General features: G+C 37.3%; 56 protein-coding genes, 1 pseudogene and 1 riboswitch (1 of these 58 cut by a window edge). Of the genes and pseudogenes, 15 read left to right on the top strand and 42 right to left on the bottom strand.

Annotation, left to right across the window (positions count from 1 at the left end; genetic code table 11):
• The 9 genes from A5849_RS08315 to A5849_RS08270 form a co-directional block, all read right to left on the bottom strand.
• Nucleotides 1–542, bottom strand: the 5' end (the start) of a protein-coding gene (locus A5849_RS08315) for a polysaccharide biosynthesis protein (protein WP_002306714.1). 1,069 nt of this gene lie to the left of the window's left edge; 542 of the gene's 1,611 nt are visible here — the first part of the coding sequence; the start codon lies at nt 540–542; the stop codon falls past the left edge of the window.
• Nucleotides 543–784: 242 nt separating this feature from the next.
• Complete coding sequence (locus A5849_RS08305) at nt 785–1,102, bottom strand: AzlD domain-containing protein (protein WP_002290769.1); 318 nt, start codon at nt 1,100–1,102, stop codon at nt 785–787.
• Nucleotides 1,095–1,874: an AzlC family ABC transporter permease gene (locus A5849_RS08300; RefSeq protein ID WP_002306712.1), complete on the bottom strand. Its 780-nt coding sequence runs from the start codon at nt 1,872–1,874 to the stop codon at nt 1,095–1,097. The genes A5849_RS08305 and A5849_RS08300 overlap by 8 nt, the downstream gene beginning before the upstream one ends.
• A 132-nt stretch (nt 1,875–2,006) precedes the next feature.
• Nucleotides 2,007–2,942 carry a cation diffusion facilitator family transporter gene (locus tag A5849_RS08295; RefSeq protein ID WP_002306710.1) on the bottom strand — a complete coding sequence of 312 codons (936 nt, stop codon included), beginning with the start codon at nt 2,940–2,942 and terminating at the stop codon, nt 2,007–2,009.
• A 74-nt stretch (nt 2,943–3,016) separates the two neighbouring features.
• The gene (locus A5849_RS08290) at nt 3,017–3,409 is read right to left on the bottom strand and encodes a DUF4430 domain-containing protein (protein WP_002345108.1); all 393 of its coding nucleotides are present in this window, start codon (nt 3,407–3,409) and stop codon (nt 3,017–3,019) included.
• Complete coding sequence (locus tag A5849_RS08285) at nt 3,390–3,908, bottom strand: hypothetical protein (RefSeq protein ID WP_086310037.1); 519 nt, start codon at nt 3,906–3,908, stop codon at nt 3,390–3,392. The genes A5849_RS08290 and A5849_RS08285 overlap by 20 nt, the downstream gene beginning before the upstream one ends.
• 147 nt (nt 3,909–4,055) lie before the next feature.
• Complete coding sequence (locus A5849_RS08280) at nt 4,056–5,129, bottom strand: hypothetical protein (RefSeq protein ID WP_002319942.1); 1,074 nt, start codon at nt 5,127–5,129, stop codon at nt 4,056–4,058.
• A complete protein-coding gene (locus A5849_RS08275) occupies nt 5,122–6,039 on the bottom strand; it encodes a hypothetical protein (protein WP_002345109.1) in 918 nt (305 codons plus the stop codon). Before A5849_RS08275 ends, A5849_RS08280 begins: the two co-directional genes overlap by 8 nt.
• A gap of 213 nt (nt 6,040–6,252) precedes the next feature.
• A complete protein-coding gene (locus A5849_RS08270; RefSeq protein WP_002290760.1) occupies nt 6,253–6,444 on the bottom strand; it encodes a hypothetical protein in 192 nt (63 codons plus the stop codon).
• Between the two features lie 158 nt (nt 6,445–6,602).
• Between A5849_RS08270 and A5849_RS08265 the strand changes: the two genes are divergently transcribed.
• The 3 genes from A5849_RS08265 to A5849_RS08255 all read left to right on the top strand — a co-directional run bounded on the left by A5849_RS08265 (nt 6,603) and on the right by A5849_RS08255 (nt 10,325).
• Nucleotides 6,603–8,111, top strand: coding sequence for a DUF1846 domain-containing protein (locus A5849_RS08265; RefSeq protein WP_002345110.1), 1,509 nt, complete (start codon nt 6,603–6,605; stop codon nt 8,109–8,111).
• A 386-nt stretch (nt 8,112–8,497) separates the two neighbouring features.
• On the top strand, nt 8,498–9,679 hold the full coding sequence (locus tag A5849_RS08260; RefSeq protein WP_002344239.1) for a NupC/NupG family nucleoside CNT transporter: 1,182 nt from the start codon (nt 8,498–8,500) through the stop codon (nt 9,677–9,679).
• Between the two features lie 88 nt (nt 9,680–9,767).
• Nucleotides 9,768–10,325 carry a guanylate kinase gene (locus A5849_RS08255; protein WP_025478124.1) on the top strand — a complete coding sequence of 186 codons (558 nt, stop codon included), beginning with the start codon at nt 9,768–9,770 and terminating at the stop codon, nt 10,323–10,325.
• Nucleotides 10,326–10,518: 193 nt separating this feature from the next.
• Here A5849_RS08255 and A5849_RS08250 read toward each other — a convergent pair whose 3' ends face one another.
• The 14 genes from A5849_RS08250 to A5849_RS08185 all read right to left on the bottom strand — a co-directional run bounded on the left by A5849_RS08250 (nt 10,519) and on the right by A5849_RS08185 (nt 25,440).
• Nucleotides 10,519–11,031 (bottom strand): GNAT family N-acetyltransferase, encoded by a 513-nt coding sequence (locus tag A5849_RS08250; RefSeq protein WP_002345112.1) that lies wholly within the window; start codon nt 11,029–11,031, stop codon nt 10,519–10,521.
• Between the two features lie 6 nt (nt 11,032–11,037).
• Nucleotides 11,038–12,033: a sce7725 family protein gene (locus A5849_RS08245; protein WP_002306695.1), complete on the bottom strand. Its 996-nt coding sequence runs from the start codon at nt 12,031–12,033 to the stop codon at nt 11,038–11,040.
• Nucleotides 12,034–12,038: 5 nt separating this feature from the next.
• Nucleotides 12,039–12,728 (bottom strand): hypothetical protein, encoded by a 690-nt coding sequence (locus A5849_RS08240; protein ID WP_002290743.1) that lies wholly within the window; start codon nt 12,726–12,728, stop codon nt 12,039–12,041.
• A gap of 123 nt (nt 12,729–12,851) precedes the next feature.
• Nucleotides 12,852–13,511 carry an amino acid ABC transporter permease gene (locus tag A5849_RS08235; protein WP_002306693.1) on the bottom strand — a complete coding sequence of 220 codons (660 nt, stop codon included), beginning with the start codon at nt 13,509–13,511 and terminating at the stop codon, nt 12,852–12,854.
• Nucleotides 13,511–14,347, bottom strand: coding sequence for a transporter substrate-binding domain-containing protein (locus tag A5849_RS08230; RefSeq protein ID WP_002306692.1), 837 nt, complete (start codon nt 14,345–14,347; stop codon nt 13,511–13,513). Before A5849_RS08230 ends, A5849_RS08235 begins: the two co-directional genes overlap by 1 nt.
• Before the next feature lie 21 nt (nt 14,348–14,368).
• Nucleotides 14,369–15,820: an amidase gene (locus A5849_RS08225; RefSeq protein WP_002345113.1), complete on the bottom strand. Its 1,452-nt coding sequence runs from the start codon at nt 15,818–15,820 to the stop codon at nt 14,369–14,371.
• A gap of 134 nt (nt 15,821–15,954) precedes the next feature.
• Nucleotides 15,955–16,899 carry a dihydroorotate oxidase gene (locus A5849_RS08220; protein ID WP_086310036.1) on the bottom strand — a complete coding sequence of 315 codons (945 nt, stop codon included), beginning with the start codon at nt 16,897–16,899 and terminating at the stop codon, nt 15,955–15,957.
• Nucleotides 16,900–16,982: 83 nt separating this feature from the next.
• Nucleotides 16,983–17,630, bottom strand: coding sequence for a PepSY domain-containing protein (locus A5849_RS08215; protein WP_002335055.1), 648 nt, complete (start codon nt 17,628–17,630; stop codon nt 16,983–16,985).
• A gap of 233 nt (nt 17,631–17,863) precedes the next feature.
• Complete coding sequence (locus tag A5849_RS08210; RefSeq protein WP_002309217.1) at nt 17,864–19,030, bottom strand: cyclopropane-fatty-acyl-phospholipid synthase family protein; 1,167 nt, start codon at nt 19,028–19,030, stop codon at nt 17,864–17,866.
• Nucleotides 19,031–19,180: 150 nt separating this feature from the next.
• Nucleotides 19,181–19,996, bottom strand: coding sequence for a maltodextrose utilization protein MalA (locus A5849_RS08205; protein WP_002309215.1), 816 nt, complete (start codon nt 19,994–19,996; stop codon nt 19,181–19,183).
• 12 nt (nt 19,997–20,008) lie between these two features.
• Nucleotides 20,009–20,860, bottom strand: a complete 852-nt coding sequence (locus A5849_RS08200; protein ID WP_002290731.1) for a sugar ABC transporter permease — start codon at nt 20,858–20,860, stop codon at nt 20,009–20,011.
• A 3-nt stretch (nt 20,861–20,863) separates the two neighbouring features.
• Entirely contained in the window at nt 20,864–22,165 is a 1,302-nt protein-coding gene (locus tag A5849_RS08195; protein ID WP_002290728.1) for a carbohydrate ABC transporter permease, read from the bottom strand.
• Nucleotides 22,166–22,312: 147 nt separating this feature from the next.
• A complete protein-coding gene (locus A5849_RS08190) occupies nt 22,313–23,572 on the bottom strand; it encodes an extracellular solute-binding protein (protein WP_002306680.1) in 1,260 nt (419 codons plus the stop codon).
• A gap of 101 nt (nt 23,573–23,673) precedes the next feature.
• Complete coding sequence (locus A5849_RS08185; RefSeq protein WP_002309211.1) at nt 23,674–25,440, bottom strand: glycoside hydrolase family 13 protein; 1,767 nt, start codon at nt 25,438–25,440, stop codon at nt 23,674–23,676.
• Between the two features lie 407 nt (nt 25,441–25,847).
• Between A5849_RS08185 and A5849_RS08180 the strand changes: the two genes are divergently transcribed.
• The 5 genes and pseudogenes from A5849_RS08180 to A5849_RS08160 all read left to right on the top strand — a co-directional run bounded on the left by A5849_RS08180 (nt 25,848) and on the right by A5849_RS08160 (nt 29,504).
• On the top strand, nt 25,848–26,696 hold the full coding sequence (locus A5849_RS08180) for a YitT family protein (RefSeq protein WP_002309208.1): 849 nt from the start codon (nt 25,848–25,850) through the stop codon (nt 26,694–26,696).
• A gap of 103 nt (nt 26,697–26,799) precedes the next feature.
• A pseudogene (locus A5849_RS08175) lies at nt 26,800–27,233 on the top strand (VOC family protein).
• Between the two features lie 176 nt (nt 27,234–27,409).
• Entirely contained in the window at nt 27,410–27,820 is a 411-nt protein-coding gene (locus A5849_RS08170; protein WP_002290719.1) for an organic hydroperoxide resistance protein, read from the top strand.
• A 56-nt stretch (nt 27,821–27,876) separates the two neighbouring features.
• Complete coding sequence (locus A5849_RS08165) at nt 27,877–28,317, top strand: MarR family winged helix-turn-helix transcriptional regulator (RefSeq protein WP_002290718.1); 441 nt, start codon at nt 27,877–27,879, stop codon at nt 28,315–28,317.
• A gap of 149 nt (nt 28,318–28,466) precedes the next feature.
• On the top strand, nt 28,467–29,504 hold the full coding sequence (locus A5849_RS08160; RefSeq protein ID WP_002319949.1) for an AI-2E family transporter: 1,038 nt from the start codon (nt 28,467–28,469) through the stop codon (nt 29,502–29,504).
• A 134-nt stretch (nt 29,505–29,638) separates the two neighbouring features.
• Here A5849_RS08160 and A5849_RS08155 read toward each other — a convergent pair whose 3' ends face one another.
• A complete protein-coding gene (locus tag A5849_RS08155; RefSeq protein WP_086310035.1) occupies nt 29,639–30,811 on the bottom strand; it encodes an LPXTG cell wall anchor domain-containing protein in 1,173 nt (390 codons plus the stop codon).
• A 147-nt stretch (nt 30,812–30,958) separates the two neighbouring features.
• Between A5849_RS08155 and A5849_RS08150 the strand changes: the two genes are divergently transcribed.
• Nucleotides 30,959–32,512 carry a helix-turn-helix domain-containing protein gene (locus tag A5849_RS08150; RefSeq protein WP_086310034.1) on the top strand — a complete coding sequence of 518 codons (1,554 nt, stop codon included), beginning with the start codon at nt 30,959–30,961 and terminating at the stop codon, nt 32,510–32,512.
• A gap of 110 nt (nt 32,513–32,622) precedes the next feature.
• Here A5849_RS08150 and uxuA read toward each other — a convergent pair whose 3' ends face one another.
• Nucleotides 32,623–33,708: a mannonate dehydratase gene (uxuA, locus tag A5849_RS08145; protein WP_002309202.1), complete on the bottom strand. Its 1,086-nt coding sequence runs from the start codon at nt 33,706–33,708 to the stop codon at nt 32,623–32,625.
• Nucleotides 33,708–35,345, bottom strand: coding sequence for a mannitol dehydrogenase family protein (locus A5849_RS08140; RefSeq protein WP_086310033.1), 1,638 nt, complete (start codon nt 35,343–35,345; stop codon nt 33,708–33,710). The genes uxuA and A5849_RS08140 overlap by 1 nt, the downstream gene beginning before the upstream one ends.
• 183 nt (nt 35,346–35,528) lie before the next feature.
• Here A5849_RS08140 and A5849_RS08135 point away from each other — a divergent pair, with 183 nt between their 5' ends.
• The 6 genes from A5849_RS08135 to A5849_RS08110 all read left to right on the top strand — a co-directional run bounded on the left by A5849_RS08135 (nt 35,529) and on the right by A5849_RS08110 (nt 40,995).
• The gene (locus A5849_RS08135) at nt 35,529–36,188 is read left to right on the top strand and encodes a GntR family transcriptional regulator (protein WP_002316279.1); all 660 of its coding nucleotides are present in this window, start codon (nt 35,529–35,531) and stop codon (nt 36,186–36,188) included.
• A 144-nt stretch (nt 36,189–36,332) separates the two neighbouring features.
• A complete protein-coding gene (gene ahpC, locus A5849_RS08130; RefSeq protein WP_002290708.1) occupies nt 36,333–36,896 on the top strand; it encodes an alkyl hydroperoxide reductase subunit C in 564 nt (187 codons plus the stop codon).
• 9 nt (nt 36,897–36,905) lie between these two features.
• Nucleotides 36,906–38,435 carry an alkyl hydroperoxide reductase subunit F gene (ahpF, locus tag A5849_RS08125; RefSeq protein ID WP_002306667.1) on the top strand — a complete coding sequence of 510 codons (1,530 nt, stop codon included), beginning with the start codon at nt 36,906–36,908 and terminating at the stop codon, nt 38,433–38,435.
• A 278-nt stretch (nt 38,436–38,713) separates the two neighbouring features.
• Nucleotides 38,714–39,064, top strand: a complete 351-nt coding sequence (locus A5849_RS08120; RefSeq protein ID WP_002309193.1) for a DUF2200 domain-containing protein — start codon at nt 38,714–38,716, stop codon at nt 39,062–39,064.
• A 98-nt stretch (nt 39,065–39,162) separates the two neighbouring features.
• Entirely contained in the window at nt 39,163–39,690 is a 528-nt protein-coding gene (locus A5849_RS08115; protein WP_002306663.1) for an HdeD family acid-resistance protein, read from the top strand.
• A gap of 153 nt (nt 39,691–39,843) precedes the next feature.
• Entirely contained in the window at nt 39,844–40,995 is a 1,152-nt protein-coding gene (locus tag A5849_RS08110; RefSeq protein ID WP_002319954.1) for a cation:proton antiporter, read from the top strand.
• 96 nt (nt 40,996–41,091) lie between these two features.
• Here the strand turns inward: A5849_RS08110 and A5849_RS08105 are convergent, their stop codons facing one another.
• The 16 genes from A5849_RS08105 to amaP form a co-directional block, all read right to left on the bottom strand.
• A complete protein-coding gene (locus A5849_RS08105; protein WP_002306661.1) occupies nt 41,092–43,128 on the bottom strand; it encodes a penicillin-binding transpeptidase domain-containing protein in 2,037 nt (678 codons plus the stop codon).
• Nucleotides 43,129–43,258: 130 nt separating this feature from the next.
• A complete protein-coding gene (locus A5849_RS08100) occupies nt 43,259–44,143 on the bottom strand; it encodes an LCP family protein (RefSeq protein WP_002309184.1) in 885 nt (294 codons plus the stop codon).
• 92 nt (nt 44,144–44,235) lie between these two features.
• Nucleotides 44,236–45,399 carry an FtsW/RodA/SpoVE family cell cycle protein gene (locus tag A5849_RS08095; protein ID WP_002345119.1) on the bottom strand — a complete coding sequence of 388 codons (1,164 nt, stop codon included), beginning with the start codon at nt 45,397–45,399 and terminating at the stop codon, nt 44,236–44,238.
• A 124-nt stretch (nt 45,400–45,523) separates the two neighbouring features.
• Nucleotides 45,524–45,690, bottom strand: a riboswitch (M-box (ykoK) riboswitch).
• 223 nt (nt 45,691–45,913) lie between these two features.
• Nucleotides 45,914–46,120, bottom strand: a complete 207-nt coding sequence (locus A5849_RS08090; protein WP_002309183.1) for a hypothetical protein — start codon at nt 46,118–46,120, stop codon at nt 45,914–45,916.
• A gap of 15 nt (nt 46,121–46,135) precedes the next feature.
• Nucleotides 46,136–46,750 carry a flavin reductase family protein gene (locus A5849_RS08085; protein ID WP_002306657.1) on the bottom strand — a complete coding sequence of 205 codons (615 nt, stop codon included), beginning with the start codon at nt 46,748–46,750 and terminating at the stop codon, nt 46,136–46,138.
• Nucleotides 46,751–46,897: 147 nt separating this feature from the next.
• Nucleotides 46,898–47,581 carry an N-acetylmannosamine-6-phosphate 2-epimerase gene (locus A5849_RS08080; RefSeq protein ID WP_002316285.1) on the bottom strand — a complete coding sequence of 228 codons (684 nt, stop codon included), beginning with the start codon at nt 47,579–47,581 and terminating at the stop codon, nt 46,898–46,900.
• Nucleotides 47,582–47,695: 114 nt separating this feature from the next.
• The gene (locus A5849_RS08075) at nt 47,696–48,154 is read right to left on the bottom strand and encodes an ASCH domain-containing protein (RefSeq protein WP_002309182.1); all 459 of its coding nucleotides are present in this window, start codon (nt 48,152–48,154) and stop codon (nt 47,696–47,698) included.
• An 84-nt stretch (nt 48,155–48,238) separates the two neighbouring features.
• Nucleotides 48,239–50,002, bottom strand: coding sequence for a 1-deoxy-D-xylulose-5-phosphate synthase (locus tag A5849_RS08070; RefSeq protein ID WP_002309181.1), 1,764 nt, complete (start codon nt 50,000–50,002; stop codon nt 48,239–48,241).
• Nucleotides 50,003–50,234: 232 nt separating this feature from the next.
• The gene (locus tag A5849_RS08065; RefSeq protein WP_002316287.1) at nt 50,235–51,695 is read right to left on the bottom strand and encodes a hypothetical protein; all 1,461 of its coding nucleotides are present in this window, start codon (nt 51,693–51,695) and stop codon (nt 50,235–50,237) included.
• A 206-nt stretch (nt 51,696–51,901) separates the two neighbouring features.
• Nucleotides 51,902–52,828, bottom strand: a complete 927-nt coding sequence (glsA, locus tag A5849_RS08060) for a glutaminase A (protein ID WP_002309179.1) — start codon at nt 52,826–52,828, stop codon at nt 51,902–51,904.
• 22 nt (nt 52,829–52,850) lie between these two features.
• Complete coding sequence (locus A5849_RS08055; protein ID WP_002306647.1) at nt 52,851–54,278, bottom strand: amino acid permease; 1,428 nt, start codon at nt 54,276–54,278, stop codon at nt 52,851–52,853.
• A gap of 30 nt (nt 54,279–54,308) precedes the next feature.
• Complete coding sequence (locus A5849_RS08050; protein WP_002313728.1) at nt 54,309–55,523, bottom strand: ammonium transporter; 1,215 nt, start codon at nt 55,521–55,523, stop codon at nt 54,309–54,311.
• 328 nt (nt 55,524–55,851) lie between these two features.
• Nucleotides 55,852–56,094, bottom strand: coding sequence for a GlsB/YeaQ/YmgE family stress response membrane protein (locus tag A5849_RS08040; protein WP_002290686.1), 243 nt, complete (start codon nt 56,092–56,094; stop codon nt 55,852–55,854).
• A gap of 31 nt (nt 56,095–56,125) precedes the next feature.
• Nucleotides 56,126–56,683 (bottom strand): Asp23/Gls24 family envelope stress response protein, encoded by a 558-nt coding sequence (locus A5849_RS08035; protein ID WP_002290684.1) that lies wholly within the window; start codon nt 56,681–56,683, stop codon nt 56,126–56,128.
• 12 nt (nt 56,684–56,695) lie between these two features.
• Entirely contained in the window at nt 56,696–56,884 is a 189-nt protein-coding gene (locus A5849_RS08030; protein ID WP_002290682.1) for a DUF2273 domain-containing protein, read from the bottom strand.
• Between the two features lie 12 nt (nt 56,885–56,896).
• The gene (gene amaP, locus A5849_RS08025) at nt 56,897–57,463 is read right to left on the bottom strand and encodes an alkaline shock response membrane anchor protein AmaP (RefSeq protein ID WP_002309174.1); all 567 of its coding nucleotides are present in this window, start codon (nt 57,461–57,463) and stop codon (nt 56,897–56,899) included.
• Nucleotides 57,464–57,671 lie beyond the last annotated feature (208 nt).

Genomic DNA, 57,671 nt, shown 5'->3' with positions numbered 1-57,671 from the left:
AAGTAATAAGTACCAGCCAAGATAACGATCACTCGTACAGCTTGTTCAATAATCAAAGAAGTTCCATAAGGTCGTAAATCGTTTTTCCCTTGGAAGTATCCTCTCATTGCACTCAAAATCGGGATAGCAACCAAAGATGGGCATAAACTTCGGATAGCTAATATCCCGTTGTTAACGTTAGCGATTGGACTGATTCCGGCTAATAAAGGAGCAAATAAATACATCAACGCAGCAGAGGCGATACCGATGACGAACATGATATTGATCGTACTTCGAAAAATCAGCCGACAAGCAGCGTTATCTCCTTCTTTTGTTGCTACAGCTACTTTTTTTGCAATCGCATTTGGAAATCCGACTGTACCAAGCATCAGGAACAATCCATATGGAAGATAGCCAACATTGTATAATGTCGTAGCAAGCATACCATCTTGATTGTTCCCCATCATACTTAGCCAGGGAATCAAATAGACTACCCCTAAAACTTTACATAGAAGATTAGCAAAGGTTAGCCAAAATGTTCCTTGCATCAATTTTTTATTCATCTAATTTCCCTCAACTATTCTTTCATAAAATAAACATCTTCCCTATTATAGCAAAAAAACATAGAAGGACAAATCCCTCTTTAATTCTTAAAACAAAAAAGAGCTTGCATCATAAGTCAACACTAATCTTTTTATCCGAACAAATGAACTTGCATCCACAATTGGCTGATGCAAATGCAGTTTGGATAGATCAGTTTGAACAACTTATGTCGCAATCTCTGTTTTTTAGGGAATAAAACAGTTTAAAGCATGGATAGTAAAAAGACAGACGCAAGTCCTGTCAAAACTGACAACGCCATCGAACGTGTTTTGTAAGCCACACCTGCTACTAGAATCATTGCAGCTATTTTGATATTCCAAGCAATATCCAGATGTTCATGAGTAATGAAGACATCTTTGAAAGCTAACGCCGCAAACAATGCTACTGGTACATACTTCATCCAGTCACTAAACCAAGATGGCACTTTTCGATGAGTAAAATAAAGCATCGGGAACAAGCGCGGGATATACGCAACGATGAACAGACAAGCAACTAAAAACAGCAAATATAGTTTAGTCATGATGGTTGGCCTCCTGTTCTGGGAAGTTGAAGAGCGGTTCATTGACATCTTTGCCGCGATCCCTTAGTTTCTTGGCTTTTTCTTTTTTAAATGCCTTCTCCAGCATGAATCCGGCAAATGAAGCAATAACAGTAGCTGCAATCAAGCCGAATGTGTTTTGGAATAATACCATGAAGATTACCCCTAATACACCTGAAAACAAACCTGTAAAGATCAGTAGTGCGTTTTTCATTTGCATGACAAACATAAAAATGAACATAGCAGTCAAAGCAAAATGGACAAGGTCAGCATCTACTCGAATCACCGAGCCAAAAAAATTACCGATCATGTTGCTACCGGCCCATGCAGCCATTGAGAACCAATTGACATATAAAGCCTTTCTTTTGTTCCAAGAGGGGTCAGTTGAGAACTTTAAGTAGTTCACCGCATAGTTTTCATCATTCAGTGATTGAGAAAAGACAGCTAAAAACGTCCGCTTTTCTTTTTTCATAAAACCGGCAAGACTTGCTCCTAATAATGTATAGCGTAATTCTAAAAAGAAAACCATCAATAATGTCGTTGCAAATGATGCTTGCGTCGTAAGCATAGATGCAACTAAAAACTGCGCGCCGCCGGAAAAGACCAGAATCGATAACAGCCCTGATAAGAGAGGGTCAAATCCAACTTTTTGCAACAATACTCCACAAGCTAATCCCACTGGTATATAGCTTATACAAAGCGGCATCACTGCATGCAAAGCTTGAAGCCATGGCGCACTCTTCTTTTTGTTCATTAAAATATCTCCTTTAATTACAACAAATAAACAGCGGACTCATTGTAACATAAATTCGCTAAATTGTAGCCGTTTTATTTAAAAACAAGATTATATTTTTCTCATTTTTGCTTCAATTCATGAACATACGTTTTATTTGTGAGAATAATTTGGGTCATATTTATCTGTTTCAATGTATATATACATCTTCTTGTCAGGAAGAGACTGGCGCATATTTTTTTCAATATCATTGATGATCGAATACGTTTCATTTTCTTTGTTTCCAACAATATCTGCTTTTGCAGCGACTAAAATTTCCGTTGGACTTAAATGAACGGTTTTGATATCAATTAGCCGACTGATCTCAGGTCGTTCAAAGGCTAACTTGATTTTTGATAAATCGCTTGCTGTCACACTTTCACCAATGATCAGACTATAAAATTCTTTTGCTAGGAAAATCGCAGCTCCCATCAGTAAGAAACCGATCATTAATCCGCTGATAGCATCAAATGCAGCGATCCCGGTTGTATAAGTCAAGATTGTTCCCGCTAAAGCCAAGACCAAACCGATTACAGCACACAAGTCTTCCGTAAATATAATCAGTATTTCACTATGTCGACTTTCGCGCAAAAAGCGCATCGTGGAAAGATTTTCAGTATTCAATTCTTTGATTTCCTTCATTGCGACACGCAAAGAACTTCCTTCGATTACCAAACCAAATAACAAAATGGCAATGACAATGATTGGATTACCAACTTCATGGGATGGATGCGTCAATTTTTCAAAAGCTTCCATCACCCCTAGTGCTCCCCCACCGAAGAAAAGCATCATTGCGACGATCGTACTAAAAAAGTATTTTGCTCGACCTTCACCAAATTGATGCAAGTCGCTCTGACCTTTATTAGCTTGTTTATCGCCAAATAGCAGCAAAATCTGATTACTACAATCAACGATACTATGGATGCTTTCATTCAGCATGGCGGCACTGCCACTGATTGCATAGCCGACAAATTTGCTGATAGCAACTAGAATATTAGCCCCTAGAGCAGCAATTACGGAAAACATTCCGCTTTTTTTAAAATTTTCCATATTCTTTTCCTTCTTTCATCAAGTGAACTGACTAAAGAGTAGCAATATCCGCCCTTTAACAGTTTTTATGAAACTTATAATTTAGATAAATTGAAAATGACCGATTGTCCATTGTTCAATTCGATCTCTTTTGCCCCAGTAGTAGCACTTTTCCCATCCACAGTAAACATCCAATAGGTTTGATTCTTTTCATCCTGAGAATGCCCTTCAAGCGAAGTGATGAAGCCATCATTTTCCTCGACTTCAAAATTTTGTTTCAAAATAGTCAGTAAAGTTTCTCCTTTTTTGAAAGACACTTCTTTTTTCAAAAAGTTTTGACCATTTTCTTGTAACGTGATCGTTGCTTTTTGCGATGTTTTTACTTCCTCCTTTTGGTTTGAAGTCGATGGTGTTTTGGTTGTACTACAACTTGTCAACATGAGTACACTGACACTCATTGCAAGCAGACTATAAATTATTTTTTTCATTTTTTCCTCCTGAATGATTGTAAAAACGTTTGACGACTGGCAGAAAAATAAGGAAGAACACAACATTACCTATACTGTGCATCGGATCAAACGACACCCCTTGAAGGTAATAGACCCAAGGTTGAGGTAAATGATAGAACAGCGTATCGAAAACAGTCATCCCTATTCCATAAACTATACCTGCTAGAAAAAAGCAGGTTCCTTTTAACCAGAGACTCCTTTGAATTGTTCTTCTCGAGTAGAAAATTGAAAACAACGCCAGAACGACGGTATAGCTGAGCCACTGACCGATGACCCATGGACCCACACCAAAATAAAAACTGCTGATTGCGATAGAAAGACTCATGACAATTAGCGCATCTTTCAAGCTTAAGTAAAGTACTATAAATAAAAAAATAGCAGTCATTGGCTGGAAATTCGGAATAAATTGAAAAGCGATCCTACCTGCTACACAAGCAGCAGACAATAAGCTAAGCTGGGCGATTTTATTTGTGGTCATTCTTGATGTAACTCCTCCTTCACCAGCAGATGATTCACGTTCATTCAGTACATACAGAAAAGACTTGTGACAATTATTCTGGATAACTGCCGCAAGTCCTTTGGAACAGAATTATCTGAATGACCTCTGGTAATCCAACTTATCCAATCAGGACTTTCTCACCATTAACGGAACCAAGAATTCGTAATTGATAAAGAAATCAATGACGGATCGTGGGTAATCTCCAGATGAGATCGACAAGACCGTTTGATCTTTTTCGTTTGTTGCTATCGTTAAAGACTGTCCTTTATCTAATCGTACTTGATAAGTAGTTTCGTTGATCTTTTCCATATCATAGGAGGGATTTTTCATCGCCACGATAAAAATATCATCCAATACTTCATTCGTCAATTCAAATTCGCTCTGAAGGTTCAAACGAAGTGGCTTCGTATTGTCTAGTAGTGTCTGATTAACTGTAAAACCAAGCATTCTAGCATGGGCTAATAATTGATTCAATTTGTGATTGAAGATCGTAATCTGTCCTGCTGAGAATACTCGATCAACTGACCAGTATCGGATCAAAGAAAGCACTCGATCATCCTGGACATCGATTTCCATCGTCTCTGGTGATACATTTAGAAGACTCATCGATTCCACTTGGTATCGTTGATCGATGGTCGGTAATACAAAGGAAAAGACTAATTCGTTTTGTCCATTCAACGTATAATTGATAGAGAAATGTCTTGTTTTCCATGTGTCATAAGCTGAATTTGATCGTTCCAGACCAATATCATTCAACGGTTTCAGTAATTCATATGTGAAATATTCGATCAGACTTGTTTTTCCAATCGTTGAGATCGGTTCTTCATTCAATATAAAGCGGTCATATGATTCTAATAATTCGGGAAAATCTGATTCAATCAAATATTTTCTCATACGTAAATCCGCTAATTCTGCTTCCGCTGTTTCAATCAAACTGACGATATCTTGATAATCTTGCTCTTTTCCTTCTAAATATCCGGGATTTTCAGATACTTCATAAGCATGGGTGTTTTCTGAAGTATCCGTATTTGTCGGAGTTACTTTTTCTTTTTCATGGATTTTTGTTTCTTCTGGCATAAGGACTTCTTCTGTGTCATCCAGTGGCTTACTGGTTTGTTCCTCTAATGAAGTGTTCGTTTCTTCATGATCTTCTGTCTGTGATTCATTTTTTGTCCATTCTGCTTCATCGTGTTCATTCATACTCGGAACCTCCTTCATTAGATTGATTATTAGGATTTTCATTACCAAGATAATTCATCAAGAATTCATGGATTGCTTGACCAAACCCCTCTTTGCTACCGAAATAGCGACTGATTTGCCGTTGCTCTTTTTCTACGATGGCTGCGCGAAGTTGGTCCGCTCTTGCTTCTTGTTTCAATGCTTCTTTTTGCTGTTGGATTGTTTCAGGTGTCTCGATATAAGGAAGCCAGCCTAATTTTTCATTAGATAGCACTTGCTTCTTCTTCTCTAATTCTTGAATTTCTTCCTCGATTTTCTTACGATTCAAGAATCCTTTATTATCGTCCAAATCAGTCATCTGCCGATTGATTTCTTTTATCTGTTCGTCTAAACGTTCGATCTCTGTCTGAGCTGTGATCACCTTTGCGTCTAGCTCATTGATTTTTTTGTCATAGTCCGTTGTCTCCGGTTGGGAATATTTCTCCCACTCTTCATCGATCTTAGGCAAAACAAAAATTTCTGGCAAACTTGCATCGATACCAATTGTAGGGCGATCATGGTAATAAGTGCCGATTTTGTAATAGCTCATCGTTGGTGAGATGCTTTCTACTTGTTCCATAAAAGGAAATTCTTGCAAAAAACGATCATGGATCTTACGCATCAGCAATTGGTCAATCTCGTGATTTTCATTTGAGCTTCGTTTTAATTCTTCGTTCAATCTGCCGTTGTACAAACGGTAGATCTCAGGAATATCTTCTTCGCGGACAGCTTTTTCAAAAGCTTGTAAATCTTCTAATAATTGGGAAAGATTCATGCTTGCTTTTTCTTTGATATCATAAAAAGAAGACGATTCTTTTGCTGTATCCTGATTCGTGCTCGTCTCCTCTAGTTCGCCTTGCTCGTAATTTGTGTTTGTATCTGGCTCTTTCATACTACTTGCCTCCTCTTACTCATCTGATTTTCACTTATTAATACTTCAATAGTACCATTTTCTGTAAAAAATTGTTATAAAAAAGAGCGGGCAATGCTCCATAAAACAGGCTGCACCAAAATTTGGCACAGCCTTTTTTTCGATCAACTAGTCTTTGATATCTGATTCATCTGATAGGACAGAATCGAATACAATGACTTTTATCATATTCTTTTATTTACTAGGCAGATCTCTTGTTGTGAAATGAATGCGCTGATGGTCATCACGAGTTAGTTGCGTTTCTTCGTTTAAATAAGTAAACGTCAATTGTTCTAATTCGGGATCTTCAAGCATTTTTTCATAACCGGTAAAAATCGAACGGATATAGTGTTTATATGCGTTTTTCTTTTTCTGTCTTTTTTTCATGTAGCACCTTCCTTATCAAAAACTATCATACCAATGAATAACTATCTAGACAAGTTGGTTTAAATCATTTTCTTTGTTTTTTTGAGGAATTTTACTCTTCCAGTTGACGAATCCAAAAAAAAATGAAAAAATGCTTTAGTACTTAAGGAGGGAACCCAGTGAAAAAAATTGGTTTTGATTCAGAGAAATATATTGAAGAGCAGTCCGCGTATATTTTGGAACGAGTGAACCACTATGATAAATTATATTTGGAATTTGGTGGAAAGCTAGTGGATGACAAACATGCAAAACGTGTACTTCCAGGATTTGAAGAAGATGCGAAAATCAAATTGCTACAAAAATTAAAAGATCAGGCTGAAATACTGATTTGCGTCTATGCCGGAGACATTGAACGTAATAAGATCCGCGGTGATTATGGGATTACTTATGATATGGATATCTTGCGACTGATTGATGAATTACGCGGTTATGGATTATTGATCAACAGTGTCGTTATCACTCGCTATAGCGGCCAGCCTGCCACGAAAGTCTTTATCAATAAACTAGAAAGACGAAATATCAAAGTCTATAAACATTCAGAAATCGAAGACTATCCAGTCAACGTAGAAAAAATCGTTTCAGAAGATGGGTTTGGGAAAAACGAATACATTGAAACAGCTAAACCAATCGTTGTAGTGACAGCTCCTGGACCAGGAAGCGGAAAACTCGCTACTTGTTTGAACCAACTGTATCATGAAAGCCAAAAAGGACATGCAGCTGGTTACTCCAAGTTCGAAACTTTTCCAGTATGGAACGTTCCGTTGAAACATCCATTGAACATTGCCTATGAAGCAGCCACAGTCGATTTGAAGGATGTCAATATGATTGATTCCTTCCACTTTGACGCCTACAATAAAGTAGCTGTAAATTATAATCGAGATGTTGAAACCTTCCCTGTAATCAAACGTATTATTGAAAAAATTACTGGTAAAGAATCTGTTTATCAATCTCCTACTGACATGGGTGTGAATCGTGTAGGATTTGGTATCGTGGATGATGCGGTTGTCCAAGAAGCTTCTAAACAAGAAATCATCCGCCGCTATTTCCAAACAGAGTGTGACTTCAAAAAAGGATTGATTGACGAAGAAGCAGTTAATCGAATCAAACTGATTATGGAAGAAGTCGGATTACGCCCTGAAGACCGAAACGTTGTCGTTCCTGCCCATGATTATGCAGATAAAATTCAAGCACAAAGTCCTACAAAAGATCCTTCTGCTGTGATTGCCATCGAATTACCAGATGAAATCATTATTACTGGACGTACAAGCTCATTGATGGATGCGTCAGCGGCAGTCATCTTAAATGCAGTAAAACATTTAGCGCATATTGCAGATGACATTCCTTTATTATCACCATTAATTCTTGAAACAATACAAGGATTGAAGTCAAAGACACTTCATTCCTCTTTGGATGCACTAAGCATCAATGAGGTTTTGATCGCTTTATCAATCAGTGCAGTAACGAATCCAATCGCTCAAGTTGCTTATGATAAACTAGCTGAACTTGAGGGAGCACAAGCCCACTCCACTGTGATGGTCAATAAAAATGATGAACAAACATTGAAAAAACTAGGAATCGATATTACTTGCGCACCTGTTTACCCTTCAGAAAATCTATACTACCAATAAAAAAAACTCACTTATAAAGGTTGAAAACGAAACTATTAGCATTAGCTTAAACAATAGTTTCGTTTTTTTATAGCCATTACTAAGTGGATACACTTCTTGTCCCTTCTTGAGGGATATTCAGTTTGAAAGAAAAAACAAGAATAGGATAAATTTTATTTCTCATACTTTCACTTACTTTCCCTCTCTATTTGAAATACGAAAAAACAATGGAACATCAGTTTTTTTAGCGTCTTTTATCTGTTTTTTTAATTTATTTTGGTTGCTTTGTATTCTAATGGAAAATGAATGCGTTTTACTCTAAAAAAGTAATGAAAATTTCACTAAAGATTAGTATTTTATTTACAAAACAGGTAAAATAAAACGGAATTTGGAATAGGAGTGATTATTTGAGTTATTTATTAGGTATTATTGGTTTATTTGTCACATTAGGTCTTGCTTATTTGATCAGTAGCAACAAAAAAGCAATCAAATTGAAACCACTAATTGTGATGTTCGTTTTACAGATTGTTCTTGGTTTCGTATTATTACGTACAACTTTTGGTACAGCGGTTGTTTCTGTATTGGCAAAAATGTTTGATCATCTTCTTGCTTTTGCTGGGCAGGGTGTTGACTTTGTTTTTGCCGGTGTAGCAAATAAAGGAAGTGCACCTTTCTTTCTTTCCGTATTGATGCCAATCGTATTTATTTCTGCTATTATCGGGATTTTACGTTACATCAAAATTCTTCCATTGTTTATGAAAGCCGTTGGTCTTGGGTTAAGTAAAATCAACGGAATGGGCAAATTAGAATCCTACAATGGAGTAGCTTCTGCTATTTTAGGGCAATCGGAAGTATTTATTTCCATAAAGAAGGAATTACCTTTCTTATCTGAGAAACGTTTATTCACCATGAGTGTCTCGGCTATGTCTACAGTGTCTATGTCAATCGTCGGATCTTATATGGCACTAATCGATTCTAAATATGTGATCACTGCCCTTGTTTTGAATTTATTTGGCGGATATATTCTGGCTTCGATTGTGAATCCCTATGTATTAGAAGAAAAAGAAGACGAACTAATTATTGAAGAAAACAAAGAACAGACCTTTTTCCAAATGTTGGGAGAATACATTCTTGATGGTTTCCATGTGGCAATCACGGTTGCTGCTATGCTTATCGGATTCGTTGCCTTGATTGCCATGATCAATGCTATCTTTCACGGGATATTCGGTATTACTTTCCAAGAGATCTTAGGTTATATCTTTGCCCCCCTTGCCTTCATCAGTGGAATCCCATGGAAAGAAGCAGTGGATGCTGGTAGTATCATGGCGACTAAATTGGTTACAAATGAATTTGTTGCTATGACAGAATTAGCTAACGGTCATTTCCATTTTACTGAACGCACAACAGCGATCATATCTGTTTTCCTTGTTTCATTTGCCAACTTCTCTTCTATCGGGATCATTTCTGGCGCGATGAAGGGATTAAATGAAGAAAAAGGAAATCTTGTCGCAAAACACGGATTGAAAATTTTGCTAACAGCGACTTTAGTCAGCTTTTTAAGTGCTATTGTGACTGGATTACTGGTATAATAAACAAAAAAAGCGACGTTGCTTTCAAAAGCTTTGGAAATATTTCCAAAGCTTTTTCAGTTGCTCAAATATCAAAGGAGAAATGATGATGAATTATTGCTATGTGTTTATCGGACCTTCTGGTTCTGGGAAAACTTCACTCGCAGAAGCTGTTTTTCAGCCCGAACAAAAGATCATTACTTACACGAATCGATCACCAAGACCTGGAGAAAAAGATCAAGAGGATTATTATTTTGTATCTGACGATGCATTCAATCAAATGATCAAGCGAGACGAGTTTGCAGAGTGGGATCAATATGCTCAACATAAATATGGTTCCAGCAAAGCAGAGATTACCAAAAAACTGAAGGAAGGAAATTGTTATGCCGTTTTGACGGCAAATGGTTTTTGGCATTTATACGAGTATTTTGGCACGGTAGTCCGTCCGATCTTTATTACGATTTCTAAAGAAACATTACAATCGCGCCTGAAAAAGCGTGGAGATTCACCCGAACAGATTTTGGCCAGAATGGCAGTTTATGCGAAAGACTTAGCTCAACTGGAACGGTTGACAGCTATTCCCACACTTTTAGTCGTATCAAACGATGGAGCGTTCCAAGAAGCAGTAGATAAAATAAAAAAAGGATTATTGATAGAAACAGATTAGCTAAATAGCCATAAGATAAGCTGAGAGGCCGCGACAAAAATGGTGTCACGACCTCTCGATGAACGGTGTTTCAGAAGTAGCTTCTTCGAAAATTATTTCTTGAAGCTCACCACTACTGTCCCAATCTCTTAGCAATCAGCTAGTTGTTTTTTCATATTATTAAGTCTTCATCCTTGTGAAGATGCTTTTATACTCACTTGATTATTTTTTGATACGCTTTTCTTTCACCATGTTCAAAAGGGAATTCAATCATTCCTTGATAAGTGAATCCAGCAGAATAGATGGTCTTTTCCATCGGTTCATTAGCTGGATAAGTATCGATACGGACATCTTGAATATCTTTGCTGGCTGCAATCGTCAACAAATGTTCTAAGAACGGTTTTGCTAGTTTTTTTCCTCGAGTACTTTCTGCTAAAGCAACACGATGAATCGATAAATAAGGACCAGTTGATTCTTTCCAACTACCATCTATTTTTGTGTAAACGGGATCCACGCCTGAGACTAATGCAGCTGTTCCAACAATTTGATCTTCGACTATTAATACATAACTTTCTTTTCTTTCAATATCGTTCAAAATCGTTTCTTTTGTTGGTTTCTGCCCGTTCTGCCATTGGGGAGAGCCTTGCGAAGCAATAAATTCCGCTGCAGCATCAATAATTTTTACCACTTCTTCTACTTCTTCTTTTCTTGCTAGCCGAATATACACATCCAGTTACCTCTTTTCTGTTTCTTTTTCATTTATATTCTCTAATTTTTGAATCACTTCATACAGTTCAGGAACTTTTGAATAACTTCTAAGCCAATTTTTTGGATGATCCAGTAGTTGACTGATAAGTTCCAAATGATGCATTAGGGACCATTTTTTCAATACTCCGAGTCCTGGAAATTTTTGTTGCTGGTAGAGAGCCAGTAATTCAATCATTCCTGATGTGATTAAGAGCTGATGATGGTGACGCATGATCCATTTTTTCATTTTATCTCCTGCTTCAAGAAACTTCAATGCTTGATCTTTAGCGGAATCATTACTGTCAGAGACAAAATGCTTTACGCGGATATTACCGTAAGCATCGATATACGTTAGATGGATAGCAAGCGCTCGGCTAGGAAACCCTTTATCGAAATAACGGCTGCCTTCGATCGTGAAATCAGAAAATCCACTATATCCGTCTTCGTGGAAAAAAAGATAGTCATCACTAAAAAAATCGTCTGCTTTATCTGTATAACTTTCAACATGCTTTCTCGTTCGAAAAGAGTCACGGATCACAATTTTATTTTCGGGCAGCCAGATGCGAAAGCGACTAGCATCTGGTATCAAGAATTTCGAATCGACTCCTGCCAGCTGTTTCCACACCTCTGCGTCTTTTGGATAGTGTTGTCCATCGAATACAAGAAATGTTGGAGGTGAATCCAGTACGTCGTTAAGATTTTCTGGCGTTAAAATCTGTGCAGAGACGACAGAGCTATGTTCCTTGACTGTCCAACTGTGCACATGCTGATCGAATAATTTGAATTGTCCTACTTGGGGATTTTGGATTACAGCGATTGGATGGTGCTTTTTTTGAAATAATTCGATCACGTTTTTAAGCGTAGCGGAATCACGTACTGGTTCGATTACCGGTTGGATTTTATTGGAGAGCAATCCTCGCGACAATGCTTCTTTTAATGCTAATAGGTCAAATTGTTTTCCTCTTAAATAAGGATAGTACATATTTTTCACTCCAATGGCTCTGTGGGCAACCGCCGGATCTGCTGTTGTTGCCTTAAGTATTCATAATCATGTTGAAGCGCAGCAACTTCTTCTTGCAACTCATTGATTGCCTGACTAGCTATTTCTTCTAAAAATCGTTCATAGTATCGTTCGTTAGAAAAGGGATCTTGGTTTTCTGAACGTCTTTTCAATTCTTTGTACAATTGATCTGTTGGAAAATATTTTACGCCTCGCTCCATTTGCTTTGCTTTTCTTACTTCTCTGAATAAAGAAGCCATAAAACGGTTTGTCAAAGCTTCTTCCGGTACAGCAAGCTCCTTCTTTGCTGCTTTTTTCGCAATCATAAATGTACCAGATGCAGGCATTTCCTCTTCGATCGTGTACGGGCGATATACTAGTACACCTATTCCTGTAGGGATCTCTGTTTTCACTTCTTCATATAGTTTACTTGGCAAAACAAAATAATTATAATGCCCGACAAATGACAGTTTGGCTGTAGAACGAAAATCTGCTTTTGTCACTTTCAGCTCATAGCATCGCCATTCTCGGCTGCCATCAAATTTTGTCAAGCAGCTAAGCGTATCTACAATTCCTTGGTCATCAGGCATCGTGACTTCTTCTACGACTAAGCCGCCCTGCTCGATGCAATATTGGTATAATGAGGATTCTATTTCGATGGTTAGCGGGGTCTTCATGTTTTTACCTCCGAACATATTTTCGTCTTACATTTTACATGAAATGATTTTAAAATACTAGACAGAATACACAAGAAACAAAAATAGAAATGATGCTTGTCACGTTAGCACCATTTCTATTTTTCAGATTGACTGATGGACGGAACGTTTTTCTAAATACTGTTGCACTTTTTCGATCCCGATACAAATGATCCAATAAATCAGTGCAACTAAAATATAGAGAGAAAAATAGTCGAATGTCCGACCACCTATGATCTTTGCTTTTTGAAATATTTCTGGCACTGTGATCGTTGCCGCTAATGAGGTACCTTTCACTAAATCCATAGCTACGTTACTGAGTGCCGGTACCGAGATTCGAAAGGCTTGCGGTAAAACGATATATTTCAATACCCCAAAGAAAGAAAAACCAGAAGCTAAACCAGCGTCCCACTGACCTGAAGAAACGCCTGCTAGTGATCCTCGATAGATTTCACCAATAAATGCACTGCTGGTAATCGTGAAGCAGATGACTGAAGCCGTTAAGGCACTTAATTGATAAGGTAACCCGAAATATAACAAGAACAGCAAGACTAGTGCGGGAATACCTCTAAAGAACGATAAATAAAAACGAATAAATACATTCAGAGGTAGCCAATCCAAAAGACCTAGAACTGTCAAAAGCAACCCTACCAAGTTTCCTAAAACAAAAGACACGAAGCCGATCCCTAATGTGTATACCAAGCCTTGCAGTACGAAAGGAAGTGAAGTCCACATGAGGGAAAAATCAATGAGAGGAAAGTACATCAATCACTCACCGACTCAGTCATCGTTTCTTTCGGTTTGACTGAAACATCAGTTTGAAAATATTTTTCAGATATTTTCTTTGTCGTCCCATCTTCTTTCATCTCTTTTAATACGCCATCGATTTTCTTTTTCAAAGCATCATTTCCTTCTTTCAATAAAAAACCACTTTCGTTTTCATTGAAATAAACGTTCTCCAAGATTTTTACGGGGATATCTGGTAAAGCAGATACGGCCATTTTCTGCAAATAATAATCATTTAGAATAACGTCTGTTCGACCGTTTGCTACATCGCTTAAATATTGATCATTCGTGGCGTTATCGTAAGTAACTAATTTAGCTCCGTGTTTTTCCGCTAAACGCATATAGCTAGTATTGGGTTCGCCAGCTGCTTTTTTTCCTTTAAGATCATCAAGTGAGTGGATTCCTGAATCATCTTTTTTTCGTACGATCATACTGTCAAATGAATATTTGAAAGGCTCTGAAAGGGAGAATTTTTTTTCTCTTTCTTTTGTGATACCAAAATCGTTCGCAGCAAAATCTGATTCTCCTTTTGAAACAGAAGTGATTTGTCCATCCACATTGTATTCTTTAAAGGAGATTTTGACATTTAAACGTTTGGCTACCTCTTTCGCCAAGTCTACGTCATAACCAACTAATTCATTTTGATCATTATAATAAGAAGCGGGAAATAGTGTGCCAGAAGTTGCTACTACCAATTCTTTCTTTTTTTCCACATTACTCCAGCTGTGATCTTCTTGGTTAGCGGCAGCTGTACCACAAGCGCTTAAAATAAAAAAGACGCTAGTTATTAGAGCAAACAATCTTTTTTTCTTCATTTTTTCTTCTCCTTGTTTCTGCTATTTCCATGGATTTGGTAAATGGAACTGGTGACTTGCTTCAAATAGATAGCCGATTTGAAGCAGCAAATCTTCTCTTCCTCTGGCGGACATAAATTGAATCCCGAGAGGCATGTTTTCTTTTGTCAAATGAGTAGGCAAGCTGATTGCTGGTTGTCCAGTCAGATTAGCCAATTGTGTATAAGGTGTGATCTTCAAGCTTTCCTCAAACATAGAAGAAACAACTTCTAAAGCTTGTACTTCAGAACAATCATGGATGTGTTCCATCTGTGCTCTTATCGTATCACTTTGCAAATCTTCGCTGATTTTAGGGGCAGTAAATGCAGTCGTTGGTGAAAGGAATAAATCATATTCTTGATGCAAGTGTTCCATGACAATTGCTGCTTCATCCCATACATGCAGAGAATCAATGTAAGTAGCGGCAGAAAGTTTCTGACCATATTGGAACAAAGTCCAAGAGATCGGCTCAAGTTCTTCTTTTCTGACAGTTCGCTGGATGCCTGCTTCAATCGAGTGGATCATTGCTGCTGTCTCTGCGCCATTCATCTGATAATAAGACCTAATCAGTTTACGACCATCTAGTGGGTAAGGAATCTCCGTCAAATCATGTCCTTCTTTTTCAAGGAAATCTACAGCTTTTTTTACAGCAAGTACTGCCTCTTCACTAATCTGTGAGTGGATCGGTGAATCAACACAAAAAGCTATCTTCAAATGTTTTTTTCTTGGATGTGTTTGCCACTCAACTGGCGATACTTGATATGGCGCACCGGAATGGATGCTTCTCATCCCATAAAATAAAGCCTCCGTGTCTCTCATAGAAACCGTCAAACCGAAATCAATAGCAGCTCCTTGCCATCCTCGCCAAGCATATGGACCAACTGGCATCGTCCCTCGCGAAGGTTTCAGCCCAATCAATCCGCAAAACGAAGCGGGTATTCTAATAGAACCACCACCGTCACTAGCGCCAGCTAAAGGAACGATTCCCGCTGAAACTGCAGCAGCAGCGCCTCCACTTGATCCGCCAGGTGTACATTCAAGGTTCCAGGGGTTTCTTGCTGGGCCATAGATGACGGGGTCTGTAATATTTTTGAAACCAAACTCTGGCGCATTGGTTTGTCCAAAAGGAACTAGCCCTATCGCTTCTGCTTGCTGTACATAATTGGATGTATGAGAAGCTCGATGTGTTTCAAATAAACGAGATCCTGAAGTAGCTAGCCATCCCTTTTTTTCTTGACCGAGCATTTTTAAAGGGAATGGAATACCTGCCAATGGTCCTTTTTCTGACTGGGGAATCAATCGTTCAGTGGAACTATTCTCGAATGGTTCAAGTGCAACAAACGCATTCAATTCATGATTTTGTTTTTTTATTTTTTTCTGTACATCATCAGCTAATTCTTGAAAACTAAATTCTTTTTCTTTAAGTCCTTTCGCTAATTCTGTTGCATCTTTCATAGTATCCTCCTTTTTGCCCCTGTTATTTTCCCACAAGTTCGTCTAACATACAATGAGTACGCTTGCACATGAATGAACAGACGAGTGTTTTTTATAAAAAAAGACGAAGATCAATCATGACCTTCGTCTTTTTGCTATGAAATGTTGCGTAATTTGCCTTTAAATTCGTCAATTGACGTATATCCTTTTTCTGACATAATCTGCGTTAATTCTTTTATGATTCTAGAAAAAATTTCCGGCCCTTCTTTATGAAGCTCTGTACCAATCTGTAACATGCTTGCGCCACATAGCAGATGTTCAAATGCATCTTGTCCTGTCCGAATCCCACCTGTACCAATGATTTGGATTTCTGGTTTCAAACGCGTATAAAAAGCGCGGACATTTGCTAAAGCGGTCGGCTTGATATACTCTCCCCCAATGCCGCCGAACCCTTCTTTTGGTTTGATGACCACTGCTTCTTTGTCTGTATCGATATACAACCCGTTACCCACACTGTTGATAGCATTGACATATGTCAACGGGAACTGATTCAAGATATCTGCCATCTGATCAAAATGAGCAAAATCAAAATAAGGAGGCAATTTGATCCCTAACGGCTTAGAAAAGATGCTGAATACTTCTTTCAATGTTTCATAAGTGGCCTCAAAATCGTAAGCTAGTTGTGGTTTACCAGGCACATTTGGACAAGATAAATTTAGTTCAGTAATCCCCTTGAATCCACTTTTTTCTATTTCCCCAAGCATTTCCAAGTTTTCTTGGACACTCATCCCGGCGATCGAAAAAAATAATGGTTGATTTGGTTTTTTCTGCGCTTTTTCATACGCAAGAGCATACTCTAGATAATAAGAAAAGCCTAAGTTTGGAAGCCCCATAGAATTGATACTGCCTAAAGGAACATCAAAATAACGTGGTTCGGTATTTCCTTTTCGTTCATTGATTGTACAGCTCTTAGTGATAAATGCTCCTGCTTCTGAATGAGCCAGCTCGTCTAATTCCTGGGTAGTCATGCAGTGTACACCAGATGCATTCATAAAAGGGTTAGCAAAGGTATGATTGGCAAAGGTCGTTTCTAAACTCAAGTAAATCGCTCCTTCAAACAAGTTATTTTATCTAGTGTATCATGACTAAAAGAAAAATCAACTCTTGTTTTTCAACGAAATTCTTAATCATCCTGTTCGGTTGATAGTACTTCCCCTGTTTCACTATTGATCTTGACTGATGTACTTTGATTACCATTTTGTACTTTGACTTCCCAATAAGTAGTACCTAGATCTTTATCCAGATCCCAATCTGTTGCTGTACCGCTTCCTACTTTATCGACAGCAATCTTTGCTGCTTCCTCAATTGTAATTAATTTATCAACAGCTAGACCATCTTCTTTTTTCTTTTGACCATTTTGATCCTCTCGATCTAGCGTTTCTGGATTCTCTGTTTCCATTTTTTCATTCTGAGCATCAATTCTTGCTTCATATTCTTTTTGATCATCGACACCTTCTATCTTGTAGAAGTAAGATCCCCAATCACTATCTAGTTCCAAACTAGTAATAGCAGTATCTGGATACTTATCTTTAAACAATTCAATCGCACGAGCTGCAGACACTTTGATAGCTGACTGGCCCATTGCCTCGCTCGAATTCTTTGTTTGGCTAGACGAAGATGTACTTGCGTTTGTTGAGGATTCCGATACCTGAGAAGAGCGTTGTTCACTACTTGAAGATGTATTCCCAGATGTTCCTTGATTGGTGTTTGATTGACAAGCAGCTAAAAACAAAGCCGCAAATAAACTAGTATAAATAACAGTTTTCTTCATTGATTTTATCTCCTTTATTATAAAATAGTATTCTATAAAAGTATAACGAAGAAAAAAATTTCTGTCATGTTTAAAAATTAAAGAACAACGTTATTATTATGAAAATAAAAAAGAAGCTAAGCTTTAGAGACAACCCTAGAAGTTAGACTAAAATCTCACTTCGGGAGCATCATAAAACTTAGCTTCCATTTATTAAATAATTAAATAGCTTTTAAACTGCCTTTTTATATCAATTATGCACGATGCATTGGGATATCATTATTTCCAGGTTGAACAAGCAAATATTGAATTACATCGATATTGCTTGACTCAAATGACGCTGCACAAGCTTGTAAATATAGATCCCACATTCGATAGAAGGAATCCCCCATTTCTTTCGTGACTTGATCTTGGACTTGATGGAAATTTTTTGTCCAATGCTCTAATGTCAATTGATAGTCACGACGCAAACTTTCTAAATCGATCAATTGCAAATCGTTTTTTGTAATATTATCAACTAATTCAGTAACCCCAGGAACATAACCGCCAGGGAAAATATATTTATTGATCCAAGCATTTGTCGCACCGCCTTGTTGTCGACTGATTCCATGGATCAAAGCTGTTCCTTTTGGTTTCAATAAATCTTTTACGACTTTGAAATAACCTTCAAGATTTTCAGAACCTACATGTTCGAACATACCTACACTTGTGATATGATCAAACATTTCGCCTTTTAGTTCACGGTAATCCATTAATAATACACGGCATTTATCTTCTAAATGTTCTTCTTTGATTTTTTTTGTGATCAAATCGTATTGTTCTTCACTTAGAGTAATCCCAGTTGCTTTGACGTTATATTCTTTGGCAGCAGTGAACATCAATGTTCCCCAGCCGCAACCGATATCAAGCAACGTTTCGCCTTCTTTGATAAAGAGTTTGTCTAAAATATGATGGACTTTATTGATTTGTGCTTGTTCCAACGTATCTTCAGGTGTGTTGAAATAGGCACAAGAATAAGTCAAAGTTGGGTCTAGCCAAAGTTTATAAAAGTCGTTACCTAAGTCATAATGCGCATGGATATCTTCTTTGTTTTTTTGTTTTGTATGTTTTTCTTTCTTTGGCAGCCATTTTAGATAATCTTTTCCTCGTAAAAAGCTGTTTGCTTGCTGATAAGCATCGTTGATTAATGCTTGGATACTTCCCTCGATCTCGATTCGATGATCCATATAGGCTTCTCCTAGTGCCAAAGAAGCGTTGCTTGTAATCTCTTTCATTGGGATTTCTTCATGGATATTGATTTTGATTTGGGGAGGAGTGTCCGTATCTCCGTATTGTTTCGTTGTACCGTCCCAATAATTTACTTCGACAGGGAGCGAGAAAGAACGTGAAAATAATTGGTTGTATAAAGTTTTCTCTAACATGATTTTCCTCCTTAAAAAAACTACCCTATTACGTTAATACTAAAAAAGAAAAGAATCAACTAAGAAGTTTAATTTTTTCAGAAATTTTTCAAAAACTACTTTATTTTTCATTTTTTTCACATTCATTGTCGCACAAATCACTTAAACTTGTCATTCGACACGCTTATCTTTGAATTTTGTCTTAGCAAAAACCCATAAAAGCAGCAAGACAGTTATCATTGTTTGGACACTTAGCATCAAGATAAAGTCAAAGTGGATAAACCCTACAACTGCTGCTACCATGGATCCTATCCCCATCACATTCAGCATCAAATTTGCACTCTCTTTGAATGTATGAATGGATGAGAGTTGGCTTTTTCTTGTCATCCACAAGAAAAAGGAAGCACCGAATAAAATGAGACTCGTCATGATAAATAGGACAAGACCAAGACTTAAACTATAAGATAAAATGATTGTTGGACGATTACTGGCATAAAATTCTCTTTCTAAAAATCGTTGGAAATCTTCCGGCGTACGTACAGAATCCGGTTGGAAAGATGGACTATAATTCATCGTATAGCGGCGTATACCAGATTTATCCTTTTGTTGGATCACCCATTGTTCCTTCTCAAAATCAATAAAAGTTCCATGATCGGATTGTTGTTTCTCAGATAAAGACACACCTACCAAAATTTCAGGGGTCACAGCTATCGTTTGTTGCGATGATTGTAACCCAGTTTCAGATAATTCAAGTTCAGAAAATTTTTTGGTTCCTTGTTCATCGATCAACGAATGAACGGATAGAAATTGTTCTAATGGAATCCCTTGGATCTGATTGGCATAAAAAAGAGTCACAGGCATGACCATCAAGGAAACTAAAAATACAAATATCAAGAAAAATTTGGGCCATGATAATAGTTTGCGTCCCGCAAACACTTGAGTTGGCGTACGTAAAGTGGAAAAATAATTTAACGGAAATGTTTGCATGATCCTCTGCTCCTATCCTTTTGTCCCGCCAGATGTCAGGCCGGTAACAAAGTTCTTTTGTAAAAAGAAGAATAATAGACAAATCGGTAAAGCAATCAAAATTGCTCCAGCAGCAAAGAGGGAGACCCTTTGATTTGTCACGTCAGAAATAAATGTTTGCAGGCCGACAGCAACAGTCTGATTTTCAGGTGTTCGGAGCAGGAACTTCGCTAGCATGAAGTCGCCAAAAGGTCCCATGAATGCCCATAATGCTTGAACGGCGAGCATTGGTTTGACAAGAGGTAATACAATCTGGAAAAAAATCCTGAAATGCCCTGCCCCATCAAGTTTAGCAGATTCATCTAAATCTATTGGTACTGTGTCAAAGTATCCTTTCATCAGCCAAGTATTCATTGGAATCCCACCGCCTATATAAATCATCGTCAAGAACCAATACTTATCTAGTGCCTCTAATAAGAAAGCCATGACATAAAAGGCAGTCAATGCTGCCATAGTCGGTACCATCTGAATCACTAAAAAGAACATCAAACTTGATTTGCGTCCGATAAAACGATAACGGCTATACGTATAGCCAGCTAAAGTTACTACAGTTACTTGTACGATCATCGTTAGGACAGAGATGATTAACGTATTTTTATACCACGTCCCGTAAAGTGTTTCACTGAACAGTCGCGTGAAATTCCCTAAAGTCCAGTCGCTTGAAAAATCCAAACTGAAAGCCGCAATGTTTCCTGACTTGAAGGCAGTACTTGCTGTGATCAAAAGTGGATAGATAATAATGACTGATAACAGTAAAAGAAAAAAGTAAGTAAAAAAGTGAGAAAGCCGTTTTTGGAATCGTGCACTCGAATGAAATTTTTTCATTGTTTAATCCCCCATATTGAACGCATTTGTCTTTTTGAACACTAGCAAAGATACGCAGATAACGATGATGGAGATGATCAACGTAATGGCTGAAGCCATAGAATACTGCGGAGAAGTTCCAGTCGTAAGTTTATAAATCCATGAAATCAGGATATCTGTAGAACCAGCTCCTCCACCCACGCTTCCGGGCCCTCCATTGTTAAATAGGTAGATCATAGAAAAATTATTGAAATTCCCAGTATATTGGGTAATAAACGTTGGTGCCGCAACTAGAAATACAGCTGGCAGTGTGATATTTGAGAAACGTTGCCATGCATTTGCTCCATCGATTTTTGCTGCTTCATACAAATCTTCAGAAATCGACTGTAAAATCCCTGTAACCATTACATAGATATAGGGAAATCCTAACCATCCTTGAACTAAGATGATTGCCACTTTAGTCCAGTTCGGGTCCGTTTTCCAAGAGATTGCACTGATATCTACAAATGGAAGCTGGTTTATGAAAGGAATAACTTGAGTATTGATGGCACCTACGCTATCGTTGAATATATTCGAAAAACTCATGATAGTAATAAACGCTGGGACCGCCCACGGTAATAAGAAAATGATACCGAAAATACGTTTAAATTTAATAAATTTTTGGTGAGCAACAACCGCTGTGAGAATACCAAGGGTGATTTGTAAAGTTGTTGCACATAACGTCCAGATTACGGTCCATGAAAAGACTGCAAAAAAAGTATTGCGATATGAACTCAAGAAGAAGATGCTAAAAAAGTTTTTAGCCCCTACCCAATCAATCAAACTGGCTGGTGGAATATGATTAAAGTCATAATTGGTAAATGCAGTAAATAATGTGACTAAGACTGGGAAAATGATGGTAAAAATCATGAGAAGATACGCGGGAAGTGTCAATAGATAAGGAAAACCTTCATCACCTATATTATGTATGACTTCCTTCATCGTTCGATTGATTTTTTTCCCTTCTTTACGCATCCTTGCTACTCGATAGGCGTCTAGAAGATTCAAAGCGTAAAAAATCAAGAAAATGATTGTAATGATGAATTGCAAAGTGCCTTCAATCAAAATAAATAATGAATGATCTTCCATTGGTATACTTCCCAAAGTAACCAATCCTATCAATGCATGAAATCCGCCCAAGAACATCTGACCAATGAATAGGACGAATATTGCGAAAAAAACGATACCTTTAAAAGTTTGGCCATTTACAAACTGCCCCATCCCCGGAATAAGTGAACAAAGCGTGATTTTTTTTTCGTTGATCTGGCTTGTTTTATCTTGCTGCATCTGAATGCCCCCTCTAAACTTGCTAAACCGCAAACTACTTTTAAGATAATGGCAACAAGAACAAGATAATTTTCCATCTCGCTCTTGCCACCTCTATCTGAAGCACCTGTTCCATTTTTTTATAAAAATGGACGGTTATCATTTTAATCAGTATTTTTGTTCTATGGCTTCACTGATTGTTTTCACTGCTTCATCTGCGGATTCTTTTGGTGTTTTTGAACCTGATGCTGCATCGAACATCAAGTTTTCTGCACCTGTCCAAACTTCACCCATTTCTGGGATGTTTGGCATTGCTTGAGCTGTTTCATATTGTTCGATCACAGCTGTTGTTAATTCATCGTTTTTAGCCTTGGCTGTTTCCCGAGCTTGTTGATTTGCAGGGATTTCATTTACCATTTCAAAGAATTTCTCTTGATTCTCCTGATTCGTTACATAATCGAGCCATTTTTGAGAGAGATCTTTATTTTTAGCATAATTGCTGACTACCCATCCTTTTCCTCCGCCAAATGGTTGATAAGGCTGTCCATTGTTTAGAGTAGGAATTTTTGCAACACCATAATTGATATTGTTTTCTTTGTATGTTTGCGCTTGCCATGGGCCGTCAATAATTGCTGCAGTTTTGTTGGACATGAATTGCTGGCTGGCGAAGTCTCCTGCACTTTTTATGTCTTGCATTCCCTTAGGCCAAACATTTTGGAACCAATCTGTTGCATAAGAAATTCCTTCTACAGCACCTGCATTATTCAAACCGATATCAGAAGGATCTGTACCATCATCACCGAATACATAGCCACCGTAACCTGCAATCAAACCATAGGAATAATAAAAGTCAGTCCATTTAGCTAAAAATCCTGTATTTTTTCCTGCTTCTGACTCAAAAGCAAAACGACTGTCTTTGGATAGATTTTCCAAATCTTTAAACGTCGCTGGTGCTGTATCGACTAAATCTTTGTTATAGTACAAAACAAGGGTCTCGATTACTGCAGGTTCTCCATAGATTTTTCCATCATAAGTCACTTGGGCTTTGTCTGTTTCATCGTAAGCTGATTCATTTCCCAGTTTTACTTCCGCCAGATGTCCTTGCTGTCCTAACGCACCGATCCGGTCATATGCTGCCATCATAACGTCAGGTCCCTTTCCAGCAGGCCCATCTAACGCTAATGATTCTAACTGATCGAACATGTCCTTTTCTACCAGCTTGATCTTCACATCGTTTTCTTTTTCGAATGTATCTTTTATTTCGTTTATATAATCTTTATATCCAGAATCAACGGAGACTGTTAACGTTTTCCCTTCTTCCGCTTCCCCTTCTGCTGAAGAATTACCATTGCCACAAGCCGCTAATCCGCCTAAGATTCCTAAAGAGACTAACCCTAAACCTAACTTTTTCGCGCTTCTTTTTTTCATCTTCATTTCCTCCTGTGTATTCAACGTGCTGTTACACCACTATTATAATGGGCACAAATCTTTATTTGCAAACGCTTTCTTACTGTTACCGGTAACAGTTTTCAACACATAATCAAAAATCCGTATTGCTGTATCTCTGCTTTCCCATCTTCTAATAACTGACAATTTTGACTAAGAATAACCTCATTTTCCTGTTCTACTATCCAAGGTTCTGCTGACTGATTGAAGTAAATATGGATAATCTGCCCCTCTAGTTCACGTACAAAATAGAGCTTATCTTCACGATCATTTACTATTAACCATTGGGTAGCCCCTTCAGAAAGAATCTTAGACAACTGTTTCCTAAGAGAAACGAGTTCTTTTATAAAACCAAACAGTTCTAGATCTTGTTTTTCTTTTTCCCAGACCATACATTTTCGACAATCCGGGTCTTCTCCACCAGTCATCCCTACTTCTGTCCCATAATAGATACATGGAGATCCTTTTTGAAGAAACATAAAAGTCATCACAGATTTCATCAATTCCTTGTTCCCATTACAAAGAGTTAAGATCCTTGCAGTATCATGAGAATCTAATAAGTTAAATGTCCCTTCGTTCACCTGATCTCTGTAAAGCATTTGCTGATGATTCATTCCACTGACCATTTGCGAAGCTGTAATTTTCTTTTTTGCAAAATAATCTTTAATTGAATCTGTAAATGCGTAATTCATTACTGCGTGGAATTCATCCCCTTGCAGCCAGGCCTGTGAGGAATGCCAGATCTCTCCCAGGATATAGATATCAGGTTTGATGGCTGTAACTTCTTCTCTAAATTTTTTCCAAAAATGATGATCCACTTCATTAGCAACATCTAGTCGCCATCCATCAATATCGAATTCTTTTATCCAATAGGTGGCAATATCTAATAAATATTTTTGAACCTCTGGATTTGCTGTATTTAGTTTGGGCATGAATGGAGTAAATGCAAAAGTATCATATGGGATATTTTCAGCAGTTTCTGGCACATCAGTCATCTGATAGGAATCTACTGGGAAAAAGCGGATATGGAACCAGTCTTTATAGATTGATTTTTCTCCGTTTTCGAGTACATCTTGCCATTGGGGCGAATGGATTCCCATATGATTGAATACAGCATCAAACATGATACGTATCCCTCTTTTATGTGCTTCATCAATTAAATTTTTTAAAAGTTTTTTATCTCCAAACGCGGGATCGACTTCATAATAGTCGATCGTGTCGTACTTGTGATTGGATGTAGCTTTAAATATGGGACAAAAGTATATTCCGTTGATACCCAGGTCTGTCAAATAATCCAGATGATCCATCACACCTTGTAAATCCCCGCCAAAGAAATCTTCACGATCTGGATCTTTGCTTCCCCAAGCCAAAGTATGATCGGGATCATTTGCTTTATCCCCATTTGCAAATCTTTCAGGAAAAATTTGATACCATACTGTTTCTTTCACCCATTCTGGTACAACGAAGCGATCAATTTGATGGAAATAAGGCATTCGAAAATAAAAATTTGGTTCAGCAATCACATTTTTTCGATAAGGAAAAACACCTTGATCACCATAGAAACAATCCGTGCTGTCTTCTCCAATAACATGGAACGCATATTGTAATCGTCTTGTTTCACTTGTCAATTCAACTTCCCAATAATCATGAACATTTGTACTTAAACACTTTTTCATTGGTCGTTCTTTTTGATACCATTTTTCAGTTGTTATGGTATACGGATCTCCGCTTAACACATATACTTTTTTGATATCATTCTTCCGAGTACGAAGCCGGATACGGAATTTTGTATTCGTATATAGAAATGCATATTCACTTTCCGGTCGATGATAAATTGCAGCTGTGTCCATTGATTTCCTCCTTGCGATTTAATATTACGTCCTCACTATAAGTGATAGAGATAGAAAAGACAACGCTTTCAAAAATGTTATCGGTAACAGTTTTTTTGGCACTTTTCTATTACCTTTTAAGCGAATTCAACAGATAGATCCAAAAACTTTTAAAAGTTTTTGAATCTATTTTCTACCTATTTCGAGTTCTATAATTATCTTAGTTTATCTGTTTCTCTGCTCTCTATATTCGATCCTCCTAATCGAAAAAGTTTTTTAAGAGTTTTTGCTTGATCGAGTGATTTCAGATAAGATGAGTTTCCTAAATTAGCCAAGCCTAATTTTTTTCTTAAACGAAGTTAACTTATAGTGAAAAATAAGTTATAATAAGATAAGAATACTATTAATCAACTAAAGGAAGTGGATAAATGAAAGAAACAAGACAATTTATATGGACATATGCCAAAATTATTTTTGCCCTCTTTATATTAGGAGTCGCTATAAATATGTTTTTAGGGCCTCATCATATCGCTGCTGGTGGTGTCAGCGGACTAGGAATATTACTGGAAGCTGCTTTCGGTTTTGACCGTGCTATAGTCATTTTAGTATTGAATATCGCTATGTTAGTGCTAGCTCTTCTGTTTTTAGGTAAAAAACCTTTTTTCAAAGTGCTTTTTGGAAGCTTAGTTTTTCCTTTGATCATCGCGGTAGTACCAGAGATGATGATTACTTCAGATCGGTTGTTATCTGTCATTTTTGGAAGTGCGATTTTTGCTTTAGGAGTGGCCATCTTATATAAAAATAACTCTTCCAGTGGTGGCACGACGATCCCTCCCCTCATTTTTAAAAAATATTTCCACTTGAACACTTCGATCGGCCTGTTTCTTACAGATGCTTTCGTCGTTTCTCTCAATCTGTTTGTTTTTGGAATAGAAGAATTTCTTTACGCTATCTTATCTATTGCAATCACTTCAATCGTCATGACCTATATCGAAACAGGGATCAATCGGAAGAAATCCGTCATGGTTATGAGCGAACATTCTTTGGAAGACATTCGCCTTCGCTTAAGTGCTGAAATTGGACGCGGGCTTACCTTGCTGGAGGCAAAAGGCGGCTATAACCGAAAGTCAAAAGAAGTGTTATTGATCGTTGTGACCGATCATGAATTCTCTCGAATGAAACCTCTGATAGAAGAAATTGATCCAAGCGCCTTTGTCATTGTCAACAGCGTAGCAGAAGTAATGGGACGCGGATTTACTTATCATCCAATCGAATGAGTTGGTAAGTAATCAACCCTATTATTTTGAATGCGTTTTCTTTAACTGGTATAATAATAGAAGAAGTAAGTAAATGTTCGATTGAAAAAGAGAGGAGAATTTTATGCATAAAGGAACAGAAATCGATTTTGTATTAAATGATAGTTTGAAAGCTCTAAAACTTTATCAAACGATCTTTGATGAAATAGAACTGATTGAGGCAACAGAGTATCCTAGAGGCAATAATGAAGTCATTTTTCCTTGTATGGCACGCGGTTCCATATGCTGGATGACAATCCGCCCCTTGGTCTGACTGCCCCTACTGCTGAACATCCAAATACGATCTGGTTCAATATCATCGTCTCTGACATTAAGGACACACATAATAAAGCATTACGAAATGGCTGTGTAGAGATCCAAGAAATGACAGAAATGATGGACTTTGGTGTGACCAATTCGATGTTCAGGGATCCTTTTGGTTATTTATGGATGCTTCATCAGGTTCATCGTGAAGTAAGTTTTGAAGAAAGAAAACAACTTTTTGAAAAATATATGTAAAGTTTATGATGGGATTAGTTCTTGTCACTGATATTTTTTTGTAAATATTCTTATTAGAGGAAGCAAGTTTGTTCCATGTGCTTTCTCTTTTTTCTTGAATAATCAATTTCTTTGCTTTTTATAATTAAATTGTGTACAATCTAATTGCATCAAATATAATAAAAGGTGGTAATCTTATGAAAAAAATGTATTCTACAAAAATGATCAACACAGGCGGACGTTCTGGAGAAGTCCATAATCCTGATCACACATTCGAATTAAATATTGCAGCTCCTGGTAAACGTGTTGAAAACGCAACAAATCCTGAACAATTGTTTGCAGCTGGTTTCAGTGCCTGTTTCAACAGTGCATTGGAGTTGATTAAACAACAAAAAAATATTTCTGGCGCTTCTACTGTCAGCGCACAAGTTTCTCTTTATTCCGAAAGTGAAATGAGCTTTGTCTTAGGCGTAGAGATTGAAGGATCTATCGAAGGCCTTTCTCTAGAAGAAACCCAAGAATTATTAGAAGCTGCACATAAAGTGTGCCCTTATTCAAAAGCGACAGCTGGAAATATCGAAGTTACTCTGAAAGCTGTTAGTGAATAGACTTTTTTGTGTAAATCCGCTATGATACACTATAGTGAAACAGCGGAGGTGGAAAAATGGAAGATCTATATTTAGCTAATCAAGTATGTTTTCCTTTATATGCCGCCTCTAAGGAGATCATCAGGCACTACACTCCCCTTCTCAAACCGCTGGATCTTACCTATACCCAGTATCTTGTGATGCTAGTTTTATGGGAAAAGAAAAAGACTACAGTGAAAGAGCTAGGAAATGATTTGTGTCTGGATTCTGGTACGCTAACCCCCTTACTGAAGAAGTTAGCAGAAAAAAATTATATCAAGCGTCAGCGTGAAACGGATGACGAAAGAATCGTAAATGTTACGCTCACTTCTCAAGGAGTTGCGTTGCAAAAACAAGCAGAAGGTATTCCACAAAAGATCAAGTCTTATCTTCCGCTTGAACAGGAAGAATTGGATACACTGCAACATCTGACCCGAAAAATGCTAGATAATTTTCATCAAGACCAGAAAAAGGGCTGAAACTGCTAGATGAACGATTTTATGAGGAAAACCAACTCATAAGATAACGTCATTTAGCGGTTTTTCTTTTTGCTCTTTCCCTTTCTTATTTTCGTATTCCATCATATAATGAATAACGTGTTTATTTTTGTTATTTGGAGGTTGTCAAATTGTCCGTTTATCAGCGTTTTTTGGCGAATGAAAAAATACGCCGCCTCACTGTTTTATTATCTGTCATTTTTGTACTTTTCTTAGTAAGAAGTATGATTACAACCATTTTACTCACATTTATCTTTACTTACTTGATGATCCACCTTGTTCAAATCATTCAGCGATTTGTCCGAATCCCTACAGGTATTTTAGCCATCATGATTTATACATTGATCGTTTATCTTATCTATCTGGCATTCACAAAGTATATCCCGATGCTTATTCATCAAACATTCGATATGATCCAATCTGTTATTGATTTTTACGAGCATCAACCAAAAGATGCAGATCCAGTTTTACAATACATCCACAATTATATCGAGCGGAACGATTTCTTTGAACAGCTTCAAAATGGCGCGTCAATTGCGCTTGGCTATTTACAAGATATAGGAAAACTGGCAGTGGCGTTCGCTATGTCGTTCATCTTAAGTTTCTTTTTTATGATTGAAAAGCAAAAAACGATTTTTTTCTCACGGTTATTTCTAAAAAGTGAGTTTTCTTGGTTCTTTCAAGATCTATATTATTTCGCCGATAAGTTTGTCAATACATTTGGTTTAGTATTAGAAGCTCAATTTATTATTGCTCTTTTAAACACCCTGCTCACAACTATTGCCTTGGCCGCATTTGGCTTTCACCAACTGCTGAGCTTAGCAATTATGATATTCATTCTAAGTCTGATCCCAGTAGCAGGCGTTATTATTTCTTGTATTCCTCTATCTTTCATTGCTTATTCACAAGGAGGAATCAGAGATGTTGTTTATATCCTGATGACGATTTTGGTTGTGCATCTGATCGAATCTTATGTACTGAACCCAAAATTAATGTCTAGCAAAACAGACTTGCCGATTTTTTATACATTCGTGGTCTTGCTTGTTAGTGAACGATTCTTTGGCGTTTGGGGATTGATTGTCGGCATCCCGATTTTCACCTTCTTTTTAGATGTGCTGAAAGTGAAAAAGATTCCGAATCATTCACCAAGAGAAACAGATCTCCTTTAAATTAAAAATGAAGAAAGATAAAAATTAGAACGACCCTAAATATCAGATTTAGAATCTGTTATTCAGGGTCGTTTTATTAATATTACTTTTTCGTTTGTAAAAATGTGTTCTCCGACATTCTTCAAATGTCAGTGTCATCTATTTTGTTTAAATCTTTTTACAGAAAACATCATTGTTATGCTTAATAGAATGATTCCGCTCCACAGTATGACTTTATTTTGTGCTTCTCCGGATTTTGGCAGCTGTTTATTTTTCGTATCAGGACTAGCAAGGATTGTATCTTTGCTACTTTTTAAAGTCTCAGCTGGGTGAGGGCTATCAAATCGTTGTGTGTGTGTATTCTGCTTCTCTTTATTTATTTGTTGAATGGTTGTATCTATTTTTTGACTCTCTTTCTTTTCATCCTTTTGGGTGCTTATCTCTTTTGCTGTTATATTTGTTTCAGGTGTTTTTTCTGGCATTTCTGGGACCACATCTGGCTTTTCTTCAGGAACCCTATTTGGTGTTTCTGGATTCTCGGTTTCATTATCCGTGTCTGGTTTTTCTTCTGGTCTTGCTTCGTTGCTAGAGTCTGTATCTGGTTCTGGAGTCACATCTGGTTTCTCTGGATTCTCGGTTTCATTATCTGTGCCTGGTTTTTCTTCGGGAGTTGTTTCAGGTTTTGATTCATTGTCTGGCTCCGGCTTCATTTCTGTATCAGGCTCTTCACCAGATTCTATTTCCGGTTGCTGTTCTCCGTCTGGATTTTCTGTAGGCGGTATATCAGGCTTGTTTTCATTTTCTGGTTTATCCGTTGGTTCCCCAACAAGATCTCCTCCTCCTGAGTCGGTTGCTGAATCTTGCTCAACTGTCTGCCGTTGACTATACGGCGTCAAATAATGAAGATCGTTCGGTAAGCCATCTGCTACTTTGACAGTAAACAGTGCTGGTTTTAGCAAGTCCTGATTTAATGTGACGGTGAAAGTAAATGTTGCTTGCTTGTGTTGGATAGACAAAGTATTCTCGTCGTAACTGATCAATAAAGCAGGGTCAACATTCTCAAATGTAACAGCTGATTGTCGTATCGGTGCTAAGTCTCCCGAATAATCAACTGTTGCTTTGATGGTCGCTGTTTGTCCTTTTTTCAATTTTGTGACACCTGAATTGAAGGAAGAAAATTCATCTTGGAAAGTAATTCGATTAACATTGGCCCATTTGGTTTCTGCCCAATTTGCTGTTCCTATCTCCTCTGTATGCACTGTCTGATTTATAGTAAGCGATAAGCTTAAGGCTGTAAATGTTGAGATTAAGATGGTTGGATATCTCATAACTCTCTCACTCCTTGATTTTTTTGTATGCAAGAAATAAGATAGTAGAGATTGTACCTATATGTTTACTGTCTTTTTGTCTAGATTCATGAAAAAAACAGTAATATTTTCTAGTTTTAACAATTTAAGTAAAAAGGAGCGCCCTTCATGCAAACCCAAGAAGCGATAAAAACGTATCTTTTAAAGAAAAAAAGCAATACAAAATTAGATATTTTTCTTTTCCTGTCTGAACATCGTTTCTTTATTACTACACAATATTTAGCAGATCATTTCCATATGTCTGAATCAAATTTTCTATTATACATCAAAGAATTAGAACAAGATTTTGAGCGTCTAAATCTAACAGAATTGCATATTGATAAACAAAAACCTTTTTTGAAGTTGAATTTTGAAGGAATTGATCCGGCTTATTGCTACTATCGTCTATTTGGAAGGTACTGCAACGAATCGGTCAGTTATGAGATCTTGACTTCTTTGTTCAGTTGTCAGACAAATTCGATTATCAGTTTAAGTCAGCAAACGAACTATAGTGCCTCTTATCTGTATACGAAAATGAAAAAAATCAATGCATTTTTAGCATTGTATGGTTTGTCTGTCTCCTTTTCTAATAATGGAAGAAAGTCCTTTTCTGGAAAAGAAGTACAAATCCAATATGCAGCATTAGATATTTATTGGAATATCTTTTCAAGTACTGCTACAGATTTTTATGATGAAGAACCACAGGTAGTTGCTTTTATGATGAATACTTTTTTTAAAAAAGAGGTACTTGACCGACTGAATAGCGGTATGATGGATAAATTATATTTGCTGTTGAAAATATGTAAAGAGAATTTTCCGGCTACTTCTGTAAAAGGTGTACAAAGAGAGTTTGAGGAGTATGAATATATTGACTTTTTTATTGATCCCTCTGTCGATATTTTGCGTCCCAATCTGCCAATTTGTCGCGAACAACGCATCCTAGTGAATATTTTAGCTCGGCTCTCTATCACGAAAATCGAATCAGAAAAAACAAGTTTGGAGCAATACGAACTTTTAAGAAAAGCAAATGTTCCTCATGTTCTTTATTCAAGAAAAATGGTGGAATCCTTTTGTACTGTATTTGATTTGCTTATGCCTGAAAAAGAAAAGATTCTTTACTCGTTGGCGTTCGCACGAAATAAACTTTATAATGGATTTCTTAACTTCAATCAACCAAATACGCCCCTTCCTACTTTTATGCTTTATCAAGAGCATAACGTATTGAAAGAATTCCAAACAGCTATTGAACGATTTTACATGGATTTCAGAGAACAAAATCAACATATGCTGCCAGATATTTTAGAAAAAGAAAATGTGCTATGGATGGTCGAAGATCTAGTACATTTATATGATCGTTACAAAAAACAACCGCTGATCGTTATTGGTGTGAACTATACGCGTGATTTTTATATCAGTAAAGATTTGATTGTTAAGATAGAACAAATTTTTTCAAATGAATCGATCAAAATACAAAACGATTTTATGGAGAACTGTAACATCGTTATCAGTGACTGCCCTTTGAAACAGTTGCCTTCCCACATCAAAAAAATATATATTTTAAAGGGAATCATCACACCAGAAGATTGGAAAAAAGTGATTATGAGGATTTCAGAATATATTTTTGAATTAAAAGAAGAGGCTCTTATGAACCAATCGGAAAAAGAAAATCAAGATAACCTCTAGTTCCTAGACCAAAGAAGTGACATAAATCCGTATACTGTTGAAAAGCATACGGATTTATGTCACAAAAATTTGAATATCTTTTTCTTTTACATAATAAAATTATAAATTATTTACTGGTTTTCTTTACGTTCGTTTCCTTTTTCAATTGCTTCCCATAATCCATTTAGATATACCGCACCTAATGCTCGATCATATAAGCCATATCCTGGTCTTCCTGTCTCATTCCAAATCATTCTGCCATGATCAGGGCGGATGTATCCGTCAAATCCGTTGTCATACATTGTTTTTAGTATACGGTACATGTCTAATGAACCGTATTCTGATTTATGCGGTGCCTCATAGAAATCTCGATTATCTAAAAACTTGATATTTCGAACGTGAGCAAATGGGATCCGGTCTCTTTGGCAAAATTCTGCTAAAATTTCATACACATCATTTTCTGGATCTTCTGCAATACTTCCTGTACAAAGAGTGATTCCGTTAGAAGGACTGTCTACTACTCGGCACAACCAATCTAGGTCTTCTCGATTCTTTACGATTCGAGGTAATCCAAAAATCGAGTACGGCGGGTCATCTGGGTGTACAGCCATTTTGACCCCTACCTCTTCACATGTCGGGATGATTGATTGAAGAAAATAAGCAAAATTTTCTCGAAGTTTTTCTTCGTCTATTGATGCATACGCTTCAAGCAAAGATTTGATATGAGCTAAGCGTTCAGGTTCCCACCCCGGCAACTCGAATTCATTGCTGGACTGTTCGATGCGTTCGACGATTTCTTTTGGATCAGCTGGAATATCAGCGGATATAAAAGCTAACGTAGATGAGCCATCTTCTAAGCGGTAATCAAGATCAGATTTGACCCAATCAAATACAGGCATAAAATTATAGCAGATGACTTCTATTCCATATTCTGCCAAGTTTCGAATCGTCTGCTTATAGTTTTCGATATACTGCTCACGGGATGGTAAACCAATTTTAATGGCATCATGCACATTGACGCTTTCGATAACCTTTAGTGTCAATCCACGAGACTCAATTTCTTCTTTTAATTCTTTGATCCGTTCCCTAGGCCACACTTCTCCTACTGGTATGTCCATCAATGTGCCTACAATACCTTTGACTGCAGGTATTTGTCTGATTTCATCTAAAGCAATCTTTTCCTCTTGTGAACCGTACCATCTAAAAGTCATTTCCATTATAAAGTTCCTCCATGTTCTTGTAAGTAATTCTGTAATGTTTTTCGTACGGCATTGGGTCCTGCCAACATTTTGATGAACATTCCTTCTATTTTTCTGCCAATCTCAGCTTGATAAAGATCTACACCAAAAATTTCTTTATTTGACAAAATAGGAACAATTTTCTCTTGGATATGTGAGGTATCTTGCGTACCCAATTGAATATCAGAAAGCCTGTGCTGAAGTTCCACCAGCAAAGGATCTGGACTCGGTGTGAATGGTTTTCCTTGATCATCAAGGCCAATAAGGTATCGAAGCCAAGCAGCGAGAATCAATGGGATGAACACAAGAGTCTGCGGGTCCTTATTTTCTATTTCCATATATTTTTTAATCGTCTCACCGTAACGAATCGCCACCTTTTGAGAGGTATCCGTGGCGATTCGCTGAGGCATGTCAGGAATATTTGGATTAGAAAATCGCACAGTGACTACTTCTTCAAGAAAGGTCTTTGGATCAATGATTCCAGGCGATTCTACGACTGGAAGACCTTCATTGTACCCGATTTCAGAAACTAACAGTGACAAATCTGGATCTTTCATCTCTTCAGCTATACTCCTATAACCCAGTAAACAACCCATAATAGCTAAAGCCGTATGCAAAGGATTAAGACAAGTCGTCACTTTCATCGTATCTGCTTTATCTACCGTTGCACGATCAGTCAAGAACACTCCAGCTTTTTCGAATCTCGGACGTCTGTTTGGAAAATGATCTTCCATGATTAAATAATGGATATCTTCTGTATTGACGAATGGCGCAATATTGGTTCCCTTTGCGGTTTGCAAGATCGATATATTTAAAAAACCTTCTTCTGCCAACATTCTGCTAACTGATATGGAAGGATTCGGAGTGATACGATCAATCATTGTCCATGGAAACGCAACGATTTCTTCATTCGATAAGTATTGGATAAATGTTTCTGGTACATAACCTTCCTTTTGCCATTCTTTTGCAATCGTTAGCAACGAAGTACGTAATTGACTGCCGTTTTGTGAAAAATTATCTGTAGAGACAAGTGCAATCGGCCAAGCTCCCGATAAAAACCGTCTATAAAGTAGTGCAGCAAGAATATTCATCGTATGTGATGGCTTTTTCGGACCATTTTTTATATCAACTGCAATCGGTCCTATATATTTATTACTTGTATCTTTCAATCGATAACCTTTTTCAGTAATAGCAAAAGTAACTAATTGTAAACTCGGATTTTCAAAGTGACCAATCATCTTAGCAAAGTGTTCCGAACAATCTGGATGACAATACAGACTGTCAGCTGTCGCAGCTAATACACGTTTGATAAATTTTCCACTGCTTGGCATGACCACTTCAAGAATCAAATCATCAAAAACTCGGTAAGCCTTTTCAATTATTTCTTCATCGAATGTTTCACAAACAATGACACCAGTGGGCAATTCGCCTTGATCCGCTAAACATTGAGCGATTTCTGCATGAAATCCTCGATAAAGATTTCCGCCACCAAAATGGATCCAGACAGGATTTCTTTGTCCAGTTTCTCTTAATGATGCACGGTCAAAATGAGGTATTTCTACTTCTTTTTGAGATAATTCAGGAATAAAGTTCTCCCAGTTGTTTAAATCAATCATTTTTCCCCTCCTAAACTAACATATCAGTTTTTGTCTTCAAATGAATTTTATGCAATAAAAACCGCTATGTCAATCAAAATTTTACTATTTGTACAAATCTACGAGTTAAAGTGACATATCAGATTGTTTTTCAGATCTCTTCTGTTATACTACGTTCATAGAAATGATTTTGGAGGTATAAAAATGAAAAGTAGCTTGCAATCTCAAGCTTACCAAGCGATTCGTAAACAAATCATCTATGCGGACCTAGAACCTGGAAGAAAAATATCTGAAAAAGCGCTGGAGGAACATCTTTCTATCGGCCGGACCCCCATTCGCGAAGCATTGATTCAACTACGTCAGCAAGAACTCGTGTACACAGTTCCTCAAAGTGGTACGTATGTTTCAAGAATCAATCTCTATTCTGCAGAAAATGCTCGATTTGTTCGAGAACAATTAGAACAGCAAATCATGATTGAATGCTGTTCCAAATTGGACCATCAAACACGAATAGTGTTAGAAACGATTTTAAAAGAACAAGAAAAAGCAGCCCAAATAAAGGATGAACGTGCGTTTTTTCGTGCAGATAATTTATTTCATGAAGCTTGTTTCGAAATTGCCGGCAGAAAAGAAGTTTGGAACTGGTTAGATGACCACAATACCCATTTAGAACGTTTTCGTTGGTTAAGAGTGACTATACAAGGGCTTCCATGGGAAACGATCATGGAACAACATGAAGATTTATTCAGAGCATTAGTCGATAAAAAACCAGAAGAAGCTCGTTTTCAAACGGGATTGCACTTGCACATGATGCTGAAAGAACAAGAAACTGTCACTCAACGTTATCCTGAGTATTTCAAGTAGTTGTATTTTCTTATGCCTCTTCCATTTTATAATTAACCAGCGTTTTTGAGTAATCTTTATTAAATAACAAAATATTCATTGACTTTCTAACTCCAACTAAATTACAATCATTATAAATAAATAATTATTATTGGAGGTTTTACTATGTCATTGATTGGGAAAAAAATCGAAGAATTTAACGCTCAAGCTTATCATCAAGGAGAATTTTTAGAAATTAGCGAGAAAGACCTTATGGGGAATTGGAGCATCCTATGTTTCTACCCAGCAGATTTCACTTTTGTTTGCCCCACTGAACTAGAAGACTTACAAGAACAATACAGCACCTTGAAATCTTTGGGTGTTGAAGTCTTTTCTTGCTCTACAGATACCCATTTTACTCACAAAGCATGGCATGATACATCAGATGCTATCGGTAAAATCGAATACACGATGATTGGCGATCCTTCGCATCGGATTTCTCGTATTTTTGATGTGTTGGATGAAGAACAAGGATTAGCTCAACGAGGAACATTTATTATTGATCCAGACGGCATCGTTCAAGCTATGGAAATCAATGCAGATGGAATTGGCCGTGATGCTAGTGCACTGATTGATAAGATACGGGCTGCTCAATATGTACGTACCCACCCAGGTGAAGTTTGTCCGGCAAAATGGAAAGAAAGTGGCGAAACATTGAAACCAAGTTTTGATCTTGTTGGAAAAATTTAGGTGGTCGACATGTTAGATAAAGAAACTAAACAAAACCTCGAACAATATTTAGCACTGATTGAATCTCCTATTGTTTTTTCTGTTAGTTTGGATACTAGTGAAAATAGTCAAAAATTAGCAGAATTTACGAAGGAAATATCAGAAATGTCTCCTAAAATCTCTTGGGAAAAAAAAGAGTTGATGCGGACACCTAGTTTTTCTATCAGCCCTCTTGGCAAAGAAAGTGGAATTATTTTTGCTGGTATCCCCCTCGGTCATGAATTTGCTTCTTTTTTACTAGCACTGTTACAAATTAGTGGACGGGCACCAAAAATCAGTGAGTCTTTGAGTCTCAAAATCAAACAAATCAAACAAAAGCTGCATTTTGACAGTTATGTTAGCTTGACTTGTCACAATTGCCCGGACGTTGTACAGGCATTGAATATATTAGCTGTATTAAATCCAAATATTACTCATACGATGATTGAAGGCGGTATGTTCCAAAAAGAAATTGATGATAAACAAATCATGGCAGTGCCAACAGTGTTTTTAAATGGTGAAGAATTTAGTAGCGGACGCATGACGATCGAACAAATCGTTGAAAAAATCACTGGTCCTTTGGTTGAAGAAGAATTATTTGAAAAAAAACCTTATGATGTATTAGTGGTCGGTGGCGGACCAGCAGCTAGTAGTGCAGCTATCTATGCAGCACGTAAAGGAATCCGCACAGGGATTGTTGCTGACTCCTTCGGTGGACAAGTCGTTGAAACACTGGGAATTGAAAACATGATTGGTACCCCTTACACAGAAGGGCCAAAATTAATGCAGCAAGTAGAAAATCATGTGCGTAGTTACCCTATCGATATTATGATCAATCAAGAGGCTGTTTCCTTAAATAAAGAGCAAGATTTTATCAATATCGGCTTGGCTAACGGTATATCACTTCAAGCAAAAACTGCAATTATTGCGACAGGTGCGCACTGGCGTTCTATCAATGTACCGGGCGAAAAAGAGTTTAAAAATAAAGGAATTGCTTATTGTCCACACTGTGACGGTCCTCTATTTAAAGGAAAAGAGATTGCTGTTATCGGCGGTGGTAATTCTGGTGTTGAAGCAGCAATTGATTTGGCTGGGTTAGCAAAACATGTATATGTTCTAGAATTCTTACCAGAATTAAAAGCAGATCAAATCTTACAGGATAAACTAGTCTCTCTTGCGAATGTCACTGTTATCAAACATGCAGCGACGAAAGAAATCAGCGGTACGAATCAGGTAGAATCTCTCTCCTATATCGATCGCCGTACGATGGAGATGCATACACTAGCTGTTTCAGGAGTATTCATTCTAGTCGGCTTACTCCCTAATACGGATTGGCTAGATGGAACGATCGAAATGAATCCAAGAAATGAAATAGTGACCGAGAAAAATGGCGCAACGAATATCCCCGGCGTTTTCGCAGCTGGTGATTGTACAGATAGTCCATACAAACAAATCATCGTTTCAATGGGTTCAGGAGCTACTGCAGCTTTAGGAGCATTCGATTATCTGATGCGCACTTGAACTATAAAGATTGTACAAAAGACAGATAGGGGTTGTGAGCCTGCCGTTCAGCTCCGAGTCACAAGGAACAATTTCAATAAACAGTTTCTCATGTTTGTTGAATATTGTGACTTGTGGCTGAGGAGTAGGCATGAGAACACCGTTTATTCGAAAAAAAGGATTGTGATAAGAATTTTGTCACAATCCTTCTTGTCTTTTTTTTGAATAATCACTTTTTCTTCTCTTTTTCTTATATACTATAAGTAGTAAATAGTTTGAGAGAAGAAAGGTGACTGATTATGGCGCAAAATCGTATTTTTAAGACAAGTTTTGCAAGCGTTTATCCTATGTATGTAGCAAAAGCAGAGAGAAAAGATCGTACAAAAGAGGAAGTAGATGAAATCATTTGCTGGCTGACAGGTTATTCCCAAACAGAACTAGAAGAGCAACTACAAAAACAAGTGACTTTCGAACAATTTTTTGCGGAAGCCCCTGCCCCCAATCCTTCTCGTTCTTTGATTACAGGTGTTGTTTGTGGTGTGCGAGTAGAAAACATCGAGGATAACTTGATGAAAGAAATTCGTTATTTAGATAAAATGATCGATGAGCTAGCAAAAGGCAAAAAAATGGAAAAGATCCTCAGAAAATGATCTTTCTTAAGAAGCTCTTCTCCTTCACTCATTTTGTAACGTTTGATTTGGTAAAATGACTAGTTCACGTTAAAATAAGTCAAAGGAGGTTTTCTTATATGTTTGAGACGATTAAACAAAATATTCAAAAATATGCCTTATTAAGAGCTGCTGTTTATATTATTTCTGGGATTGCGATTGTGCTAAACCCTTCTGCTGTTTTTCATTTTATCGGTTATCTGATCACTGCCTATCTTGTTTTGCTTGGGGTGTTGAATCTTTTTGAGGCTTACCGTTTTAAAAGGAAAACAGGTTCTTGGAGTATCGGTCTGTTTAGTGGTCTTTTTTTCCTGATCTGTGCGCTGATCGTTTATGCTTTTGCACCTGCAATCGTTTCTATCCTGCCGATTCTTCTTGGATTAGCTGTTATCATCAACAGCTTGTTCCAGTTGTTCTTCAGCATGAATACAAAAGCTAAAAGTTGGAGTGTTTATAGTATTCTGTTGTTGATTGGCGGATTCGTCTTATTGTTTAATCCATTCAAAAGCTTGATGGTTCTATTTCAAATATTCGGTTTCATCTTGATTTTCATGGGCATCCAGGAAATCATCAATTTTATCAGAGTAAGAAAAATGACTATACGTTAATCGTTTTTAGTTATTAAAATAGACTGTTTAAAAACCAACAAACCAAAAAATACTTTTGGATTGTTGGTTTTTTTATGAGTATATTTTCCTATTTTTTCAATAATATATGTTATGCTAAGTTCGGGCTATATTTTATAAAAAGGAATGATGAGAATGGAATTTATTGGTATTTTATGCCTGATATTGATTTCAACAACGATTGGCTCACATATCTCTAGGAGATTAGGTATTCCAGCAGTAATCGGACAATTACTTGTTGGTGTTTTGCTAGGACAAGCTGGATTGAATTGGGTCAAACCGGATATTCTAGTCCATGACTTCTCGGAGATTGGTGTAATCTTATTGATGTTTTTAGCTGGTCTGGAAAGTGATTTATCTCTTTTGAAAAAATATTTCCGACCAGGCATGTTCGTTGCTTTACTCGGAATCATCTTCCCTGTTGTTTTTGGTTGGCTAACAGGCGAAGCATTCCAAGTTTCGGGAAATGAAGCGATTTTCTTTGGGATTATTCTTGCAGCAACTTCTGTCAGTATTTCAGTTGAAGTATTAAAGGAACTAAACGTGGTGAATACGAAAGAAGGCTCAACTATTTTAGGTGCTTCTGTTGTAGATGACATTTTAGTCGTTTTAGTCCTAAGTTTCAGTCTATCTTTTCTCACTGGAGAAGCTTCTAGCAATGCTTCTTTACCGCTTGTTTTGATTGAACAGCTCGTTTACTTTGTTTTTATTTTCTTATTAGTCAAATGGATTGCACCCTTCTTGCTTTCATTTGCAGAAAAAGTGTACGCAAATTCTTCTATTATCATCGTATCGCTAGTTATTTGTTTAGGTATGTCTTACGTAGCGGATCTTGTAGGTCTTAGTTCTGTCATTGGTGCCTTTTTTGCTGGGATAGCAGTCAGTCAGACAAAGGTCAAAGAAGAAGTATACCACAATGTTGAAGCTTTAGGATATGCAGTATTTATACCAGTATTTTTTGTCAGTGTAGGATTAGAAGTTGATTTTTCTGACTTTGGTGAGCAGCTTCTCTTTATTTCTATATTGACGCTTGTAGCAATTTTGACCAAATTGCTTGGAGGGTATTTTGGTGCTCAGATTGCCGGTTTTTCTCAACATAGTTCATTGATGGTCGGTGCTGGTATGATTTCGCGTGGAGAAATGGCTTTGATCATTTTGCAAATTGGACAGCAAAGTCAATTGATCGAACCACAGTACTATTCACCTTTAGTAATCGTGATTTTATTAAGTACACTTATTTCTCCACTTGTTCTGAAATATTTTACAAAAAAAGTTTATGAAGTGTGAGTGACCCAGAAAGTGGTCGTGAACCTGTCGTTTATTCGAAAAAAGGACTGTGACGATACCGTCACAGTCCTTTTACTATAGTTATGAAGTCGTTCTTTATTGATAATTTTGGTTGAGGTATTGTAATAGTTCGGGTGCTCGTTTAGTTGCTGAATCATCATCTTCTTTATTTTCCAACATGCTAACCATCATATATCCTTGGTTATCAGGGTTGAAAGCAAACAAGAAACTGTTCTCTTTCCCTTTTTCATCCTGTTTTTCTTTGATTTCCGCTGTACCAGTTTTCGCTGCCAATGGAATCCCTAAAGCAGAAAGAGAATGTGCTGTACCATTTACATCTTGCACAACTTCTCTCAGATCTGGCACGATCGTTTGTACTGCTGTTTCGCCGATGACATTCTTCTTATCTTTTGTCTCTTTATCTGCAATCAATTTAGGATAGACAAGTGTGCCATTGTTGGCAAAAACAGAATACATTGCTGCTTGCTGGATAGGATTAATTAGAAGTTCGCCTTGTCCATATCCAGTATCAGCTAGCAAGATATCTGAATTAAAGCTCTCTTCATTAGAAATTTGTGCTGGATTCATACTGATTGGCAAATCAAGGTCTTCACCAAAAATGAATTTATCCAAACCTGCACGGAAATTCTTCTCCCCCATTTTCAACGTTTCTTGTGCCATATATATATTATCGGAATAAATCAAAGCAGTTTTTAAGTCTACTTGTGACACATCACTAACACGAGTTACTTGATACGATCCCCAAGAACTATCTTTTTGCCATTTAAGCCCGTTGATCGTCAACACTTCATTTGGATCGATAGTGCCGTTGTCGAGACCGATTGCTGCTGTGATCATTTTAAACGTAGAGCCAGGAGCATAACCTGTCGCAAATCGGCTGATGAATGGTTGTTCAGGATTTTCTTCATAAGCTTTGTAGTCTTCTTGTGAGATCCCGTTTGTCATTTTGTTTGGATCATAGCTTGGAGAGCTAGCAAGCGCAAGAAGATCACCGGTTTTTGGCGTTGTCGCAACAGTCGATCCAGCTTTTCCTCCTAGACTGTCGAAAGCTGTTTTTTGTGCCTTTGCATCGATTGTCAATTTGATATCTTTTCCGTTTTGGACTTCATGCTCGATCAGAACCTTTTTCTCGACACCGTCTGTATCTGTGATGCTTAATTTTCCACCTGTAGTCCCACGAAGATCCTTATCAAAAGCCATTTCCAAACCAGATCGTCCGATTTTTCCATTACTGCTTAATTCTGGATTTTTATCAATATCTTCTGCTGTGATATCTCCCACGTAACCAATCAGTTGAGCAGCTGCTTCACCCAAAGGATAATATCTGCCGTCTACTTCTTGGATGGTAGCTCCAGCTGGAAGTTCTGGCGTTGCTCCATCAATGATTTTCAATGGGACAAAGTAATCGGGTTGTACCCAGCTTTGTGAAATAGCCTGATTGATAGCATCTTCTGTTAAGTCGAATGCAGAAGCAATGGCTTTGATATTGGCTGTTTTTTCGTCCCCATCCCCAAGTTTGCTTGGAACGACTCCTAATTGTTTTAGTTTGCCGGTTGTTGCTAATGGTTCCCCATTTCGATCTAAAATGTTCCCTCTTGTTGCTTCTTGCGTGGTCAGACTTACTTTGTCATTTCCTTCCATTTCTGGAAAAACCAAGTTAGGCTGCCAGTTGATCGTGGTTTTTCCATCATTTCTGTCTAATGTTCCTTTATAAGAAAGATCTTTCAATTCACCTAATGAGGTATTCATCTTTGCTTTATATGAAAAGCTATAAGTAGAATCATCTTTTTTATCTACTTTTAGATTTGATATCTCAAGTCCTTTGACATCGGCAGCACCGTATATATTTTGGTATTTTTCTAAGATCTCTTTTTCAGATAATGCACTTTTATTTGCTGCCTTTTTCGATGCCATTCCTGCAGCTTTGTTATAATCTCCTTTGTTTAAAGCTTGGACAAATTGCTCAACCGTCTTTTCTCCAGCTTCTACTGCTTGGGTTTCTTGGTAGTGCCGGTAGTAAAAATAACCGCCACTTGCAGCTACTATTAAAATCACTGCGCCGGCAATATAAGCGCCTGTTCGATTTTTGCCGTGCTTGTCACTTCTTTTCATTTTTTCCTCCTTCTTTTGCTTGTTATTCCTTTATTTTCACTATTTATACCTGTTTATTCTAACATAATAAAAGAAGTCAGAACATAACATAAATTGTTATTTCTAACTTCTTTTCTTTTATTTTCTTTACTTAATTATTCAGAAATTTTTTGATTGCTTCTTGGTTTTTGGTCAAATCTAATTCCAGAACACTTCCGGAAGGCGTATTGTCGTTGAAGTCCCAACTGCCGTCTACTGGTACGGATAATGTATCGATCTTTTTATTATCGTCTTTGAGGAAATCCATACCGCAATCCAGTAGCACACTCTCAGGAAGGTTCGTTTGGATACTGCCAAGTAGTTTTCCCACCGCTTTCGGTAATTTAAATATCGAAGTGACGTCTTTCAGCTGCTGAGAGATAGCTTTAATCACTTGTTGCTGTCTTCTAATCCTCCCAAAGTCCCCTTCTTCGTCTTCACGGAATCGAGCATACTGCAGTAACGTATTGCCATCCATTACTTGCTTCCCTTTTTTTATATATACGCCATCTAAATCTAAAGATTTTTCTGCATCAATCTTTACTCCATCAGGAAACAGTTCATTGACGCAATCGATAAAATCTTGAAATGTGATACTTGCATAATACGGGGCTTCAAATTTGAAATTTTCCTTTAATGTTTGGTTCAATAAATCAACTCCTCCGTAAGAGTACGCTGCATTGATTTTATCCATTCCGTAACCTGGTATATCGACATATGAGTCTCTCATGATAGAGATTAGTTTTGCTTGTTGTGTTTTCTGGTCGTATTGTGCAACCATAAGTGAATCTGAGCGACCATTTTCGTCTTTCGAACGGGCATCCGAACCAATCAAAGCCACGTTTAGTGTGGTAGGGACACTTTTCGGATCTACCTTTTTTACAGTTGAGGTCTGTTTTGCAGACGAAAATCCATGGACAAATTCAATCGAAAAAAAGCCGACTACTAGTGTAAGCAGTAACAAAACAGATAATATGATTTTTTGAAATACTTTCATTGCGAATTCCTCTTTCTAAAAAGAATCTCTCGCTTGAAAAATAAAAGATAGTCCTTTATGATAATTCAAACTGAGAGATTCTCAGTTTCTCTTTATTGTTTTTCAGGTCGATAGAGCGGCAACTCTTCGGCCTGTATATTCGAAGAAATATTCAACGTGATCCCGATCCCTAAAGAAAGGATCAGATAACTTGTTCCTCCATAACTAACAAATGGTAATGGCACGCCAGTCATTGGCATAAGCCCTGCGATACTTCCCACATTCATTATCGTCTGAACGAATAGCAAAGTTCCGAATCCTAAAAGAAACAATCCAGCTTGCTGATTTTTACAACGACTGCTTAAACAAAAGATTCTCATGCATAATGAGAATAATAAGAAAAGTACACACAATGCACCAATTAGCCCAAGCTCTTCTGTAATGATCGAAAAAATAAAATCTGTTTCTGTCTCTGGAAGATATCCCTTTTTTGTGATACTGTTTCCTAATCCTCTCCCCCATATGCCACCATTGTATAGTGCATAAAACGAATGAGTCATTTGATAGCCCGCACCATGACTATCTATGAAAGGATCTCTTAAAGTTGCAATCCTTTCATAAGCATGATTGAACATCTGGGGAAGCCAGCCTTTGTTTCCTAAATATAATACTCCGCCGGCTGCTCCAATCAATAAGGCAGAAAAAGTAACAATCAGATAGATTCCTTTTTTAAATGGAACTGCTGCTGCCCAAAAAATGACCCACGCAATCGAAAGAATCATCAATGCTCCAGCAATCTTTGGCTGGAATAAAATCAACAAAGTTATGCTTACTGTAATCAGGAAAGGTTTTTTTAGATTTTTTGGCGGATTATTTCCGTCACGAAAAAACCAGCTTAGATAAAAAATCAGAAAAAGATTTGCTAATTCTGAAGGCTGGAATTGAATGCCAAACAGAGAAATCCAACGTTGTGCGCCATTGACAGTGACACCGAATATTCCTACTCGTACTAAGATCAAAAAGAAAATCGATAAAGCTAAACCATATCCTGCTATTTTAGGGTGAAGTAAATAGTGCAGTTTGATTGAACGAGCTAAGAAGATTACGCCCCAACTCAAAAATATGAAAATCAGTTGGCGCAATAATAGACTTTTTGTATTTTCATCTGCTTGCAATAAACGATAAGAACTAGCACTGTATACTTCTAAAAGACCGATCATGGACAAAGTCAAATAAGGACCCAAAATCCACCAATCGATCTTTTTTCTTTTTTTCACCGCATCTCCTCCTCCCACAGTAATCCACTTGTCAGGTAAGGAGCGAGTTTGTCTCTTCAAATAAGTCAGTCTTGAAACTATAAAGAAAAGGCCAGAAACCTTTTCGAACAAGAATTCTGACCTAGCATCATCTCATCGTCCGAGTTTTAGCACTATACAACGTAAAGAAAACATTCTTAGCTATTGGAAAAAGCCTTAATCCGACAGTTTCTGTTTTACCCATTGGCGACTTTCGACGTTTCTGGGCAATAGCCTATGTTTGTATAGGAGCCTCACCTAACAAGGTTATTACTATATTCTATTTACGAGTCCATGATAGACTTTTCCTAATGAATAGGCAATGAAATTTGAAATGAAATAGTGAAATTTAACAATCTTTAATATTTTTTATGAAAAAATAACAAATAACGTAAAAGAATCCCAGCGCAGTTTCGTTCAATTGTGCTAGGATTCCTTGATAATCTTTTTATTTTTAGTGTTTTTTTATATGATTTTCACTTTTCGGAATAAATGTTTATTTGTTTAAGTAATTGAATAACCCGCTAATCGTGTGGTCTGTTAATCCTATTTCTTTGCCGTCTAAAGTAACTTTGGTGACGACAAAATGATCTTGTAATGGCGGAACTTCTAAATACTGCCCTTGCAGAAAATCATTCACTGTCTCGTATTCTTTTCCCATTTCTTTTGAATCTGCTGATGGTTTATAACTTATTTTTAACATAACTATTACTCCTTCTTATTGGGGACGTGCGATCGTGAAAATTTCTCCTATTGCTGCATAATCATTTCCTGCCAAACGGCTTATAGCATTCAATTCTCTTGGATCGATTCTTCCCGTCTTTTCATCATAAACTGTTTCATTCAAATGATATTTCTGTACTTCTAGCAAAAATAAATCAGCTGTTACTTTATTTTTATTCCGTATCTCGACATGTTCATATAAGGTTGTCTCAAAACGAACTTTTGCTTCTGTCAATGCTGGTACTGAAATGATTGCTGAATCCGTTAAAGTCAATTCAGTCAAGTGTAGTTCGCTTTCCTCATTAGGCAGATTAGCAGCTGTTTTATTTGCTTCTTCTACGTTGTCCTCATCAAGGATATGGATGACCGCTTCTCTTGTCTCAAGAATGTTTTTTGCTGTGTCTTTTACTGTATCTTGTTTTCTCTGGATCGCCAAGGATAAGATAGGTGGATTCGAACTGACAATATTAAAGTAACTGAAGGGTGCGATATTCACTATATCATTTACGGATTTAGTCGTTACTACTGCAACCGGCCTAGGGATAACTGAACCAATCAGCAACTTGTAATTTTCACGTTCTGTCAATTCTGAAGGACTTCGTTCAAACATGGTCTCGCCTTCTTTCTATAAAATACGCTAAAAAGCAGATCTTCGAAGACAAAAGGAAAAGCAACACTTTCCTCTTCTTCTTAGAATCTGCTTTAAACTATCTATTAATTTTTCTTTTTTGTCAAGAATCTGTGCCGTACGTGTTTTTTAGTTCTTTGCTTTATTCGCGGCTTCGACATATCTTTTAGTGATGAATTGTGGACGGGTGATGATAGATCCAATCACGACTGAAAAAGCACCTAATTCATAGGCTTTCTCTACGTGTTCTGGAGAGTCAGTATGGCCTTCCATGACTACTGGTATATTGACTTGTTCTATGATCTGATTCAACAAATCAAAATCAGGCTCCTGTGTTTTTCGAGAATATTCTGTATATCCTGCTAATGTCGTAGACAAAAGATCAAAACCATCTTCTTGCGCTTGAAGCGCTTCCTCAAAAGTCGAAATATCTGCCATGGCTAATCGACCGTGATCGTGGATCATTTGGACAAGCTCAGCTGTTGTTTTTTCTGTCGGACGTTTACGAGAAGTTGCATCCAGTGCAATGATCTCAGCTTGCGTCTCCAAAAGTTCTTTCACTTCTTTTTCTGTCGCAGTAATAAATACTTCTGACCCATCGTAATCTCTTTTGATAATCCCTATTACCGGCAAATCAACGATTCGCTTGATTTCATTGATATCTTCTGTTGTATTTGCGCGAATACCAACTGCTCCGCCTTCTTTTGCAGCCAAAGCCATTCTCCCCATGATAAAAGAACTGTGTAATGGCTCATTTTCCAAAGCTTGACAAGAAACGACAACCCCACCTTTTATTTTTTCCAGTACATCCACACTATCTCCTCCAATGACGTTCTCTAGAAATACATCTTCTTATAAAAATGTAACCCTTTTCTATCTAAGAGTCAATAAAGTAGCTATCCTTTTTCTTTTAGCAAGCTTTTCTTGCTAAAAGAAAATTACTTCAAACTCTTCATATACGATTAGCTTCTCTTCTGTAAATGCCATGTTCAGTGCTTCTTTGTAGACATGCTTGAAAAAGTCAGTATGGACTTTCCGCCAATAGGCTAACGTTCGATCTCCTTCTCCTTCTTTCCAAGCATGTTCTTCCGTGATTTCACTAAAAGGCAAGATAGTCACATTTATATTTTTGATGATACAAACTGGTTCATTTTTTCCATTCAGAACCACATCTAACTGGCCCACTTTTGGTAAAGGTTCCTTCTCTTTTTTATATAGATCATATCCACTTGATGTACCGGTTTTTATTTTTTTTACAACTAACCCACTCAATTCATCTGCCATTTCTTCTGTATTCCCAAATGAAAAAAAGCTTAGTTCTTCTGATTGATATCTAGGATATTTTTCTTGAAACTTTTTGAAATATTCTTCTACTTTTTGATACATAATAGCATCTACTCCTTTGTTTCGTATAATAAAAACCATCCAGATACTAGTATAAACGATTATCTGGATGGAAAATACGATGGATTATTGAATATTTAAGACACGTAGACTATCCTCAACGATTTGGCTTGGTGTCAAATGATAACGTTCATAAAGTTTAACTGTTGGAACACTATCTGTGAATTCTTTCTTTGCACCGAAATTCAGCACATGCATTGAAGAATCACCATAATAACGACTGATTTTTTCACCAAATCCGCCTGATAAACTACCATCTTCTAATGTGATGACTAATTCATGGGCTTCTTTTAATTTATCTAATGTTTCTACATCATTTTCTGTGATTGTTCCTGGATTGATCAATGTTGCTTCTATTCCTTTTTCTCTAAAAGCTTCCACTGTTTCTTTTCCTAGTCCAAGAAAACCACCTAAAGCTAAAATTGCCACTTTTTCGCCTTTATTCACTGTCTGATAGGCTGGAATACTGTAATCATTTGCGATAGCTTTACCATGTTCCACACCGTGAATAGGGATTCGAATAGCTACAGGCTGTGCTGTTTGCTCAAAAGCCCAATCTAGCATAGAGATCATATCTTCTTTTGTTGCTGGAGCAAGATATTTGATATTCGGGATACTTGATAAATAAGGAATGTCAAACGTTCCTTGGTGTGTTCGATCACTAGCAGAGATCGTTCCGCCACCAACTAAAATGATGACTGGATTCTCGTTGATTGCTAAATCATGTGATAATTGATCATATGCCCGTTGCAGGAAAGTACTTGATTGGAAGACGACTGGACGTACTCCCTGAGAAGCCAAAGCAGAAGCAAACGTAATGGAATGCTGCTCGGCGATCCCCACATCAAAATAATGATCTGGATGTTTTTCTTGGAATGTTTTCAGTCCAAAGGCGCCTGGTATTGCTGCATTGACAGCGGCAATAGGTGCTGTACTTGTTTGCACTTTTTTATCCAGATAATCCATGATGATCGTATTGAATGTTTCTCCAGAAGCTGCCTGTTTTGCTTCTCCTGTAGACAGATCAAATGGGACGTGCCAATGATATTTCATTTTATTATCGATCGCTGGCTGATAACCGCGGCCTTTTTCCGTATGTACGTGAAGTACGATTGGATGATCAATATCTTTTACTTCTTCAAATAAACGGATCACCGTTTCTAGGTCGTTTCCATCATCCACATAGCGATAATCAAATCCCATAGCTTTAAATAGGTTATTACTGCTTTCACCGTGAGTTTGACGAAGCTCTGCTAAGTTCTGATATAAGCTACCGTGGTTCTCATCAATAGACATCTCATTATCGTTTACTAATACGATTAAATTGGTCTGTAAAGCGCCGCCGTTGTTCAGCCCTTCAAAAGCTAAGCCGCCACTTAGTGAGCCATCTCCAATAAATGCTACCACATTTCCTGATTCTTTCTTCAAATCTCTGGATTTAGCCAACCCAGTAGCTAAGCTGATAGATGTAGATGTGTGACCCACTGTAAAATAATCATGTTCACTTTCGTGTTGATTGGAATACCCGCTTACTTCATGGTAATGTCCTTTTTCAAAGCCATTTTTCCGACCAGTTAGCAGCTTATGACCATAAGATTGATGGGAAACATCCCATACGATTTTATCCTTAGGTGAATCAAATACATAATGAAAAGCGATCGTTAATTCGACTACACCTAGATTCGGACCAACGTGCCCACCTACATCGCTGTCCTTTTGCAAGATCTTTTGGCGCATTTCTTCTGCCAGCTGTTTCATTTCCTCAACAGATAACTTTTTGACATCTGCTGGACTATTGATTGTATCCAATACATGTAATGCTGTACTCATTATACATTCTCTCCTCCGTACTATCTTCTTTTTAGTTGAAAATAGATTTGTAACACTTTATCTATTCTACTCCTTAGAGTTGACTCTAAGTCAATAGTATTTTTAAAAAAATTCAGAGAAAGTTTGTTATATAAGTAGTTCTTCGCACAAAACAGATCACAAATAAAAAAACTTCTACAGTCTTTTAAAAAGCTCTGTAGAAAGTTGATTTTTGTCTTGCTTTAAGATTTCCTCAAGAAATATGTTTTTTTAATAAATGAAGCTCTTGAGCAATACGATACAAAAGGATGTTTGCGCCTTTTAACGAGATAGGATAGACCTTTGTTTTTTCCGTTTCCAAACCAGTTTGATAGCTAGCAGCATCGCATAAAACCACTCGTTTTTTTGAACACAAACATTCATCAGGTAATTCTTCTAAAGAACGAAATAGAATGGGGTTTATTTCAGCCATATCTTCTTCAGCATACAAATGAAATTGAGTTCGATAAAAAAATTGTTTGACTGAACTTTCTGAAACAACAAATATTTCTATCTCTTGCTGTATCATCTGTTCTCTGGTAATCAAAGAAAGACTCTTAACAAATTTTCGGATGAAATTATCATTCCATCTTAGATGAATTTGGTTTTTCTTTTTCCAATCGTCTAGCACTTCTACTATTTTTCTGTATAGAAGCTGTTCTTTTTCTGACAGTAGATAGATTCGTTCCGGTAAAAATACTTGACCGTCTGCCCACAACGTACGGACAAATTGTAAAAAGGATTGCTTAAAAATAAAATTGTCTGCATCGTCGATTTCAGCAACTGGGAGAATCTGTAAAATCAATTCATTGAGTGACAGGTCATTGAGAACAAAATTTTTATACACAACTTCGAAATCTTTTCTTAACAGCTCCATGTTCTCATTGGTATAATTTCTGCTATTGAACAAAGAGAAAATATAATAGATATCTTCTTCCTGTAAGTGTAACATCCCTTTTTGCTCTTCCAATCCTTGACAGACTAATTGAAATAATGGCTTCGTCTCCGCACTTTTCTTATCTTCTTCTTTCAGTTCAAGGGGAAACGTCTTTCTTCCAATTGCAATCTCTATTCCCCGTATGATAAAGGACTTTTCATCTTCCGAATATCTCCTTTTAAAAAAATGAGTCTCTACATAATCGATCAGCTCGTTACAAGCTTCTTCTACATGTGGATTTTTACTCTCATATCCTTCCCAATTGATATAACGTACTAAAGCTAGCAGAATATTCCGCGAATCAAATTCTGGAATAATGATTTCTTTATTTTTCAAATAATCATTTTCTTTGAAAAAATCCAAGACGCTCTTTTTGATCGTATATACTTTGCTCAAAGAAATAAATTCAAGATCAGCCAGTTCTGTACTCGTGAATATGCCCTTGAAATAATAACTTAAAAACTTTAAAAAATAAGATTGACCATACAAAAATTGCGTAAGCTCAGAAAGAGCGATCCCACGTTTAAATATAAGTTTGTACTTATGCTTCTCTCTTATTTTTTCTTTTATGCAATATTCCAAACACTCGGCTAGACTTTCTAGATCATGAAGGATCGTCGGTGTGGTCACCCCTAGTGAAATAGCTGTTTGTTCGATATCTATTTCTTGGAATTCAAATAATTGTTCGCATAGATACACTTTCCTAAATATATTTCGCTCAATGTATTTTTCCAGCATTCCTGATACACGCCTCCAGTTTTTCTTATAGTTTTATTTAAACATATCCACGAATCGCTTTTTTATTTACTTTTTGTTTAGAAAACCCCTTTCAAAAACCAATAAAAAAGAAGCCGGAACAAAAGTCGATCAAGCTTACAATCCCAGCTATCGTTTAGATAACTTGGCATCGCTTGGACTTTTACCCCAGCCACTTTCAAGAAAGGTTATTCGAAGATATCAGCATCTAGTTCTTTGACTACGTCCTTCAGTAATTGGATGCCAGCTGCACTGTTACCGAATGGATCTAATGCTGGACTGAAGACGCCTATACCGTAACGATTTGGCACAGCTGCCATCAAGCCGCCACCTACCCCGCTTTTGGCAGGTACACCAACATGGACGGAAAACTCGCCTGATTCATCATACAAACCGGCAGTTGTCATAATCGATTTGACGATCGTTGCACTTTCTTCAGTAATGAGCCGGTTGCCATTCCAAGGAGCGATCCCTTTATTTGCCAATACAGCAGCTAATTTTGCTATACCTGTAGCGGTGACATTGACGGAACATTGTCTGAAATAGGCATCGAGTATCTCTGGAACGTCTCCTTCGATCATTTGATTGCCTTTCATGTAATAAGCAAGAGAGCGATTGATATCACCTGTTCTTGATTCAGAATGATAGATTTCTTCATTCAATGTGATATCAGGATCATCACAGATTTCTTTCATAAATGATATGATCCGTTCAAATTTTTCATCTGCATCTTTTCCCGCAATCAAAGAGGTTGTTGCAATCGCTCCTGCATTAACAAAAGGGTTCATCGGATGTTTGCGATGATTGATCTCCATATTCATGATAGAATTGAAAGCAAATCCGGTGGGTTCTGTGTTGATTGTTTGAAAGACTTTTTCAATTCCGTTATCTTTGATTGCTAATAACAATACGGGAACTTTTGACATGCTTTCGATGGCAAAACGTACATCGGCATCTCCTCCCTCGATCAGTTGTTTTGTATCAAGATCATAAATCGCCATACCTAATTGTTTTGGATCCACTTCAGCTAATGCTGGAATGTAGTCTGCCACTTGTCCCGTTTGATAGTAGTGGAAATTTTTTCCAATCAATTGTTCTAATTCTTTTCCTTCCATTTGAATAACCAGCTTTCATTTTTTATTTTTCTGCATGCTGGAATTTATGACGGCATGCATAGATCGTAAATGGAATAACTAAGACGATAAGATAAGAAACGATCAGAATCGTTTCATAAATCCCATGCTGTCCAGCTGCGATACTTGCAGGTGGAACAAATGAGATACAAAAAGCAAAAAGTGAAGTCAAAAGACCTAAACAAGCAACGATTACTTTTACAACTTTTCCGCCTGGAACCTGATAGGCTCTTTCAAGACTTTCATCTTTAAATACTAACTTCAAATAGCCCGCGAAAAACATAAAGTACAACATTAGGTAAATCACAACAGTCAATGACATTGCTGCAAGAAACGAAAGATTATTCCCCCCGCCACTTAATGTAAAGACGGCTGCCCAGATTGTCGCAACAATCCCATTTGCAATCATCAAATGCGCAGGAACACCATGTGCATTTTCTTTCGCAAAATATTCAGGAAGTAATCCTTCTTCTGCCGCTACGTGAAGTGCTTTTGAAGGAGAAGTTACCCAAGAAGCTATTTCTCCGATGACACCTAAACAAACAAGGATCGCAAGGATTTTCGCAACCCATGCAAGACTTGGATCAATGTGTCTTAATAAAAATTCTAACGATTGGATCACTCCTGTATTAAGAGACAAACCCTGTTGAGGGACTGTAGTAGCCACAGTCAATCCGCCAAAAGTGTCTAAAATGATGGCCAGAATGACCAATACAAACATTGCTAATGGATAATCCTTTTTAGGGTTTTCCATTTCATTTGCATGACTAGCAGATGTTTCTACTCCCATATACGCTAAAATAAAGGAAACAAAAACAACCAGCGTAGGTAATTTTGAAAAATCAGGAATCAATGTTTTCATAGAAAGTGTCGTTTGTAGTGGAGCACCTGAAGAGACATAGTGGATCCCTAAGCCAAATAAGACTAATGCAGGCAATAAGATCCCAGCTACAAAACCGATTCGAGCAATTAAAGAAGTGTATTTGGTTCCTTTTAGCTGAGAGAGCAAAATAGCCCAGAAAATAATCAATAAGATGGCCAATTTCAGAAATTTATTGTTTTGTATAGCGTCGATTCCCGTTGCATAGGATAATGCACCAGTTAAGAAATACAGCATAGTCAAGTAACCAACAGTTATCTCAAACCATTGGAAAAAGATAGCGGCAAATCCAAATCGTTTTCCCAATGTCCGACTGACCCAAGTATAGACACCGCCTTTTTCCCAGCCTTTCACCGTTGCCATCTCTGCTGCACACAATGCCACAGGGATAAACCATAGCAAACCGCCTAATAACAAGAAAAATACTAAACTGAAGCCAGAGGTCGCAAATGTGGGATATTCATATAGTGAAACGACCATTGAGATCGTCATGGCTAAAAAGCCGAAGAACGTTAATTTTTTTGCAGGAATTTTCGTTTTGCTTTGTTGCATGAATCTTCCTCTTTTCTATTTGATTTTGTTTCAATTGCGTTTGTTACCAAAGAAGAAAAAGTCTAATCCTTCTTCCTGCTCTTCTTTTGTAGTAGTGATCGTTGTGAAATGCATGGCTGATTTTAGAATCGCTGTTGTTAGCACATAGGCATACACGGCAGTAATGATGACACCAATCACTTGGATTCCTAAGAAGTACCAGCTGCTTGGATTTGTTAATAAATGGCTGTTAGATGCAAAAATTCCGATCAGAATCGTCCCTGTGAATCCGCCCATTCCATGGACGCCCCACACATCAAGTGCATCGTCCCATTGTTTCTTTTTACGAAAATCAACAGCAGCATGACAGACGATTCCAGCAATGATTCCGATCAACATAGCACTTTTTGCTTCTACATAACCAGCACAAGGCGTAATGGCTGCCAATCCAGCAACGGATCCTGTTAGTACATCGACAAAATCAAAGCCATTTCCTTTTACTTTTGCAATAATCAACCAAGTAACCATCGCAAATGCAAGAGCGATGAATGTTGAACCAAATGCATTGACTGCTTGATTATCTGCTCGAAGTGCACCACCAGAGTTGAAACCGAACCAGCCAAACCAAAGTAGACCTGTACCGATAGCAGCTGCCATAAGACTGCTATGCTGATTTCTTTCGCCCATAGGAATCTTCCTCTGTCCAAGTGTGAGGATGCATGCCAATGAACCGAATCCAGCTGTCGTGTGGATGACTGCTCCGCCAGCGAAATCTCTAAATCCCATCTGATCCAAAAATCCGCCGCCCCATATCCAATGGCAAACAGGGAAGTAAATCAGCAGGTTCCAACAAACAACAAGGATAATATAGCCTTTTAAATTCAGTCTCCCTGCAAAAGCTCCTGTCATCAAAGGAACAGTAATCACGATAAACATCAGTTGATAAAGAAAGAACATCAAAAATGGGATCGTCGCTCCATGGAACATGTTGGGGAAGCTTGTAACATGTCTCATCAAAAAGAAATCTGCCGGATTTCCAATCATACCGCCAATATCTCGTCCAAATGCCAATCCGAATCCACCGAATATCCACATGATCGTTGTTATCCCAACTGAGAGAAAAGATTGAGTCATGATCGTCAGTATATTATTCTTTCGTGCCAGTCCGCCGTAAAAAAATGCTAAACCAGGAGTCATCAAGCAAACCATTGCTGTACATAAAATCATGAATGCTGTATCTCCTGTATTGATAGGTAATGTATTCATTTTTTCGCCTCCTTTCTACGTTTACGAGTATAAAAAAAATCTACTTGTATTTTTCTTCTGTTTTTATAAATACATTCTTGTATTTATAAAAGACAGACAATCAATAAAAGCTTGGTGTGCTGTGCTTTTTTATCGTTTTGACCAAATAAAGACAAAAAAATAAACGATTTTCTTTTATAGAAAACCGTTTATTTTCGTCTTTTTTTATTTTTCAAGCTATTTTTTCATAAGGAATAAAGAATACTTCATATAAAAAAGAACCGCAGCAAGTTTCGCTGCGGTTCTCAAATGTGTTCTTCATTTCAACATAAGTTTTTCTTCAATTTGCTTATAATTTACGTGCAAAGAATGAAACGACTAATACTAAAATGATTGCACCAATCAATGATGGAATGATAGCCATTCCTGCAATTGTTGGTCCCCAAGTTCCTAATAAAGCTTGTCCAATGGCTGAACCTACTAAACCAGCAATGATGTTTGCGATGATTCCCATTGATGATCCTTTATTCGTGATTGCTCCTGCAATTGCTCCGATGATACCTCCGACGATTAATGCCCAAATAAATCCCATTTTAAATTCCTCCTAACTGACTTTTTACTTCTTATTGTACACGTGGTTCGTTATTTTCTTTGACTTTTTGTGCACCTTTGCCTACAGCAGCTTTTGCTTTATCTGTTTGGCGTGAAGCAAATTGTCCTGTTGATTTTGCTGCTTCTGTTACTTTGTCTTGTACTGTTTCTTGATCTTTTTGGTATTCTTCTTGTGTTTTGATGTCTGCAACATTCACATTTACTTCGATAACATCTAAATGTGTCATATTGTTTACTTCAGTACTGATCAATTCTTTAATTTGGTTGTAGATGTCTTCGATGTCTTTACCGTATTCTACAATCACATCTAAATCCACAGCTACTTGTTTCTTTCCTACTTCTGTATTGATACCTGCTGTTACATTATCTGTGTTGACTAATTTTTCAGCCATATTTGAGAAGAATCCGCCATCTAATGTCAATAGACCGTCTACATCTTTCAATGCATAGCCGATGATTTTTTGGATAACTTTGTCTTCATAAGTCAATTCACCATTCATCATGCGGTTTTCCCCTTTTTCATTTGCCAAAACTGATCCATTTGTTGTGTTCATGTTTTTGTTTTCCATCTTTGTTTCCTCCTATGATTTAAAAAATTGATCCACTATTCCTGTCTGTTTCAAATAAAATCCGATTCCTGCGCCAATTGCTGTCATAATGATGATCAACAATGTTTTGAAAAATCCAATTGTTAACCATAAAACAGCTAGCAGTAGTCCAAGACCCCCAAAGATAATAGGGAGCTTGTATGCTGAAAATAGTTCTTTCATTATTTGGCCCTCCTATTCCACTCGAGAGTGCTTGTAGTCTCTTGTATCTTCTTGTTCTTCATAACCGCTGTATGTGACTGCCACTTTGACTGTTTCTTTTGTTCCAAGTACTCTAGTCACTTCTTCTTCGATGTCTTGCATCAGTACACCTGTTTTCCCTACTAATGAAGAAGTTCGCTTCAAGTCTCCGTTGACATGGATATGGATTCGATTTTTCGTTGAACGTATCCGTACTTTAGGTGAATGAATGAACTCTTCTTCGTGTAAATGGGAACGTACCAGCCCTTCGATCGCTTTTTTGTCGATCGTCAATTTGCCATCTTCCCGTTTCATAACGAAAGTTCCTCTTGATTTTGGATAGAAAAGAACGACTAGCAAGATGATAATAGCAAGAACGGCAAATACTACAGCTGCCCAGAAAATATATTGTTGCATGTAGTAATTCGTTAAGGTAAAGAAGCGAAATCGTTCCAATTGTTCAGGCATAATATACGGCGCATTAATTAACGCAATTGCTAGAAACACTGAAAGTAGTAGCAAACTCATGATAACACCGGTTATTTTTAACCCCTTATTCATTTTCCACCTCCTATAAACTTATTTTTACCCTGTAAATAACTCTACCGACAATCACAGTATAGAGAGCGAACAGTTAGTTTAGCACCAATAAATAAAGCGCTACCAAACGATATTGGATTATAACGGCTTTTTATTGTCATTCTGATACTGAAATAACAACTACTCACTTATTCTCTATTTCTTTTTGATTGCTGGCTATACTTAAAGG

The sequence above is a fragment of the Enterococcus sp. 10F3_DIV0382 genome (genome assembly GCF_002140245.1).
Lineage (GTDB): Bacteria > Bacillota > Bacilli > Lactobacillales > Enterococcaceae > Enterococcus_B > Enterococcus_B lactis.
The sequence above is the reverse complement of the archived record's forward strand: the minus strand, read 5'-3'. Positions and strand labels throughout refer to the sequence as shown.

Coding starts and splice junctions, on each gene's coding strand:
- A5849_RS08305 (WP_002290769.1), bottom strand. CDS start 1,102: ATGACTAAACTATATTTGCTGTTTTTAGTTGCTTGTCTGTTCATCGTT.
- A5849_RS08300 (WP_002306712.1), bottom strand. CDS start 1,874: ATGAACAAAAAGAAGAGTGCGCCATGGCTTCAAGCTTTGCATGCAGTG.
- A5849_RS08295 (WP_002306710.1), bottom strand. CDS start 2,942: ATGGAAAATTTTAAAAAAAGCGGAATGTTTTCCGTAATTGCTGCTCTA.
- A5849_RS08290 (WP_002345108.1), bottom strand. CDS start 3,409: ATGAAAAAAATAATTTATAGTCTGCTTGCAATGAGTGTCAGTGTACTC.
- A5849_RS08285 (WP_086310037.1), bottom strand. CDS start 3,908: ATGACCACAAATAAAATCGCCCAGCTTAGCTTATTGTCTGCTGCTTGT.
- A5849_RS08280 (WP_002319942.1), bottom strand. CDS start 5,129: ATGAATGAACACGATGAAGCAGAATGGACAAAAAATGAATCACAGACA.
- A5849_RS08275 (WP_002345109.1), bottom strand. CDS start 6,039: ATGAAAGAGCCAGATACAAACACAAATTACGAGCAAGGCGAACTAGAG.
- A5849_RS08270 (WP_002290760.1), bottom strand. CDS start 6,444: ATGAAAAAAAGACAGAAAAAGAAAAACGCATATAAACACTATATCCGT.
- A5849_RS08255 (WP_025478124.1), top strand. CDS start 9,768: ATGAATTATTGCTATGTGTTTATCGGACCTTCTGGTTCTGGGAAAACT.
- A5849_RS08245 (WP_002306695.1), bottom strand. CDS start 12,033: ATGTACTATCCTTATTTAAGAGGAAAACAATTTGACCTATTAGCATTA.
- A5849_RS08240 (WP_002290743.1), bottom strand. CDS start 12,728: ATGAAGACCCCGCTAACCATCGAAATAGAATCCTCATTATACCAATAT.
- A5849_RS08235 (WP_002306693.1), bottom strand. CDS start 13,511: ATGTACTTTCCTCTCATTGATTTTTCCCTCATGTGGACTTCACTTCCT.
- A5849_RS08230 (WP_002306692.1), bottom strand. CDS start 14,347: ATGAAGAAAAAAAGATTGTTTGCTCTAATAACTAGCGTCTTTTTTATT.
- A5849_RS08225 (WP_002345113.1), bottom strand. CDS start 15,820: ATGAAAGATGCAACAGAATTAGCGAAAGGACTTAAAGAAAAAGAATTT.
- A5849_RS08215 (WP_002335055.1), bottom strand. CDS start 17,630: ATGAAGAAAACTGTTATTTATACTAGTTTATTTGCGGCTTTGTTTTTA.
- A5849_RS08210 (WP_002309217.1), bottom strand. CDS start 19,030: ATGTTAGAGAAAACTTTATACAACCAATTATTTTCACGTTCTTTCTCG.
- A5849_RS08205 (WP_002309215.1), bottom strand. CDS start 19,996: ATGCAAACATTTCCGTTAAATTATTTTTCCACTTTACGTACGCCAACT.
- A5849_RS08200 (WP_002290731.1), bottom strand. CDS start 20,860: ATGAAAAAATTTCATTCGAGTGCACGATTCCAAAAACGGCTTTCTCAC.
- A5849_RS08195 (WP_002290728.1), bottom strand. CDS start 22,165: ATGCAGCAAGATAAAACAAGCCAGATCAACGAAAAAAAAATCACGCTT.
- A5849_RS08190 (WP_002306680.1), bottom strand. CDS start 23,572: ATGAAAAAAAGAAGCGCGAAAAAGTTAGGTTTAGGGTTAGTCTCTTTA.
- A5849_RS08185 (WP_002309211.1), bottom strand. CDS start 25,440: ATGGACACAGCTGCAATTTATCATCGACCGGAAAGTGAATATGCATTT.
- A5849_RS08180 (WP_002309208.1), top strand. CDS start 25,848: ATGAAAGAAACAAGACAATTTATATGGACATATGCCAAAATTATTTTT.
- A5849_RS08170 (WP_002290719.1), top strand. CDS start 27,410: ATGAAAAAAATGTATTCTACAAAAATGATCAACACAGGCGGACGTTCT.
- A5849_RS08165 (WP_002290718.1), top strand. CDS start 27,877: ATGGAAGATCTATATTTAGCTAATCAAGTATGTTTTCCTTTATATGCC.
- A5849_RS08155 (WP_086310035.1), bottom strand. CDS start 30,811: ATGAGATATCCAACCATCTTAATCTCAACATTTACAGCCTTAAGCTTA.
- A5849_RS08150 (WP_086310034.1), top strand. CDS start 30,959: ATGCAAACCCAAGAAGCGATAAAAACGTATCTTTTAAAGAAAAAAAGC.
- uxuA (WP_002309202.1), bottom strand. CDS start 33,708: ATGGAAATGACTTTTAGATGGTACGGTTCACAAGAGGAAAAGATTGCT.
- A5849_RS08140 (WP_086310033.1), bottom strand. CDS start 35,345: ATGATTGATTTAAACAACTGGGAGAACTTTATTCCTGAATTATCTCAA.
- A5849_RS08135 (WP_002316279.1), top strand. CDS start 35,529: ATGAAAAGTAGCTTGCAATCTCAAGCTTACCAAGCGATTCGTAAACAA.
- ahpC (WP_002290708.1), top strand. CDS start 36,333: ATGTCATTGATTGGGAAAAAAATCGAAGAATTTAACGCTCAAGCTTAT.
- ahpF (WP_002306667.1), top strand. CDS start 36,906: ATGTTAGATAAAGAAACTAAACAAAACCTCGAACAATATTTAGCACTG.
- A5849_RS08120 (WP_002309193.1), top strand. CDS start 38,714: ATGGCGCAAAATCGTATTTTTAAGACAAGTTTTGCAAGCGTTTATCCT.
- A5849_RS08115 (WP_002306663.1), top strand. CDS start 39,163: ATGTTTGAGACGATTAAACAAAATATTCAAAAATATGCCTTATTAAGA.
- A5849_RS08110 (WP_002319954.1), top strand. CDS start 39,844: ATGGAATTTATTGGTATTTTATGCCTGATATTGATTTCAACAACGATT.
- A5849_RS08105 (WP_002306661.1), bottom strand. CDS start 43,128: ATGAAAAGAAGTGACAAGCACGGCAAAAATCGAACAGGCGCTTATATT.
- A5849_RS08100 (WP_002309184.1), bottom strand. CDS start 44,143: ATGAAAGTATTTCAAAAAATCATATTATCTGTTTTGTTACTGCTTACA.
- A5849_RS08090 (WP_002309183.1), bottom strand. CDS start 46,120: ATGTTAAAAATAAGTTATAAACCATCAGCAGATTCAAAAGAAATGGGA.
- A5849_RS08085 (WP_002306657.1), bottom strand. CDS start 46,750: ATGTTTGAACGAAGTCCTTCAGAATTGACAGAACGTGAAAATTACAAG.
- A5849_RS08075 (WP_002309182.1), bottom strand. CDS start 48,154: ATGTATCAAAAAGTAGAAGAATATTTCAAAAAGTTTCAAGAAAAATAT.
- A5849_RS08070 (WP_002309181.1), bottom strand. CDS start 50,002: ATGAGTACAGCATTACATGTATTGGATACAATCAATAGTCCAGCAGAT.
- A5849_RS08065 (WP_002316287.1), bottom strand. CDS start 51,695: ATGCTGGAAAAATACATTGAGCGAAATATATTTAGGAAAGTGTATCTA.
- glsA (WP_002309179.1), bottom strand. CDS start 52,828: ATGGAAGGAAAAGAATTAGAACAATTGATTGGAAAAAATTTCCACTAC.
- A5849_RS08055 (WP_002306647.1), bottom strand. CDS start 54,278: ATGCAACAAAGCAAAACGAAAATTCCTGCAAAAAAATTAACGTTCTTC.
- A5849_RS08050 (WP_002313728.1), bottom strand. CDS start 55,523: ATGAATACATTACCTATCAATACAGGAGATACAGCATTCATGATTTTA.
- A5849_RS08040 (WP_002290686.1), bottom strand. CDS start 56,094: ATGGGATTTATTTGGGCATTAATCGTCGGAGGTATCATCGGAGCAATT.
- A5849_RS08035 (WP_002290684.1), bottom strand. CDS start 56,683: ATGGAAAACAAAAACATGAACACAACAAATGGATCAGTTTTGGCAAAT.
- A5849_RS08030 (WP_002290682.1), bottom strand. CDS start 56,884: ATGAAAGAACTATTTTCAGCATACAAGCTCCCTATTATCTTTGGGGGT.
- amaP (WP_002309174.1), bottom strand. CDS start 57,463: ATGAATAAGGGGTTAAAAATAACCGGTGTTATCATGAGTTTGCTACTA.